This is a genomic window from Weissella diestrammenae (assembly GCF_014397255.1).
Taxonomy (GTDB): Bacteria; Bacillota; Bacilli; order Lactobacillales; family Lactobacillaceae; genus Weissella; species Weissella diestrammenae.
This window is the reverse complement of the sequence record NZ_CP060724.1, coordinates 346,029-403,699: the sequence shown is the minus strand read 5'-3', so window position 1 is coordinate 403,699 and position 57,671 is coordinate 346,029. Positions and strand designations below refer to the sequence as shown.

The following is a 57,671-nucleotide window of genomic DNA, read 5'->3' as shown; positions in this document are numbered from 1 at the left end:
GCAGCTGCGCATGCTGATGCACTAACGATGGCATTTGCTACGTTGGGATTGATTCAACTGTTCCACGCATTCAATACAAAATCAATTTATCAATCGATTTTCACAGTGGGGATTTTCAAAAATAAGATGTTTAATTGGTCAATCCTTATTGCAGGTTTGGCGTTAGCAGCAACAATTTTGATTCCAGGCTTGAATGATATGTTCCACGTTACGCACTTAGATAGTTATCAATGGTTCATTGTATTAGGTTCATCGTTTGCGATCGTACCATTGGTTGAAATCGTTAAATTGGTGCAACGGCTGGTGATGAAGCAAAAGTAATCATGTATAATAGAAAGGGTTGAAAATGTTCAGCTCTTTTTTTGTTCAATTGAGTAAAAACATGATTGGAGACATATTTGAATGCCGGTCATAATGAGTTGAAATGTAGTAAGAAAAATGGATTATAGCTAGTAATAGTTAATTGAGGAGTGATAAGAAATGGTAAAAAAGCAATTTGCAAATCCACGCGATTATGCGTTGAAGTTGTCACAAATTATTCAAACGACAGAGGATGCTGGGACAGCCGTTGCTGATTATTTTGAGAAGCTACGATCAGCAATTGATGAGGACCGTGTCAAAGCGTTACCAAAAGCTGAATTTGAAGAAATTTCAGCAGAGTTTGATGATGTTGTTGCAGTTTATAAAAATGCCGACCAAGCGTTAAACGATTTAAAGGCACCAGTTCGTTTGATTGGTGTGCATGGCTCATTGGTCAATACCTTCCATCAATATTATGAGGCTACGATTGTGATGGCGAATGCTTTGAATGTTGAGCAACAAACGGTTGATTTGCCAGTTTTTGAACAATCTGAACAAGATCAAGATCGGTTGATTGAGGACTTTATGAAACAAGTGCGACGTGCCTTTCAAATGGTGATGTAAGCATGATGGAAATTAAATTACCTGAAATTGATTTGGTGCATGATGTTGCCGAAATGCTCAATCTACCACAGACAAAAGTTGCAGCAACGACTGAATTGCTAGATGAAGGCAATACAGTGCCTTTTATTGCACGATATCGAAAAGAAGCTACTGGCAACCTAGACGAAGTTCAAATTCGTGATATCCAAACTGCAACTAAACGATTAACTGATTTGCAGGCGCGAAAAGTGACGGTTCAAAAGGCATTAATTGAACAAGGTGCGTGGCAAGCAACTATTGCTAAAAATTTAGCGCAAGCTGATAATATGCAAGCAGTGGAAGATTTGTATTTACCCTTTAAGCAAAAGCGTCGAACAAAGGCGACCGTTGCTAAAGAGGCGGGGCTTATGCCTTTTGCACAACTTGTTCAGCGTTTTCCAGCTGAAAGTCTCCGTAAAGCAGCGCAAGCTTACGTTGACGAGGCGCGTGGCTTACCAGACGTTGATGCGGTGATGGCTGGGGTTCATGAAATTTTTGCTGAAGTAATTGGCGAAAATGCGGGCTTGCGTGATTGGATACGACGGTACACGCGCGATAATGGTCGGTTAGTCACCAAGCTTAAACGCGATGGTGAGACTAAGGATGAAAAACATGTCTTTGAGTTATATTATGATTTTGATCAAAAATTTAAAAATCTAGCTAACCATCAAGTGTTGGCGATTAATCGTGGTGAAAACGAACAAGTGTTAACGGTAAGTATCGATGTTGATACTGAGGCCATTCTTCGCTATTTAAAGTTCCGGTTGATTGGCTCAAAAATTGGCGAATCAAAGGACGTCTTATTAGCAGCAGCTAGTGATGCCTATAAGCGGTTCATTGGCCCAGCCATCGCCAGAGAAATGCGGCATGAACTCACAGAAAAGGCAGCAACGGATGCGATTAAAGTTTTCGGGACCAATCTATATCATTTACTCATGGGTTCTCCATTACGTGGGCGCGTGGTACTAGGATTCGATCCAGGGATTCGAACTGGTTCAAAGTTAGCTGTTGTCGATGAAAATGGAAAATTCTTGGATAAGGTCGTCATTTATCCACATCGTGCAGCAAAATATGATCCTGCGGGCGCTCGACGAGAAATTATTCGTTTAGTCAATACGTATCATGTGAGTTTAGTTGCGATTGGAAACGGGACCGCTTCACGTGAATCTCAGGCATTCATTGCTGATATCATTAAGACTGATTTACCGCATTTACAGTATGTGGTGGTCAATGAATCTGGGGCTTCGGTTTATTCAGCATCTGATGTAGCACGAGAAGAATTTCCAGATTTGCATGTTGAGGAACGTTCAGCGATTTCAATCGCACGTCGGTTACAGGACCCAATGGCAGAGTTGATCAAAATTGATCCGCAAGCCGTGGGTGTCGGCCAATATCAACATGATTTACCAACTAAGGAGTTGACACAAGAGCTTGATACGGTATTAGAAAGTGCGGTCAATCAAGTTGGTGTTAATTTGAATACTGCTTCGCCACAATTATTGCAGCATATCGCTGGCTTAACCAAAACAACTGCTAATAACATTGTCGTTTATCGAAATGATAATGGCGCATTTACTACTCGAAATGAGTTGAAAAAAGTGCCAAAGTTAGGTCCAAAAGCCTTTGAGCAAGCTGCTGGATTTTTACGTATTCCAAATGGTAAAAATGCGCTTGATAATACGGACATTCACCCAGAATCGTACACTTTGGCTAAGGCGATTTTGAAAGAAACTGGTGCAGCGATTGGCGCAAACAGTAGTGCGCAGTTGCAACCTATGATTTCTCAAGAAATGGCTGACCATTTTAATGTTGGCTTACCAACGTTAACTGATGTGATTGATTCTTTGACCCATCCTGGTCGTGACTTACGTGATAGCACGCAAGGTGCAGTATTGCGTTCTGACGTGTTAACTTTGAAAGACTTGAAACCTGGTATGGAATTACAGGGCACGGTTAGAAATGTAGTTGACTTTGGGGCCTTTGTTGATGTCGGTGTTCATGAAGATGGCTTAGTCCACGTAAATAATATGGTTGAACATCGTCAAAGAAATCTGAAGGTTGATCCACATCAGCACGTCGCAGTTGGCGATGTTGTCACTGTTTGGGTGAAAAATGTTGATGTTGCCAGAGAACGGATTGGGTTGACGTTATTTCAAGATCAAGTAACAGAAAATCAATAACCACTGATGAAATGAACATAAAATGTTCACAAAAACGCCATTTTTTGACTTTTTTGTGAGAGTAAGATAAGTGCACTGGGATAAACAGGTGCACTTTTTTTATGTCGTTTAATGGAGGAATTGGGTTATGTCGACCGAAACAAAACAATCAGTACCGAATGCATCGGCACACGCATGGGAAGGCTTTGCCGTAGGTCTTTGGCAAGATGAAATAAACACACGTGATTTTATTCAGCGTAATTATACTGAGTATGTCGGAAATGCTGATTTTTTATCTGGTGCATCATCGGCAACGAATGAATTAATGGTGCGCCTCAATGATTTGTTTGAAGTGGAGCACGAGCATAGTGGTGTTTTGGCAATGGAAAATGATGTGCCATCAACCTTAACATCACATCAACCGGGGTACTTAATTCAATCAGCAGAAAAAATTGTTGGCTTACAAACAGACCAGCCACTTAAACAAGCATTTATGCCATTTTGTGGGATTCGAATGGCAGAAAGCGCATTGGAATCAAATGGCTATGAAACCAATCCATTGATGCATACAGTATTCAATCAGTGGCGTAAAACGCACAATCAAGGTGTTTTTGACGCCTACACGCCTGAAATGATCTTAGCTCGTAAAAATAAAATATTGACAGGATTACCTGATGCATACGGCCGTGGCCGCATTATTGGTGATTATCGGCGGGTGGCTTTGTATGGTATCGAACGCTTGATGCAGGAAAAAGCGCGTGATTGGGAAAATGTTGGTGCAGGTGCGATGACCGAATCGGTGATTCGACTTCGTGAGGAAATTAAGGAACAGCATCGGGCGCTTGAGGAATTAAAGACGATGGCAGCGAGCTATGGTTTTGACATTTCATTGCCAGCCAAAACAGCACAAGAGGCGATTCAATGGCTATACTTCGGTTATTTGGGGGCCATTAAGGCTCAAAATGGCGCGGCTATGTCGATTGGACGTATTTCAACCTTTTTAGATATTTATCTTGAACGTGATTTGAAACGTGGTTTGATTGATGAAAATGATGCACAAGAACTCATTGACCATCTTGTGATGAAGTTACGCATGGTACGTTTTGCAAGGACACCAGAGTATAACGACTTGTTTTCAGGCTTTCCGATTTGGGCAACTTTATCAGTTGGTGGTATGAGTAGTGATGGTCGTTCTTTAGTGACCAAGACGGATTTTAGATTTTTGAGTACACTATCAACCATGGGACCATCGCCTGAACCTAATATTACTGTCCTTTGGTCATCTCGAGCGCCAGAAGGATTTAAACAGTATGCGGCAAAAGTAGCGGAAGAATCACATGCCCTACAATTTGAAAATGAACAGTTACTCCGCGATTATTGGGGATTTGACGATGTCGGGATTGCATGTTGTGTCTCAGCCACGGTGATTGGGAAGAATATGCAATTCTTTGGTGCCCGTGCTAACTTAGCAAAGGCCTTGTTGTATGCCATTAACGGCGGAATTGATGAAAAAAGCGGGGTTCAAGTTGGACCTAAATTACGGCCGTTAACCGGCGAATACCTAAACTATGAAGATGTTTGGGCAGCATACAAAAGTATCTTAGATTGTTTGGCTAATTTGTATGTCAACACACTAAATGTGATTCATTATATGCACGATAAGTATGCATATGAAGCGGTTCAGTTAGCGTTGATGGATTCGCATCTTGAACGAACATTTGCCACTGGAATAGCGGGTATATCACAAGCAACAGATTCACTGATGGCAATTAAACATGGGCATGTGAAAGTTATTCGAGATGTTACGGGATTAGCCACTGATTATGTGCCCGAACATGGCTTCCCAACATATGGGAATGATAATCTTGAAGCTGACGCGATGGCAAATCAAATTATTGATTATTTTATGACCCAAATTCGACGGCAACATTTCTATCGTGAGGCAAAACCAACGACGTCATTGTTAACCATTACCTCAAATGTTGTCTATGGAAAAGCTACAGGTAATATGCCAGACGGACGACGGGCTGGGGTGCCATTATCGCCCGGTGCCAATCCTTCCTATGATGACGGGCACTTTTTAGGTGAAAAACATGGTTTATTAGCTTCATTAAATTCTGTGGCGCGTTTGAATTATGGTAATGCGCTGGACGGCATTTCAAATACCCAAATCATTAATCCCAGTGCGCTTGGTAAAAACCAGACTGAGATTGTGACTAATTTATGTCATGTGCTAGATGGTTATTTTAACCAAGGTGGCTATCATTTGAATGTCAATGTGTTTGACCAATCGTTATTAAAAGATGCGCAAGCTCATCCAGAAAAATACCCGAATTTGACGATTCGCGTGTCAGGTTATGCTGTTAAATTCCGCGACTTAACGGCAGAGCAACAAAACGATGTGATGTTGCGTACAGCACATGCACATTTGACAGTTTAATTGGATGGTATGAAAGGGTGAACATGACAGAACCAAACCTGATTGGTCGGGTCTATTCAACTGAAAATTTTGCAACCTTTGATGGTCCTGGTATTCGATTTGTTGCGTTTTTACAGGGTTGTCGCATGCGTTGCCAATTTTGTCATAATCCTGATACATGGGATTTAACGACTGATACGATGCAAGAAATGACGGCCAATGAATTACTTGATGAAGCTTGTCGCTACCGAGCGTACTGGGGTGAACGTGGGGGGTTACGATTTCAGGTGGCGAAGCATTGTTACAGATGGATTTTGTTATTGATTTATTTATTAAAGCTAAACAACGAGGGATTCACACGACGCTTGATACTTCCGGTCAACCATTCTCCAGACGGTCTGATTGGTTGGTACAATTTGAAAAGTTGTTAGCAGTGACGGATTTAATTCTACTGGATATTAAGGAAATCAATAACCAGCGTCATAAAAAAGAAACGGGTTGGCGTAATGATAACATTTTAGATTTAGCCAGATATTTGAGTGATCAGCAGCAACCAGTTTGGATTCGTCATGTTTTAGTACCGACATTATCTGATTTTGATGAGGATTTAATTGAACTAGACGCTTTCATTCAAACATTGAAAAATGTTGACCGGGTAGAGGTGTTGCCATATCATACGATGGGACAATATAAATGGGAGGCATTAAATCGTGATTATGCGTTGGCTGGTGTAGCAGAACCGAGTGCCGATCGGGTGGCAAACGCGAATCGGTTATTGCATACTGATGATTATCAAAATTACTTAACTCGCTGAAGTATTGAAATATGTGTTCAGTTTTGGTATCATTGTCTATGTTGGTTTACCACATAGACAATAAGCGGTCGTGGCGGAATTGGCAGACGCGCAGGACTAAGGATCCTGTGGTAGAAATACCGTGCGGGTTCGACCCCCGCCGACCGCATTATATATTTTTGAAGCCCTACTATATCAGCAACGATGTTGATATGGTGGGGTTTCTTTGTGTGTACCAAATGGATTCAATCGTACCGAATAGTCTCAGATACATATTAGATGTGTATTTACATGTGTATTTGAGACCGTTAATTTTAGAAGTTTATCAAGCTCGTAAATATATCTGCGGTGGTATCTTTCATCTCCTGTGTGACGGCCGTATAGATTGATAGGGTGGTTTGTACATCATCATGCCCAAGTGGATATTGTATTTGTTTAACATCATCATGCCCTGAAATAAACATAATCAATGTTACGAGATAGCTTGACAAGCATGTTAGAATTAATTTGTATTATAATTAAAATAATTTTGTAGGCACTTAACTAGGGATATTCCTAGCGGTGCCTTTTCCTTTTTTTAAATCACAATCTGTGAACTAAGCGCTTTATTTTGAGAATGGTACAATTAAATTAAGTAGATAGCAAGATGGGAGTGGGTAAAATGGCAGAAAAAAGTAAGCAACCGACAATGCAGCATGCACATGATAATGAGCCAGTAATTGATGAACAACAGATGAATATGTCGGATTCGATGATGATGTCAGCCACTGATAAGTCTGATCAGCCAATGACTATGGCGCATGATGAGCACCATGCAAATCACATGGCATCAATGACTGAGTCGCATGACGATCAGCCGATGAAGATGACAGAACCTACGATGAGTGCACATCACGACCATATGGAGATGGCAATGAACCATTCAAATATGTCGATGGGACATCACATGCATGATATGGGGGCCGGACACGACGATCAAATGATGCATGGTGGTCATATGATGCATATGGGGAATATGAAACGGAAGCTTATCGTTTCATTGATTTTGACGATTCCGATTATTTTGATGTCACCGATGATGGGCGTTCATTTACCATTTATGATTGAAGGATTGCCTTATCAATCATGGCTAGTCATGTTAATTGGGGCGATCATTTTGATTTATGGTGGGGCGCCTTTTTACCAAGGTGCAGTTGGTGAATTATCAGCCAAAAAGCCGGCAATGATGACCCTAATTAGTATGGGCATTACGGTGGCTTTTGGTTATAGCTTGTATGGTACGGTATTAAGTACCTTACACCCCCACACGATGACAATGAGTTTCATGTGGGAACTGGCTACCCTAATTGACATTATGTTGATTGGACATTTGATCGAAATGAACGCCGTGATGCGAGCTGGGTCAGCTGTCGACGCTTTAACACAACTGATACCAGACGTGGCACATATGCAAATGGCGACGATGGTGCATGATGTCCCAGTTGAGACATTGCACACAAATGACTTGGTTATCGTCAAAGAAAATGAACGGATTCCATTGGATGGTCAAGTGACGGTTGGTCAGCCAGCGATTGATGAGTCACTTCTAACTGGTGAAACAAAATTAGTCCAAAAGCAAATTGGTGATGCAGTTGTTGGTGGCGCATTGAATGGTCAGACTGCGTTTACAATGAGCGTCTCACATGCTGCAGATGAGGGCTTTGTGTCACAAGTTAAACAAATGGTGACCAAAGCACAAAATCAAAAATCCGCGGTTGAAAATAAAGCGGATCGGGTTGCTGGTTGGTTATTTTATGCGGCGTTAATTGTAGCCATGATGACCCTTATCATCTGGACAGCATTACGCGGCATTAATGTGGCATTACCAATGGTCATTACAGTTTTGATTATTGCGTGTCCACATGCTTTAGGATTGGCAGTACCATTGGTTGTTGCACGTTTAACTGGGATTGGTGCTAAAAATGGCTTACTTATTCAAAACCGAACCGCTTTAGAACAGGTTGGTAAAATTAAATATGCAATTTTAGACAAGACAGGAACCTTAACGGAGGGTGTCTTTAAAGTCCAGAAATTAATTGCCACTGCAGATAAGTCAGAACAAAAGGTCACTGCGATTATGGCTGCCTTGGAGCAGGGAAGTTCACATCCGTTGGCGTCAGGTATTTTAAAATATGCGCAACAACTTGAAGCCACTATCCCGCAGGCAACGAATATTACAGGCATTCCTGGGGCTGGTGTGAGTGGAATTATCGATGGGGTCAAGTATGCATTGTTGAGTCGAGCAGCTGTCAGCGAGTTGCAACTAGATGGTATTGTTAAAATTGATGGTTTGACAATGAGTTATTTAGTTCAAAATGATACGCAAATTATTGCTGCGGTTGCACAAGGTGACCAAATTAAAAAAGAAGCCTTGCAATTAATTGATTACTTGCATACACAGAAAATCGTAACCATTATGGCGACGGGGGATAATGATAGTGTTGCACATAGTGTTGGTCATCAATTAGGGATTGACGTGATTGCCGCTGATTTAAAACCAGCTGATAAACTACAAATGTTGCATGAATATCAAAAGCACGGTGGTGTGATGTTTGTCGGTGACGGTGTGAACGATGGCCCTTCGTTGGCAGCAGCAGATCTATCAATCGCTATTGGTTCTGGAACCGATGTCGCAGTGAGTGTCGCCGATGTCGTTTTGATGCGCTCAAATCCAATTGATGTGATTGCACTTTTGAAATTAGCTCGGCAATCAAATCGAAAAATTGTGCAGAACCTCTGGTGGGGAGCAGGTTATAATGTTATCGCGTTACCATTAGCAGCCGGAATATTGGCGCCAATTGGTATAACGCTTAGTCCCATGGTAGGGGCGGTGGTGATGTCGTTTTCAACGATTATTGTGGCGATTAACGCGATGCGCCTTCGTTTATAAACTAGCTGAAATGTATTGATAAAAGGGATAGCTGTGGCTATCCCTTTTTTTGTGGACAAGTTAGAATTTGTGATTGAAGAAGCGAGGAGATGGGGTGATGAAAAGGCAAGTGCAGCTACAGTCATCATGGTTTAGTGACTGTTTTTTCATATTTTAGACATATAAATATGATGAAATGAGAATCATGGGTGAAGCAGTCGTGAGAAGAAGAGTAAATGCAAAGTTTTTGAATCTAAAAGTGGCGGGTAAAGGGATGTATCGTAGATATTTTAAAAGACTAATTGATGTCAGTTTTTCAGCTGTAGCGATTGTTTTTATATCGCCAGTTTTTTTAATCGTTGCTGCGTTAGTTAAGTTAACAAGTCGTGGACCAATTATTTTTCAACAGGAACGCTTAGCCAAAGGCGGTGACGTTTTTAAAATGTATAAATTTCGCTCGATGTATCTTAATTCTGAAGTACAAGGGGTCTATTCCGATAATAAAGATCCAAGGTTAACGCCAATTGGCAAGTGGATTCGGTTGTTTAGCTTGGATGAATTACCACAATTTTTTAATGTGTTAAAAGGCGATATGAGTTTGATTGGGCCTCGGCCCATATTGACATACATGCCATTTCCAATTGAAGAGTATACAGAGGACCAGTTACAAGTTCTTAGCGTGCGACCCGGTATGACTGGTTGGGCGCAAGTTCACGGACGTAAAGAAGTACAATGGGCTGATCGCTTTGAATTGAATATTTGGTATGTCCATCATTTGAGTTTTTATCTTGATTTAAAGATTTTTTTCATTACGATTTATAAAGTTTTGGGGATGCATGGTAATCAAAGTGTTGGTCGTACCGATATTAAAATCAAGGCAGATAAATCGTAAATAGGAGAGTGAGTTGATAAATGACTGACAAAAACCCCTCGACTGATAAAAAAAAGCAAGCGACTAATTGGCCTAAATATTCGATTTTGATGAGTGTCTATCAAAACGATCAAGCTGAATTTCTCGATCGAGCGATTGCGAGTATGTTCGCACAGACGGTACCGTTTGATGAATTTATAATCGTTGTTGATGGACCAATTCTAGAGACTGTACAAGCTGTTTTAGATCAACATCAAGGCAGAATCAAATTGTTAAAACTTGAAAATAACGTGGGGCTAGGATCGGCGCTAAATTATGGCTTACAACATGCTACAAATGAGCTTATTGTGCGAATGGATGCCGACGATATATCGCTTCCAGAGCGCGTGGAAAAACAATTAGCTTATCTGGTCGCGTATCCGGCAACTGAGATACTATCTGCCAATATTGAAGAAATTGATTGTTTTGGTCAATCGACAGGATTGGTAAAAAAGATGCCGGTAACAAATACAGAAATTCGGCAAATGATGGTGTATCGAAATCCAATCAATCATCCAGCTGTTGTTTTCAAAAAAAGTGTGATTGAAGCAGTTGGTGGCTATCAGGATTTATATCACCATGAGGATTATTTTTTGTGGGTACGGCTCTTTGAGCAAGGACACGTATTTGGTAATGTGGACGAGGTGCTAGTCAAAATGCGAATGACTCAAGATAGTTTGCGTCGGCGACAAGGTTGGCAATTATTTCAAAGTAGTACCTATTTATCGCGATATATGTTGACACATACTTTGATGACACGTAGACAATACCGAAGAAGGCAAGGCATTTATTTGGTTAAAACAATGATGCCTGTGTGGTTATTGAAAAAAGTATATCAATTATTATTACGAACAAAATGCTAGATTTAACTATATGACGGCAGTCACTAATCACTATGGTGAATTGTTGTCGTTAATGCTAGACAGAATTAGAGAAGGTCGGGAAAAGCCATGATACCAAAAACAATTTATTATGTTTGGTTTGGACAAAGTGAAAAATCGGCGCACCTTTTGCATTATCTGGCGACTTGGAAAAAATTTGCTCCAGATTTTAACATTGTTGAAATTAATGACAGGAATTTTTTGTTTAATAAATGTCCAATTGTTAAGGCGCTGATATTAGAAGGTAAGTTTGCTTTCGCAGCTGATATTGCTAAGTTATATATGGTTTACCAGCATGGTGGTATTGGTATGGATATTGATGTTGAAATGATTAAACCACTCCCTGACCTTTTAGGTGACAGTCAGGTGCTTTTAACTTTGGAAAGTGCGGGCGTTATAAATACGCCTCAATTTTTTGCTGCAGAAAAGGAACATATTTTTATTGATGAGCTTTTGCGGTCGATGCTTAAAGAATATGATAACGGTGCAAGTTTTGTGCATTTACCAAAATTAGGGTCTAAAATGCTTTTAGCAAAAGGTATGTCTAAACGAAATGTATACCAAGTCGTTCAAGGGATTACCATTTTACCGTCGACTTATATCGTTTCAAATCGTTTTCTTGGCAGTGAGCAGGTGGTTGATAATACATTTGCTATTCATCATTTAGAAGGTTCATGGGTTAAACAATCATTGATACACCGATTAAGGAAGAATCTGTCATTGATTAAACGCACTTATTTGGAATGGTGGCGTAATAAATAGGGATATATTTGAGGGTGCCAATATGGAAAGTGAATTATCATGCGCAACAAACAAACAAACAGTTAGTGTCATCATGCCGATATATAATCAAGGTGAAAAATGTCGGATTGCATTGGAAAGCTTTGCAAGACAAACAATGCCTAATTTTGAATTACTAATTATTGATAATCACTCAACTGATGATTCAATGGTAATTGTTGATGAGTTTGCCAATTCATTTTCAAATATGCAGGTTATTACTTGTGAGGAGCAAGGGGTTAGTCATGCACGAAATAAAGGCCTAGCACATGCTTGTGGCGATTTGATTATTTTCGCTGATCCAGATGATGCAGTAGCCGATAATTTGATTGAAAAAATGTTGGCTGACATGTCTGAAAATGTGCAAATGGTGATAAGTGGGATTGTTCAGCTTGATTTTTTGAGTAATCGACTGATTGAGAAAAGTGGTTTGAAAAAATCTGGTCAGTATAGTCGAAACGATATGGTGCGTTTCATAATGAAACAACCTTTGTTATTTGGTGTAACGACTAAATGTTTTAGGCGAGACGTGATTGACGATTTTAATGTGACCTTTGACCAAGAGATGTTTTTAGGCGAAGATTTACTATTTGTGATGACCTATTTAACACATATTGAAACTGTGTATTTCGAAGCCAACTACTTAGTTGATTATTATCGACATGTGCAATCTGCAACCCATTGCCAGAAAGAGCTTCTGATCTTTGATGCTAAAAGAAGACGGCAAGGGTTCCTTTTGTGGCATCGGATGATTGACTTGTTAACACTGATGGATCCAGTGGCTTTAAGAACCGCCAAAGCGAGATTAGTGATCGAAAAAATTCAGCTCTTAAAGTATATGAAATTAACCAAACATTCAAGTTTTCAAGCCTATCGGCAGCTATATCGGCAAGAAATTATTAATGCTGTGATACCAGTGCTAATTCATCGTGATGTATCTCTGAAATACTGGTTGCGGTATCACATTGGTCTCGCAGCGTGGGTACTCATGACATACAGAACTTCAAATTCAAAAAAACCAGGAGAATAAAAATATGAAAGGGCAATTTTTTCGAAATTTCATTTACGGGACATTGCCCAATTTTATTTATGCACTTTTACAATTCGTCATTCTATTAATTATTCCGAATTTGATTTCGGTTAAAAATTATGGTTTGTATCAAATCTACATGTTTTATATGTCTTATATCACCTTAATGCAGTTTGGGTGGAGCGAAGGCATGTATGTCAATTATGGTGGGCTAACTTATCGACAGCTTGATCGGCGTAGTATTGCTAGTCAATTCAAAGTATTTAGTGGTTGGACCATTTTTGTAGCGGTTTTGATGATCCTTATCGGAGAATTATTTTTCAAATCCGATATGGCCTTTATTGTCGTTGCATTAGGCATTGCGACGTTGCTCACTAATCTACGTAACTATGCCAATAATATTTTATTGGCGACTAGTCGTATTGCTGCCTTTTCATTAATTAATGTGTTTGGTACCACCGTGAATTTAGGGTTGGTGCTGTTATTGCTAGCAGTACAACAAATCACGTATCAAACAGTAATCATTGCTAATTTGATGGCAATTTTGGTCAGCTTGATGAGCTTATTGTTTAAGACGCGCGACGTCTTATTTTCAAAGCCACAAGTAGTAGTGCCGTGGCAGACAATTAAGCATCATCTCAGGCGCGGTAGTAAAATTTTATTCGCTAGTTTATCGACAATTATCATTATAGGCATTATCCGTTTCTTCATTCAACAAGCGTGGGATACAGCAACATTTGCCCGAATATCATTACCTTTAAGCTTTTCAAATATTATGATGTTGTTCATATCGTCATTGGCGTTGCTTGTTTTCCCTAGTTTAAATCGCCAGAATCATCAAATAATACTCAATGGATTTAAGGTATTGCAATTGGGAATTAAATTAATTCTATTGAGCGGTTTGTTGGCCTTTTTTCCGTTAAGGGTTATGATTGATCATTTGATTCCAAAATATACGTCATCCATTCAGTATATGGCGATTATTTTCCCGGCCGTTTTTTTTCAGGCAAAATTTGAAATTCTGAATACAACATTTATGAAAATTCTAGGGCTGGAAATTGCACTCGTAAAAATTAATTTAGTGTCATTTGCTATCAGTTTTGGGCTGGGTGTAATTAGTGTTTATGGGTATCACAATCTCATGTTGGCGATTGCGTCAATTATTGTGGTGATGGCAACCAAAAGTATCCTTGGGGACTACTATCTGCATACGAAAATGAAGTTTTCGCTTGTTAGTCAGACATTACCAGAAATAATAGTTGTTGTTCTATTTATCATTTGCGCCTCAATGTCTAATGTCGTGATTGGATTTTTAAGTTACCTCGCAATTGTTTTGGTGTTGATTTGGCAGAAACGTCAAATCATCCGTGATATGTATGTTAATATGCGGCAATAATTTTTTCAGGTATCAACAGGAGGTTAGTAAATATTGTAAAAAATTATCGTTTTTTATATTAAAGAAGGATCCCAAATATCAGTTGTTTTTTAAATGGTATACATTGAGTAAAAATTAGTGGTTCGGATGTTTAAGAAATAAAGTGTGACCAATTGACACATATGCGGCGATTGAACCTAATGGTGTGCTACATCATTGTCAATTTATTATGATTGGGAAGGCAAAATTTTTTTTTTTGGCGAGATATTTCCTGAGGTAGTTGATAACTATTTATATGAATGACTTGCAAAAGATGGATGGACACACATATCCGGGTTATTGTAAACACCAAAGCTATGTCGATTACGTTGACATATCAGATGATATGCTAAAGCATGAGTACGATATTTTAGACGACTAATAATATGGATAGGTCAATTTTGTTGGCCTATATGACGTGTCATCTGGTGATCAGCGTATTATGTATCGAAAATTTTGCAAAAAGGGAGCAGGTTTAACGTATTTTGTGAGGGACCGCTTTGAATTTTGTTGATTGTCGAAGGAACGTGTTGACAGATGAATTAATTGCGTGTAACATTATACATGTTGTTTATAAACAATTTATTTGGAGAATTACCCAAGTCTGGCTGAAGGGAACGGTCTTGAAAACCGTCAGGTCGGGAAACCGGCGCGTGGGTTCGAATCCCACATTCTCCTTTTTATTATCGCGGGATGGAGCAGTCTGGTAGCTCGTCGGGCCCATAACCCGAAGGTCGTAGGTTCAAATCCTGCTCCCGCAATTGTTAAACCGATGTGAGCATCGGTTTTTTTGTATCGAAAGGATTGATTATGGTATCAATCGAAAATTAAGTCTGATTGATTATTTGTCCAGGCAGGCATACTGAACAGAAGCAGGCGACGTCATGGCATGAGTATCCGTTTTTTAAACAATTATCTTAGCTAAAATTGTTTAAAAATTAGTCAAAGCGAGCATTCAATTTGATGCTTTCTGATATAATTTGCCCTAAGAGAAACAAGTAAAAAAATAAAATTCAAGTTATTTGGACAGATTAGAGGAATTTTTTAAGATGAAAGTACATTATTTTCGATACGCTCTGGTGATGGCAGTGTTGTCGATATTAAGTGGTATTCTGTCAATCAATCAGGTGCAAACCCAAATATCGTCAAATCTTAGCAGATGGTTAATTTTAGGCGGGTATGGCAGTAGCGGGGCTCTCATCATCTGGTTGCTGTTACAAATGGGGCGTCAAAATTATCATCAACATCAAATTAACGGGAGCGCGCTATTTTTGCCACTGACGGTGGCCTTTGCAGTTTGGCCATTAATGACAATCTATATCGAACTAACGCGACAATCAGGGCATTTATTACTGTCATTTCCAAGTATGTTGTTGGGATTAGTAGGTATTCTGCTGATATTAGGCCTTCAACAACGACAACTGAGTGTCGTTGAAAATGATGATTGGAAGCATATTCGGACACTTAATTATTGGTTAATTCTATTAGCCATTTATGCGGCAATTTTCTTTAGTTTGACGACGAGTTTTCTGATGGGAATGGTTAGTACGCTAGTCGTATTGCTGGCAAGCGATGCGAGCGGGCCAATTCGACATGTCCAACAAAAGAGAATCGCGTTAAAGCAACAATTACAATTAGCACAGATTAAGATAATTGATTGGACTAAATTCGATCAATTGAATCAGATTAAAAATATCGTGATTGAAAAGAGTGGGATTTTAACGGAACCCACCGCGGTGATTCATTCAGTTAAAAGTGTTGATGATCGGTACAGTGACCATGATGTCACAGGAATTGTCGCTGGCTTGCTTGAAAATTTTGCAACCCCCTTATCACGAGGGTTTTTGCAGTATGCGCGACAAAATAAAGTGGTGCCCAGTACGGTTTCAGAGCCAGATAAGATGCAGTTAGTGGGTATTGCGGGCGTTATTCATCAAGAACGTTTTGCCGTTGTGTCAGCTAAAGAAGCGTTGAAAAATTATGCCGTTAGTGCGTCATATTTAGACACGTTTGAAAAAATTGGCAATTCCGTCGTTTATGTCATTGACAGCGTTCAAGTGATTGGTGTGGTGAATTATAGTTTGCCTCTGAGTTACGACATGATTGATATGGATCGTGATTTAATTCGCCGCCAAATTAAGACGCAGGTGATTTCGACGGATACTTCAGGTGCCTTACAGGCGCTAACCTCATTACTGCACTCAGCAGATTTGTTGGTGTCAGATGTCAGTCCGCAAGAAAAAATCAAACGGCAGGTTGATTTACTAAGTGACCCACAGACGATGTTATTAACGAATCAGCAGATTCCAAGCCAGATGCCAAAACGAGTTGTGGTTGAAGCCGGGGATAGTTTACCTTTTGTTACCGCTCAAATTACCGGGATTGGTGCTTTAGGCCAACTATTTGACGCAGCAGCCCAATGGCATCGCATTAATCACCGCCAATTATGGGTTGATTGTCTCATCGCAGGGCTAATACCGCTCATACTACTAATCATTATCTTTTTGGTTGGTCGTTACTTTGTTATGATGCCATTGATAATCGTTGTCATTGGGGTAATAGCGAATTTGCGTCAACGATAAAATGACATCTTTTTACGTGTCAAATGTATGCATTGAATGCGGTCGTTAAGCTGATTTATCATTGTTGAATGCGTATCGCTTTCATTGACACGCGCGGGTAAAAACGATAAAATTAAAGACGTGTTAAAAACGCAAATAAATAAGAAACAAATCAGTTGATGCATATTAGCTGATTGAACAGGAGACAGAGATGAACATCACAATGGTCATTCTTGTGTCGCTTGTTGCAATTGTAATCGGTAGTGTTGCTGGTATGGTTTTCACAAAGACGAAAATTGAGAACCAATTAAAGCAGACACGCCAAACCGCTACAGATATCACTAATCAAGCACGGACTGAAGCAGAGACGATGAAAAAGAGTGCTCTTGTTGAAGCGCGTGATGAAAGCCAACAATACCAAGCTAATGTTGAACGTGAACTTCAGGAACGACGCCGTGAAGTTAAAACGCAAGAAGAACGCTTGGTAAGTCGTGAGTCTGTTTTGGATCGAAAAGATGCTTCGTTACAAAAACGTGAAGAAAGTATCTCAGAGAAAGAAACAAAGATTGAGCAACAAAAACAAAGTGTGAAAGATAAACAAACTCGGGCAGAAACATTGATCGATGAGCGTGAAGCTAAATTGGTTGAGGTTGCAGGAATGAGTCGTGCAGATGCGCAAGACTTGATTTTGACTGAAACTAAGGAAGCACTCGTATCTGAACGGGCAATGTTAATTAAAGAAAGTGAAGAAACGGCCGCTAACGAAGCTGATAAGCGTGCAAAGAATTTAGTTGTACAAGCAATTCAGCGTTCAGCAGCAGATATGGTAGCAGAAACAACGGTTTCCGTTGTGACGTTACCTAATGATGACATGAAAGGCCGGATTATTGGACGTGAAGGTCGCAATATTCGGGCAATTGAAACGGTAACAGGGATTGATTTAATCATTGATGACACACCAGAAGCAGTTGTGTTAAGTGGGTTTGATCCTGTTCGTCGAGAGATTGCTAAACGAGCTTTGGAGTCACTAATTTCTGACGGTCGCATTCATCCTGCTCGGATTGAAGAGATGGTTGAAAAGGCACGTAAAGAAATGGATGAACATATTCGTGAAGTCGGGGAACAAACCGTCTTTGATTTGGGACTCCATAATTTACACCCTGATTTGGTTAAAACTGTTGGCCGAATGAATTATCGAACAAGTTATGGACAAAATGTTTTGGTTCACTCAATTGAAGTTGCAAAACTAACTGGCATGTTGGCTGCCGAGTTAGGTGAAGATGTTACACTTGCAAAGCGCGCAGGATTATTACACGATATAGGTAAGGCGATAGACCATGAAGTTGATGGGTCACACGTGGAATTAGGGGTTGAATTGGCTACTAAGTATCACGAACGTGCAACGGTCATTAATGCCATTGCATCACATCATGGCGATGTTGAGCCAGAATCAATTATTGCGGTGTTGGTTGCGGCTGCCGATTCGATTTCGGCAGCTCGACCAGGGGCGCGATCAGAATCACTGGAAAATTATGTTCAGCGTTTACAGCAGCTTGAAGGTATTGCTAATGGCTTTAACGGTGTCGAAAAGTCGTTTGCAATTCAAGCTGGTCGCGAAGTGCGGGTTATGGTTGAACCGGCTGCATTATCTGATGTTGAAGCAACAGTATTGGCTCGCGATATTAAAAATCAAATTGAACATGACCTTGATTATCCAGGTCATATCAAAGTGACGGTTATTCGCGAATCACGTGCAGTTGAATACGCAAAATAGTTGATAAGTATTAAATCATATGATTGATATCATAAGTATATAAAAAGGCAGGCTGAGTGGGTTCAGTTTGCCTTTTTATTTTCTATGATAATGTGGTATGTTAGAGACAAATATTTGGGGTGAAGGAGTGGCAAAATGAAGATAGTGGTGGCACCAGATTCATTTAAAGGTAGTTTAAAATCTAATGAGGCTTCCGCGGCAATAGTCCGTGGTATTCAAAAAGTCTTCCAGACAGCTGAAACTATTGAAGTACCCATGGCAGATGGGGGCGAGGGTACGGTTACCGCCATCGTGAAAGCCACTAATGGACAAATAAAACAAATGCGTGTCCAAGGACCTGATGGTGAAATGGTGTCAGCTCACTATGGTTTATTGCCCGATCAACAAACCGTCGTTATTGAGAGTGCTGAAACAAGCGGTATGCAATACGTGAACGCCAGTACATCTAACCCATTTCAATTAAATACATTCGGGTTAGGCCAAATGATTCGTGCATGCCTTGATCAAGGTTATCGTCGCATGATTATTGGATTAGGTGGTGTTGCAACCAATGATGGTGGGATTGGATTAGCAACAGCTTTAGGCGCACGTTTTTATAACGCACGGCACGAAACAATTCAGCCACTACCCCACTATATGCGAGATATTGCATACGTTGATTTGTCAGCGCTTGATCAGCGCTTAAATGAAGTGGACCTCAAAATTGCCGCCGATGTTACGAATCCATTTTTAGGTACTGAAGGAGCAACTTTTGTCTTTGGTCGACAAAAGGGGTTAATAACTGATAATCAAATGGTTCGGATGACGATTGGTTTAGAACACTATGCTGAAAAATTAACCGTTGCAACGGGGACAGATTATTCGCTTGAAGTGGGTTCAGGGGCTGCCGGTGGGCTAGGATTTGTTTTATTGAACTTATTTAATCGCCATGAATTGATTTCAGGTGGGCAATTAGTGATTGAAATGTCGCACTTTAATGAAATCGTCAGTGATGCTGATATTTTGTTTGTTGGTGAAGGCTCACTAGATAATCAAACGCAATTTGGAAAGAGTCCGGTACGGACGGCGTGTGCTGCCAAAAAGGTTAACCCGCAGATTGTAGTAATTGGTTTGGCTGGTCACATTGGAGACGTCACGGCCTTGTATACACAAGGCATTGATACTGTTTTCTCAATTACTTCGGGCGTGTTAACGCAAGAATATGCCATGCAACAAGCTGATAGGCTGTTAACGGCGACAGCTGAAAATGTGAGCCGATTGATTAATATCGTAGTTGAAAGGGATCAAAAATGACAAAGAAAATGATGTGGATAATCGGTGCTAGCGTAGCAATGGCTTTAGTGCTGATTGCTGGCGTAACGTACTATGTCACCATGCAATCTGATACAGGGAAAGCACGTCAAGTTGGACAGCAATATCTTCAAAATTTGAAAAAATTAGACTACAAGCAGATGTTTCAAGCGGTTGATAAAACCAGTTTGAAAACAACGCAGAGAAAGCACCCAGATCAACGAATGAAAACAGTCTACCAGCAACTCGGTGTGACCAAGGTGGATGTGATTAAATCATCGCTTCACAAAACGGGGCTTAATCAATATGAGATGCAATATCAAGTCACTTTAAAGACGGCGATTGGGAAATTGACGCATCAAGTCTATCGAATGAAAATTAAGATGATTAATGGTCAAGCCAAGATTCAATACGCCCCTAGCTTAATTTTGCCGGATTTGACGGCAACAAATACAGTGCATGTTGCAAAAAATGGTGGCGAGCGTGGACAAATATTAGATCGGAATGGTCAAGTGCTTGCAGGATCAGAAGAAACTAAAGTGTTACAAATTGTCCCAAAGTACTTTTTAACTGACGATGGTCAAATTGATAGTGACAAAGTGAATGAAATTGCAAAAAAATACAATGCAAGCGCTGATACGATTAATCAAGGAATTCAAGCTTACAAAGCACACTCCGATTGGGGTTATCCAGTGAAAACACTAACCGCTGATGACTACCAAAAGGATGATGATGGGGATGGTGCGTCAGTCGTTGCCAATTATAAACGGACGTATCCATTGGGAGCAGCAGCAGCCCAATTAATTGGGTATACTGGGACTGTGACGAAAGAGGATATTGATAAGAATGCACTGCTAAGTAGTCAGGATATCATTGGACGTGCTGGATTAGAATTACGCTTGGATCAGCAATTGCGAGGACAAGAATCAATTCAGTATCAGCTACTTGATAGTAAGGGGCAAGTTGAAAAAACATTATTGTCGCAAAAATTTAAAAAGGGTCAGGATATTAAGTTAACCATTGACGCCGAGGTTCAAAAAAATGCCTATGAAGGATTTAATAATGTACCAGGTGCAGCTGTGATTGAAAATCCTGGAACTGGTGAATTATTAGCGTTGGCATCATCGCCTTCTTACGACCCAAACACTTTATCTGAGAATTATGCGAGTGTGGCAAATAATGCTGATGCCCCTTTCATTGCTCGATATGCTAAGGGCTATGCGCCAGCTTCGACCTTCAAGCAAGTGACGGCTGCAATCGGATTAGATCAAGGCACGTTAGATCCAAATGAGGTTCTAACGATTGAAGGAAAGAAATGGGATGCATATAGTGTGACGCGTGTGAATTCAGATACTCAAGTTAATTTACAAACAGCGTTAAGTCATTCAGATAACATTTATTTTGCTAAGCAAGCATTAAAGATTGGCCGAGATAAATTCCAAAAAGCGTTACAAGAGAAATTTACATTTGGTACCAAGTATCAGCTGCCAATTACAATGACACCGCCAAGTTTTAGTAACGATGGACAATTAAAGACTGATAAACAATTAGCGGATACCGCTTATGGACAAGGTCAGATGTCCGTCAATCCAATTCAAATGGTCACGATGTATAATTTTATCGATAATGATGGGACGATTGTGATGCCTAAATTGTTGATGTCTGATAAAACTAAGAAAATCGAGAATGTTGTTCAAGCAGACCATGCGAAAACAATTTTAAACGATGAAATTGGTGTGGTGGCTAATGCGGATGGGTATGCACATCAATTGTATGCAGAAAATTACAAATTAGCAGCTAAAACGGGTACGGCTGAAACCGGCAATGGCAATCAAAATGCACTGGTGTCAGTCCATGACGCTCAGAATAAAAAATTTAGTGCCTTATTTATTGTTGAAAATTCAGTTCTTAATGGGCAAGAACATAATCCAACAGCAGATAAAGTAGCAAAACAGGCTATTTCTTATCTAGAAAACCATTAATAATCAAAAAGGGGGGCGGATATAGCGATGTATCCGTCCTTTTGAACGGTTTAAATCGATGCTTGAGATTTTAAATCACAAAGCTTTGTTTAAGGTACAATCGCTTAAATAGTATTTGTAACAAAATAGAAATATAATGTGGATAAAAATATAGGTGTGTCTAGGAGAAGAATATGTCAAAATTCAAAAAAAGTTTCATTGGCGTCATGGTTGCGGTTGCATTAGGCGGTAGTATGTCATTGGCGTCAGTTGCGATTCTACCAGTTAATCGAACCGTCTCTGCCGCTAGTAGCACGACGAATAAAGCTTTGTCTAAAGCGTATGTTGTATATGGGGCAGCCGCATCAAACACGAGCCAGGTTGCGACAACGTTAGGTGTAACAAATTCTTATGCTAAATTGACCACAACGGGCTCTGATGCAAGTTATATTGGCTTGAGCGGTATTTCTGATAGTGCCATGATTAGTTCGGTTGCTCTGGCACCAGCAGAGCCAGGAACAGGGACGTTAGTTAATATTAAAAAATTTAACGGACAAGATAATATTACTAAAATTACATCACAACAATACGCCATGGCCGCAACTATGGCCGGGGTACAAGATGTGATAATTACTGTTACGGCAAATCAACCAGTTTCGGGTGAGGCGGCATTAGCTGGTGTTTATAAGGCGTTAGATACAGATGGTATTCAAGTGAATTCACAAAATACTGAAGCGGCCAATTCAGTGATGTCAGCAACTTCAAGCGCGATCGATGCCAATAAAGATGACAGTAGTTACGCTGGTAAATTGACCTCGGCTGTGACGACAACTTCTGGTCAATTAGCTGAAAAAAAGCAGGCTGGTCAAAATATTACGATTAATGTGATTATTGATCAACTGACGATTAATTTACAAAAACAAGGAATTGATGATCAAACGACAAGTGCACAGACAAAAACCATTGCAACTGCTTTGCAAGCTGTCAACGAAGCGCCGATTTCAAATTCAGCAGCGTATGTTGATAATGCCAAGAAGCTTGGTAGCAAATTGAAAAATTCGGTTGGTGATATCATGGCAAAGGCAGAAAATTTTGCTAACTCAGAAGATGCTAAAAAAGCAGCTAACTGGTTCGTTGAAAACATCTGGACGCCAGTTGTTAATTGGTTTAAAGGGATTTTTAGCAATAGTGGCAATTAATGCTTGATTCAACTATAATAGTAGATACCGTATCGGGGTCGTTACGGAATCGACTGGTATTGTTCGAGCTAGTACTGCGTTTAGGGGTTGTGGCCCTATAATCCACTCAGACGAATTAACTGCAAAAAATTCAAACAATATGGCTGTCGCTGCTTAAAAACCAGCACACCTAACTAGTTGGCGTTTTAGTCACAAATGTCGATTAGTCATCATAATGTGACTTGCGTGTAACTCTTCCACCTGGAGTGGTTGCAAAGAGGATAATCAGGTTAGCAGAAATGATCGCGACGTTGATTAGCGTGCATGATGCGAAAATTAAATCAATCAACTATGAACGTAGATGTATTAGTGGCGAAATATTAGGACAGGGGTTCAACTCCCCTCGGCTCCATATTATATTTTTGAAACCCCGCCGTATCAACAATGATGTTGATACGGCGGGGTTTCTTTGTGCTTATCAATGGTATACAATCGTACTGAATCATCTGTCATGGAAATGTCTGGTGGCTTTGCCGGTGTACTTGAGTGTGTTTTTTAGCTGTTAACTTAGCTTCTTAAGATATCAATAGATGGACGTTATTTGTTATCAAAGGGACGCAATCATTCTTAATGATGGATTATTCTTAGAAAGGCTAAATATGATGACTAAAAAACCACCAAACTGATGGCCAAGGCATAGCAGTTTAGTGGTGATCTCGTATCCGTTTTAAATGGGAATTTTAATGCGTTACGACGGGGTGGTGATATCTTGAATAAGTTGATAAACTAACGTTTTAATTTCATCTCGAGTGGTACGAAAAACGTTTTGAATCTCGTCGTTTGAACCGGTGGCTTGGGCCGGGTCGGCTAAGGGCCAATGATAACGGCTAACACTTGTGGGCGTCATCGGACATTTATCCTTGGCATCACCACATAAAGTAATGACATATTGACTTGAAGCAAGAAAATGATTATCAATTAGATCGGAAGTGTTTGCAGAGATATCAATTCCAGCTTCAGCCATGACGGTAACTGCGATTGGATTTAAGCCGTGTTGTTCCACACCGGCGCTTTTAATATGCCAGTCACTTGGGGCATATTTTTTTGCAAATCCTTCGGCCATTTGACTGCGACAAGCGTTGCCGGTACACAAAAAATAAAGTTGCATATATGTTCCTCACTGATTATCTATTTATTTCATTTATTATACTTTACTGCAATCGAATTAATCACACGAATTTGTTTTTTTAAGGTAAACAAGTAGTATATTTTAATTTTGGGGCATGAAAGATAACGGTTGTTTTATCCTATCTGCATCAATGTGTTTGGATGGACATCATGCAATTTTAATGAGTAACGGTATGCCCATAAAAAATATGCTTAACGTTAAGATTAAAAATCAAGTTATGACCAATCAGTCATCAGCAAAAAATGGCAACAAAAAGGCTAATTTTGTGGCATAATGACTATATTAATAGAATTGAGGGAATTCGTATGCTTGATAAGATTGTTGCTTGGTGGTTGAAAGATAAAACGCAGTTGTATTTGACATTACTATTTTTAGTGGTGGTTGTTTATCTGATTCGTGGCTTTATGCCGATGGTCTTATTGATGATCATTTTTGCATCATTAGGAATTAATGGTGGTCGGTTTATTCAAAAATATTTACGAATACCCTATGCGTTGGCAGTTATTGTGTTTTATATCAGTGTCATCTTGGCATTGGTTGCCATTGTGTCATTTATTGCACCAATGTTTTATCAAGAAGGTGTTGCACTGGTTAAGGCCATGTTGCATGGGATTGATAAGTATCCACAAGTTGCAAGCCAAGTTGATAAATACTTAGCTAATACGCAATTGGACGATAAAATAACTAATGGGCTGACAACGGTTTTACATACCAGTTTAGTAACTTTGCAAAATGTCTGGGCAGTACTAACTGAAATCGTCATTGCATTGATTTTGAGTTTTGTGTACGCCATATCATTGAATTCAATTCAACGATTTGGTAAACAGTTCATGCATTCTGACTTCCCACGCTTCTTTAAAAATATCTATTATTTGGCCGATAAATTTATTTATATTTTGGGTCAAATCATACAAGTACAATTGGTGATTGATGTTATCAACACCGTACTTTCAATAATTGGTTTCACTTTGTTAGGCATGCCATCGCCATTAGTCCTAGGTAGTTTAGTTATTGTTTTGGGATTGATACCAGTGGCCGGGGTATTAATTTCATTAGTACCATTAGTGATTATTGCATTTTCGGCCGGAGGTATTTGGTTGGCGGTTGAATTAGTGGCCTTTATTTTGATTATCCATACTTTCGAGGCGTACTTCTTACATCCAAAATTGATGGCGTCGCGTTCAGAATTACCAATTTTTGTCACATTTGCAGCGTTAATTATCATGGAGCGGTTGTTAGGTGCATGGGGCTTGATTTTAGGGGTGCCAATTGTGTCGTTCTTGTTAGATGTCTTAAATGTACACCGTTTTTCACGTTCAGACATTGAAGTACTTTAAAAAATCGTAGCAATTTAGTAGTTTGTGCAATCAAAAAGGTGAAAAATATGCGATATAAATTTTTAGAATCATTTCAGTTACCTAATGGTGTTATCGTAAAAAATCGAATTGTTTTACCACCAATGACTTTACGATCATCATATGCGACAGGGGACGTGACAGATGCCGAAGTAGATTTTTATCGGTTACGGTCTGGTGGACCAGGAATGGTCATTGTTGAAATGGCTTATGTTTCAAAGTTAGGTAAATCATACGTTGGACAAATTGGTGCAGATTCAGATGATAAGATTGATGGGCTAAAGAAAATTGCGGATGTCATTAAAGCGCAAGGTGCACTTCCTATTTTACAATTGTCATTTGGAGGTCGTATTGCTCAGCAAGAAGCTGTTTTGGACGGTCAGCTTGTTGCGCCCAGTCAAGTGCCGGATCATCACGCCGGTATGCCTATTCCAAGAGCGCTCACTTCTGATGAAATTGCACAAGGTGTGCTTGATTTTGGTTTGGCAACGCAACGGGCAATTGCTGCTGGCTTTGCGGGGGTTGAGATTCATGGTGCTAATATGTATTTGATTCAACAGTTCTTTTCACCCCATGCCAATCAACGTCAAGATCAATGGGGTGGTTCATTGGAGCGACGAATGGCATACGGATTAGCCGTCTTAGATGAAATCATAGCCACTCGTGATCAATATGGTAGTCCATCATTTATCGTGGGCTACCGTCAGTCACCCGAAGAACCTACGACACCAGGTATTCGCTTCCCTGAGGCAGTACAAATGGCAGAAGTAATTGCCCAACGTCCGATTGATTATTTCCATTTATCATTAAAATCGGCCAGCCAGTCGCCTTTTATGGCTAAGGAAGACAAGGAACCATTATTTGAGAAGTATCTATCAGTACTTGGTGCCGTGCCATTGGTTGTTGCAGGCTTAATTCGGACACCCGCCCAAGTTGAAGCCTTGGTTCAAGCTGGCATAGCCGGTGCAGCCATTGGGCGTGAGCTCATTATTGAACCAAATTGGGTCCAAAAAGTCATGGCTGGTGACGAATTAGGCTTGCGCTATGCCTTGTCGCCATTAGATTTTGACTTGTTGAAAATTCCAAAGCCACTTCGTCAATGGTTGCTAACCCGATTTAAAAATGGCTTGGTGATGACGACTGATGCCGGCTTTGATCCACAAATGCCATGGCACTAGAACGATTGAAATGAAATAAACCCTCAAGATTGGTGCAATCAGGCGAATCTTGAGGGTTTTAAATTGCTTATGACGGCAAACTATCATTTTAAACGAGTTCATCATGAATGGATTTTTCTCGAAAGGAAAACGTGGTAAAATCAGGATATGCAAGCGCATACAAAGGAGCCAGACCATGTTAATTAAACAAGTACTGATTGAAAATCAAACACAACGGCAGGATATTCAAATCAAAGATGGTGTGATTACTGCTATTGCAGCAAAGATTGAACAAAGTTCAGATGAACAGGTGATTGATGCGAGTGGACTATTAGCAATTCCACCATTTGTTGACCCACATGTTCACTTGGATGCAACGCAAACAGCGGGACAACCAGAATGGAATGAGTCGGGAACATTATTCGATGGTATTCGAATTTGGTCTGCTCGTAAGCAGGATTTGACCTATGAAGATGTTAAGACGCGGGCATTAAAAACACTTCGCTTACAAGCCAAACATGGGTTGCAGTTTGTACGCTCACATGTTGACGTCACGGATCCTGATTTGACAGCACTCAAAGCGTTGATCGAAGTAAGAGAAATCGTTAAGCCATGGATGACACTACAATTAGTTGCTTTTCCGCAAGAAGGGATTCTATCCTTTCCCCAAGGGCGTGAATTAATGGAACAGGCAGCGCAACTAGGGGTTGATGCGTTAGGTGCGATTCTACACTTCGAATTCACCCGAGAATATGGTGTCGAATCGTTGCGCTTTGTTTTTGAGTTAGCGCAAAAATATGGCTTGTTAATCGATGCGCATACTGATGAAATTGATGATCCTGCGTCAAGAAGTCTAGAGACGATGGCGACATTGGCGTTGGAAACAGGGTTGAAGGCACGTGTTACAGCGTCACATACGACTGCGATGGGGTCGTATAATGATGCTTATATGTATAAGTTGATGCGATTATTGAAAATGGCTGACTTGAACTTTATCGCCAATCCATTGATTAATATGTATTTAGGTGGGCGCTTTGACACCTATCCTAAGCGGCGAGGGTTGACTCGGGTTAAGGAATTGACTGCTGAAGGGATTAATGTGGCCTTTGGTGAAGACGATATTAAGGATCCTTGGTACCCAATGGGAAATGGCAATATGCTGGATGTGCTGCATATGGGGCTACACGCCACTCAAATTATGGGCTACAGCGAGATTTTAAATTCGTATGAATTTGTGACAACGCACGGGGCACGTGCCCTTCAAGTGACAGATCAATATGGGATTGCAGTGGGAAAGCCAGCGTCGTTTTTGATCTTTAACGCGCCAAATTTCTATGACGTATTGAATACACGCGCTGAGTTGTTATATTCAATTCGAAATGGGCGGATCTTAGTAGAAAATACCCCCATGACAACGATTTTGAATTTTTAAATAACATTTCGAGATCATGAAGACAAGTTAAATTAATCCTTGATGGCACATCAACGTGAACGTCGAGGATTTTTTGATGCTTTCTTTGATAATTTGTGATAAACCTGTGAAAAATAATAAAAGTTGGTTGCGCGAATCAACTAACTGGAGTAAGATATGTTTTGTGGTAATGGAAACGTTTTCATTGCTGAATTGAACTCATCTTTTTGTCATATTATTATTTTGACGATAATCGTCGCATTGGGAGGAAAATGGTCATGGCTAATAAAAAGCACATGTCAACGAATTTTATTTATTTCTTCGGTGCCTTGGGTGGCTTACTATTCGGGTACGATACAGGTGTTATCTCTGGCGCAATGTTATTCATTGGAAAAGAGTTGGGAATTAAAGCGGGATCGTTTGAGGACGGTTTCATCACAGCTTCAGTTCTATTAGGTGCCATTTTAGGTGCTGCAATTATTGGACCAATGTCTGATAAGTTTGGACGTAAGAAATTATTGTTGACCGCATCAATTATTTTCTTTATTGGTGCATTAGGGTCTGGAATTGGAATCAATTATGAAGTCCTAGTGACTTCTCGTGTTCTATTAGGTGTGGCGGTTGGTGCTGCTTCAGCATTGATCCCAACCTATTTGGCTGAGCTAGCACCTGCTGAGAAACGTGGTGGTGTTGGAACGCTATTCCAGCTCATGATTATGACCGGAATTTTCTTAGCTTATGTCTCAAATGAATGGCTTTCACCACACGGATTGTTTGGTCTTGGTGAAAATGTTGGTTGGCACTGGATGCTTGGCTTGGCTGCTATTCCAGCCGCTATTTTGTTCTTTGGCGGTCTTACATTGCCCGAATCACCTCGTTTCTTGGTGAAAAAAGGTAAGATTGATGAGGCCCATCACGTCTTGACACAATTTAATTCAGACGAAAAACTTGTCGACGAGGAATTGCATGATATTAAATTGCAAGCCTCAATTCCATCAGGTGGCTTTAAAGAATTATTTGGTGTTATGGCTCGTCCAGTATTGATTATGGCTATGGGATTGGCAATTTTCCAACAAGTTATGGGATGTAATACGGTTCTGTATTATGCGCCAAAAATCTTTATTTCAGCTGGTTTTAGTGAGCACTTTGCGCTACAATCACATATTATTATTGGAATTTTTAACGTGTTAGTGACTGTTGTGGCAGTTAAAATTATGGATAAGATTGATCGTAAGAAGATGTTAACTTATGGTGCAATTGGTATGGGTGTTTCATTGTTATTGATGTCAACTGCTATGTTGGTTTTGAAAGCAGGAAATGGTAACTTAGGATCATGGGTCTGCGTGATTGCCTTAACGTTATACATCGCATTCTTCTCTGCAACTTGGGGACCAGTTATGTGGGTGATGATTGGTGAGGCTTTCCCATTGAATATCCGTGGCCTTGGAAATTCATTTGGTGCGGTTGTTAACTGGACTGCTAACTTTGCAGTATCACAATCATTCCCAATGTTGCTTGTCGCCTTTACACCACACCATGCGGTTAATGCTGAAGGTCAAGGAATTGCTAAGTTGTTCATCATTTATGGTGTTTTGTGTTTCGTTGCCATCTGGTTTATTGCTAAGTTTACGATTGAAACACGTAATCGGACGCTTGAATCGCTTGAAGCTGATTTGCGTTCTAAAGCGCACGCCAAGGGACATTCAGAAGCCGGGGAACCGGCAGTTTAATGAAAGTTAGCCCCAACTTAAATATTGACATGGAAAAGCAGGCTTTTGCCTGTTTTTTTGTTTAATTGGAAAAATATGCATTTAATGAAAATTATGCATCAAGTTAATATATCCATACATGCTAACGTAATTAGGGGATTCATAACTTTAGTCATTTTAAAATATGCGAGTAATGGTTGTTTTATGCAATTTTAGCAAAAAGTATTGCATAAATTTACATTTAAGCCTATACTCAATATCATGATTAAAAAAGGGTGAGGTATTGTGATGATTAAAAAGATTTTTTCGATCATGCTGCTTGTAGTTGTTTTGGGTAGTGCATTGGTAACAGGAATAAGCACTTTGGGTGTTGATGCGGCAACCACCGATCCAACATGGCAGAGAGTAAAACGAAGTGGTGAGTTAGTGGTTGGTACGTCTGCTGATTATGCACCATATGAATTCCACACAACTGAGCATGGTAAGGATAAAATTGTGGGTTTTGACATGTCGATGGCAAAAGAAATTGCTAAGCAACTTCATGTTAAGTTAGTCATTAAAGAAATGAGCTTCGATGCTTTGCTTGGATCGGTGATGACTGGAAAAGTTGATGTTGTCATTGCAGGTATGACCAATACACCCGAACGGGCCGCTCAAGTCGATTTTTCAGTCCCTTATTTTACAGATGATAATGTGGTCATGATTCGACAAGCCGATAAAAAGAAATTTCAAACGGTTGCTAGTTTTAAAGGACATAAATTAGCTGCACAGGTGGCTTCGACTCAATATGATGAGGCACAGAAGATTGATGATACGACCGTCACTGCGTTGAAAAAAATTCCGGATATGGCGACACAACTGACGCAAAAGAAAGTTGATGGTGTTGTTGTCGCATCCACGACGGCTGAATCATATGTGGCACAAAGTAATCAATTTGCAATTTCAGATGCAAAATTAAGTCGGGCACAAGGCTCAACGATCGTAATGCCTAAAAACTCACCTGTTTTGAAAGCTAAAATTAATCAAGTGATTAAACAACATGTGATTGGAAAGCCGTTTGAGCAGTGGAAGAAACAAGCAATTCAAATTATGAATAAGAAAGAAGGTTTCTTCCAGAAATATTGGCCATATTTTGTTCAAGGTACAGTTTATACACTGGGACTTGCAGCAGTCGGTGTCTTCTTTGGTGCAGTGTTTGGTACATTATTAGCATTGATGAAGCTATCTAGTTTTTGGTTGTTTAAAGTGATTGCAAATGTGTATATTGAGTTTGTTCGTGGGACACCATTGCTGATTCAAGTCTTTATCGTTTTCTTTGGGACGCAGGTTATTGGCCTAAATATTGCTGGATTCTTGGCAGGTGCCATCGCGATGTCAATCAATTCTGCAGCATATGTGGCTGAGATTATTCGTTCTGGTATTAATTCTGTTGCAGCTGGACAAACGGAAGCAGCACGTTCGTTAGGCCTTTCAAAGAAGCAAACCATGCGTTTCGTAATTTTGCCACAAGCAATAAAAAATATTTTACCCGCACTCGGAAACGAATTTGTGACAGTGATTAAAGAAGGATCGGTTGTCTCGGTAATTGGTGTTGGCGAATTGACATTCCAAACGTCATTGGTGCAAGGAACGTCGTTTAAGCCATTTGTGCCATTATTAATTGCTGCATTAATTTATTTTATCTTAACGTTTGGTTTGTCACGAATTCTGGGATTGTTTGAGCGACGAATGGCACAATCGGAACGTCAAGGATAGGATAAAATAGAGATTATAATCATTTTTATGAACGTTATATGAATGTTCCGTTGATAAAATGAATATTACATTAAAATAACTGTTAATTTTCCCCATAATGTTGTATATTTATGTACGAAACTAAAATAAAGATAATATTTTAATTAATGGGGCGAAAATATGAAAATATTAATGGTAGAAGATAATACGTCAGTGTCAGAAATGATGAGCATGTTTTTTAAAAAAGAAGGCTGGGATGCAGAATATTCGGCAGATGGCTTAGAGGCGGTCAAGGTATTCAATGAAGCACCACAGTCGTGGGATTTAATTATTTTGGATTTGAATTTACCAGGACTCGATGGAATGCAAGTAGCGGTTAAAATTCGAGAAACATCAGCCAATGTGCCAATTATCATGTTAACCGCACGAGATTCAGAATCAGATCAAGTGTTGGGACTAGAGATGGGGGCTGATGATTATGTTACGAAACCTTTCTCACCAATCACATTGATTGCTCGAATCAAAGCGTTGCATCGTCGATCTGAGGCAGGTAATGCTTCAACAGCTGGTGCTACAGCTGAACATGAAGAATTCGATGTCGTGACACGGACGTTTAAGTTGAATTCAAATACACGTGAAGCATATTTGAATGGTAAATTAATTCAAGATTTGACACCGAAGGAATTTGATTTGCTACGTGCATTAGCTAAAAAGCAACGGCAAGTGTTCTCACGTGAACAGTTATTGCAATTAGTTTGGGATTATGAATACTTTGGAGATGAACGCACGGTCGATGCGCATGTCAAGAAGTTGCGCCAGAAAATTGAGAAAATTGGTCCACAGGTCATTCAAACTGTCTGGGGCGTTGGCTACAAATTTGATGATTCAGGTGTTTCAATAGATAATGACGACTAATTAAAGATTAAAAGCGTTTTGAACCGAACTCTATGAATGAGCGAGGCGGAAAATGCTTTTTTTTACCTCATTTCCATCAGTTTTGACCATTTCTTGTTACAATGAGAACAAATTTTTAAACGAAGGAATTTAGCAATATGAAGATGATGTATCAGCAAATGCTGGCATTTTTTACAGTGATTATGGCAGCACTTTTGATTATTGGTGTCTTATTTACACAATTCACAACTAAGATGGTTGAGGATAACACATATCGTCAGTTAAATCGTTTTTCGGTTGCAATTGCTGAAGAGGCAATGCGATATAAGGCTGACACGGGTGACTTTGCGTATTTTGACACACGAGGATTAGACATTGATTTGTCTTTATTAGAAGAACAGAATATGTCGTTTACGGTATATGATGGGGACGAAAACGTTGTTTATCCAACTGCGACCAAAGCAGTTCATAGTAATATTACCGCCAGTCAATGGCGTAAACTTAAAAATCATAAAATTGTTCACACACGAGTTGATGCTGCAAACAAGGCAAATAAAGAAGAATCAAATACGATGGGCGTCATGAAACCTTTTTTTGATAATAAAAATCGACTCATTGCAGTGGTTGTGACCCGTGCAAATGTCTCAACGGTTGATGATAATATGGATATGTTACGGAAAAATTTAGCGATAGCATTTTTGGTTGCCGGGATAGTGGCAGTGATGTTGAGCTTTATTGTGTCACAACTGATTGTGAATCGTTTGCGATTGATTCAATTAGTGACAAGACAAGTTGCTTCTGGCGATTATCAGGCAATTGTTGATACAACAGCCAATGATGAAATTGGTGCGCTGGCTGAGGACGTTAACACAATGACGAACGCATTGAATGAACAAGAGCATGAAATTAAACGTCAAGAAGAACGACGAAAAGAATTTATGGCGAATGCGTCACATGAGATGCGAACGCCATTGACGACAATCTCGGGTATCGTTGAAGGGTTGCAATATGACGTGATTCCAGAAGACGAGAAAATGCATTCGTATGACATGATTAAAAATGAGGCTGACCGATTAACGCGACTAGTGAAAGACAATCTCGACTATGAACGATTGAGACAAAATAAAGTGGTTCTCAATAAGACAAACTTTGATCTATTGCCGATTATTAATAATTTAGTTGAACAATTGAGCGGTAAAGCTGATGTGGCTGGTGATGTGATTAAGATTGTCAATGTAAAATCAACACCAGTAATGATTTTTGCAGATCAAGATCGGTTAATTCAAATTATTTTTAATATCATTAACAATGCCATTCAATTTACTGAAAACGGCGAAATTAAAATTCGAGCATGGCGTGAAGCACACGCGGCTGTCTTTAGTGTGTCCGACTCTGGTATTGGGATGACGCCTGAACAAGTACAAAATATTTGGGAAAGGTATTATAAAGCTGATGAATCACGAACTGTGAAGGGCGAATCTGGTCTTGGTATGGCAATTATTCGTCAATTAATCGATGTTCACCAAGGGACAATTTCAGTCCAATCAGAATTTGGAAAGGGATCAACATTCACGGTTCGCATCCCTGATGAACAATAATTTTAAATTGGACTAGCCCAATTTTGTAAATTTGTTCATGAAAGCGCTTAATCATGATAAAATAAAATGGTAGGGATTAGACGCAATAAAGGATAGGTGAAATAATGACGATTCAAGTGACGGATTTTGGCCAGACACCAGATGGTCAACAAGTTAAACGTGTTGTAATCGAAAATGCCAATGGCCATCAACTGAGCTTAGTTTCTTGGGGAGCGTCATGGCAGTCATTCGTAACAGCACAGGGTGTTTCCCTTGTACTGGGTTTTGATGATTTAGATGGGTATCTTCATAATGGTTATTTCTTGGGGAATGCCGTTGGCCGTGTGGCAGGTCGGATTGATGCGGCTGAATTTGAATTAAATGGAAAACGCTATCAGTTAGACGCTAATGAAGGACAAAACAATTTACATGGTGGCGAACATAGTTTTTCACATCGAAATTGGGATATTGCTTACGTTGATGAAGCTGGCAACAGCGTTACTTTTGCAACAACAATGACCGAAGCTCAAGACAATTTTCCAGGTACTATGGGGACAACTGTCACATACACACTAACTGACGATAATGAAGTACGCTTAATATTTGGTGCAACTTCAGATCAAGACACGCTATATAATCCAACCTCGCACGTTTATTTTAATATGCAAGGTGTCGGGACTGATGCCCGTCAATTAGAATTGATGCTTCAAGCACCAAAACATTTGGCATTTAGACCTGATAAAATTCCAACCGGTGAATTATTATCAGTTGCTGAGACAGCCTTTGATTTTCAAACAGCAACTAAGATTGGTGATAATATTGATCGTTTGCCATCAGATGCTTTCGATAAAAAATTCGATGATGCCTTTGCTCTATCTTATGAACCCGGTACGCCCGCAGCGATTTTGACTGATCCACAGTCAAAACGATCAGTGGAAATGACAACAGATCGTAATGCAGTCATTTTCTTTATTACAAATCCGGCAGTAGACGATTATGAAGATCAAGCAGCGTTTCTAGCAGCACATCCATACAATGGGGTCGCATTAGAGGCTCAAACGTTATCTGATGCGATTCATCATCCATCGTTTGGTGATATTGTTTTGCCAGCTAATCAACATCAAGAGTATGTAACAACTTACGCATTTAAGAACATTTAATTTTAGGGGAAATAATCATGACAACACTTTCATTTGATACAAGTAAATTAGACACCTTTGTTGATGCAAACGAATTAACAATGTTGCAACCAATGGTGACGCTTGCTGATGACATGTTACGCACTGGAACGGGTGCCGGCGCAGCATATACTGATTGGATTAATTTGCCGACTGAATATGATCGTACTGAATTTGCACGCATCCAGTCAGCGGCCAAACAAATTCAAAGTAATTCAGAAGTTCTTGTTGTGATTGGAATCGGTGGGTCATATCTTGGCGCACGTGCAGCAATTGACTTTCTGAATGACTATTTTAGTTCAGCATATTCATCTGAACAACGAACAGCGCCACAAGTTGTCTTTGCCGGAAATAATATTTCGGGTCAATATCTTAATTCATTAATTAAATTGATTGGTGATCGCGACTTTTCGGTGAATGTTATCTCAAAGTCAGGAACAACGACTGAACCAGCTATTGCTTTCCGTGTTTTCAAGCAAATGTTAGAAACAAAGTATGGCGTGACAGGCGCTAAAGCACGCATTTATGCGACGACGGATGCCCAAAAGGGTGCATTAAAAACGTTGGCTGATGAGGAAGGTTATGAAGAATTTGTTGTGCCTGATGGTGTTGGTGGCCGTTTCTCAGTTTTGACTGCAGTTGGGTTGTTGCCAATTGCCGTTGCAGGTGGCGATATTGATCAATTAATGGCTGGTGCAGCAGCAGCACAAGTTGCTTATTCAGATTCAGACTTGCAAAATAATGCCGCTTATCAGTATGCCGCTTATCGAAATGCATTATACCGTAAGGGATACACAACCGAATTGCTGATTAACTATGAGCCAACCTTGGTCCAATTCGGTGAGTGGTGGAAGCAATTACAAGGTGAATCAGAAGGGAAAGATGGTAAGGGAATCTTCCCAGCAACAGGTAATTTTTCAACTGATTTGCACTCATTTGGACAATATATTCAAGAAGGACGTCGTAACCTCTTTGAAACTTTGGTGCGCGTAACAGAACCTGTATCAGATGTCATCATTCCAACGACTGATGCTGATGACGGTTTGGCATATCTTCAAGGAGAAAAGATGAGTTATGTCAATCGAATGGCATCAGATGGTACATTGTTAGCCCACGTTGACGGTGGTGTGCCTAATATGGTGGTTGAGATTGAGAAACAAGATGCGTTCCATCTAGGATACTTAATTTATTTCTTTGAAATTGCTGTTGGTATTTCAGGCTATTTGAATGGTGTTAATCCATTTAATCAACCGGGTGTCGAAGCGTACAAGCGAAATATGTTTGGCTTATTAGGTAAGCCAGGTTATGAAGAACTAACTGAACAATTACGTGCGCGTTTGTAAGAGATAGTAAATGACTTAATGACTATGATTGATAGCCGTTAAGTCATTTTTAAACACAGCAGGCTTTGGACCAGACTGTTTATAAAAAAGATTGGGAACAGATATGAAAAGTGAAACGATTAAAAATTGGTTTGTCCGCTTTGTTAAAGGCGTTTTCATTGCGCTTGGCTTCATTTTGCCCGGCGTCTCAGGCGGTGTTTTAGCGGCTATTCTTGGCTTATACGAACGGATGTTGAATTTTATGGCACATCTTCGTAGCCGCTTCAAAGTTGATTTTTGGTTTTTCTTACCGGTGGGTATCGGTGGGCTCGTGGGTATTATTTTGCTTAGTGCGCCATTGGAATATCTATTGTCAACATATAAAGCAATGGTGTTATGGGCATTTGCGGGTGCTATCGTTGGGACATTGCCGGCTTTAGTGCATGAAGCTGGCAAAAAAGGGCGCTCAACATCAGATTGGCTTATCTTAGCAACAACAATGGGTGTTGGTGGTTTGTTTCTATATAATTTAACAATGATTTTTGGACAATTACCACATAACTATTTTTCATGGCTACTAGCAGGCGGATTAATTGCTTTAGGCGTCATTGTACCTGGGTTAAGCCCTTCTAATCTCTTATTATATTTGGGATTGTTTGATGCCATGTTGATTGGTTTTAAAAATGCTGATTTAAACGTCTTAATTCCTGTGGCCTTCGGTGGCATATTAACGTTGCTAATTTTTTCAAAAATCATGCACTACTTGTTGCAAGTCTATTATGCTAAAATTTATCATTTTATTCTCGGCATTGTCTTGGTATCGACCATTCTGATTCTCTTGCCGCCAGTAGCTGATTATGCCGGCTTCACGTGGGTACAGGTGATTATTAGTGGCCTCCTCTTTGTTTTGGGCACACTTTTAGGGTATTGGATGAGCGGACTCGAGCAAAAATATAAGTAAATCAACAAGCAATTCTAGTCATTTAGCATTCTTTCTGGTATCATTTATAAGTATAAAAGTTAATTTTTAGGAGATTATTAATCATGGCCATCGGAATGAATGATTTAAAAACGGGTTTGACAATCGAATATTCAAACTCAATTTGGCGTGTGTTGGAATTTCAACACGTTAAGCCTGGAAAGGGTGCAGCGTTCGTACGTTCAAAGTTGAAGAACTTACGTAGCGGTGCTGTTAATGAAGTGACTTTCCGGCCTGGAGATAAATTTGAAACGGCTAACATCGAAACGTCACCAATGCAATTCTCATATTCAGATGGGGACGATCGTGTGTTTATGAATATGGAAACATATGATCAAATTGCAATTCCTGTTGATAAGATTCAAGATGAAATGAAGTTCTTGCTTGAAGGAACAGATGTTAAGGTTACTTATTATGAAAGCGAATTGCTTGGTATTGAAGTACCTAAAACTGTTGAGTTAACAGTGAGCGAAACGCAACCTGGTATTAAGGGTGCAACTGCTAATGGTGGTGGTAAGCCAGCTACAATGGAAACAGGACTAGTGATTACTGTGCCTGATTTTGTGAATGAGGGTGACAAGCTCGTTGTCAATACTGACAATGGTGGTTCATACTCTTCACGTGCGTAGTGAAATAGTTTAATTCTTGAAGCGCCTACCAAAGAGTATATGGTGGGCGTTTCGTTTTCTAGCAAGCAATCACTTGAGGAGGAAAACAAAAATGGCAACAGAAGAAACAATTTTATTAACTCAAGCTACTCAAGAGGGTGAAACACGCGTTAATATTCGTGTGATTGATTTAATTGCAGGATTAGCAACAAAAGAAGTTGAAGGTGTCGCAAAATTGCGCGGTACTTTTGGGGAACGTGCAAAAGAAGTTCTTGGGAAAAAAGTGCAACATAGTAAGGGCATTTATACAAAGCAAAATGAAACCGGTGACATTGCGATTGAAGCATATGTTGAATTAAATTATGGGGTGAGTGTGCCTAAAGTCGCCCACGCAATTCAAGAACATATTAAATCACAAATTCATGCGATGATGGATTTAGAAATTGCTTCAGTTGATGTGCATGTGACTGATATTATTTCTGAAAAAACAACGACAGAAATTGATCCAAATAACTTATTTGGAGAACAATCAGAAGAAGGGGCGACGAAGTAATGACGAAATTGACGCGGCATGCTATTCGGCAAACTGCCTTTCAGACGTTGTTTGGACTCTCTGCCAATCCTGAAGCTAACGTATCAGACGTTGTCTTACAGGTGTTAGCGGGCGATCCTGAAATTGAATGGACGGATGAGGCACCGGTTGAAGTGGTCAACCTAGTCGAAAATGTCAGAGCGCATGCTACAGAAGCGGATTTGTTAATTTCTGAACATTTGGCAGCAGGGTGGACCTTGGATCGCTTAAATCGAGTTGATCTTGAATTGATGCGCCTTGCTATCTATGAGGCAACATTTGGTGATGTGCCAACAAAAGTGGCAGTTGATGAAGCGCTAAATTTAGCACGAGATTTTACAGATGACACGTCAAGTAAATTTATCAATGGTGTCTTATCAAAAGTGTTGACTTTTTAAGGCATAACGAGTAAAGTAATATCTGTTAGAAAGCAAAGCAATGGCCACCCGCTGTTCACCTAGGAGATTTTGTCTTCAGGTCAATCGATTTCATTAATTATTGAATGAATGGTGGGTTATTGCGATGAGCAGTAATCCGCTTTTACTTTGTTTTGGAAGAAAATTAGGAGGTCAAGACCATAGCAGCTAATGTACGTCAACCACAACAGCAACAAGATTTAATCAATGATCATATCCGTGCACGGGAAGTGCGTTTAATTACTGATGACGGTGATCAAGGTATCATGTCAAAATCTGAGGCGCAAAGAATTGCTGACGATGCGGAACTAGATTTAGTTCTAGTTCAAGCGACAGCAAAGCCACCCGTTGCTAAGATTATGGATTATGGTAAATTCAAGTTTGATAGTCAAAAGAAGGTTCGTGAACAACGCAAGAACCAGAAAATTGTTACTGTTAAGGAAATTCGTCTAAGTCCTACAATTGACGCTGGCGATTTTACAACCAAAAAGAACAATGCAACAAAGTTCTTGCAAAAAGGTAATAAAGTCAAAGTATCAATTCGTTTCCGTGGCCGCGCGATTACGCACAAAGAGATTGGACGCGAAGTGATGGATCGCTTTGCTAATGAACTCGATGATATTGCAAAAATCGAAGCGCGCGCGAAGATGGAGGGACGTAGCATGTTCATGGTGCTCGCCCCTAAGGACGCCAAGTAACCTAAAATCAGTTTGGAGGAATAACTCATGCCTAAGTTTAAGACACACCGCGCTTCAGCAAAGCGTTTTAAGAAGACTGCCAATGGTGGTTTGAAGTCAGGGAATGCCTATACTTCACACCGTTTCCACGGTAAGACTAAGAAGCAACGGCGTCAATTACGTGGAACATCAATGATGAACCATACGACATTAAAGACATATAAGCACCTATTGAGCCGCGTTTAATTAATTGTTAAATAGAGGACTCTTGTTGAATTTTAAGAAAAATTGGAGGATTAACCCATGCGAGTAAAGGGTGGAACAGTTTCACGTGCACGTCGTAAGAAAATGATTAAGTTAGCCAAGGGCTACCGTGGACAACGTCATATTAATTATAAAGTTGCTAAGCAACAAGTTTGGAAGGGATGGGTTTACGCATTCCGTGATCGTAAGGCAACAAAGCGTAATTTCCGTAAGTTGTGGATTACACGTATTAATGCTGCTGCTCGGATGAATGGGTTGTCATACTCACGTTTCATGAATGGTCTTGCTTTGATGGGTTCAAAGTTGAACCGTAAGATGTTGGCAGATTTGGCAGTGACTGACGCAAAAGCATTTACTGCTTTGACTGACGCTGCTAAGAAAGCTTTGACTGATAACGGACAAGCTTTTCATGAAGTAACACCTGCAACTTTGGAAACAGAAGTAACAGTGACTGTTGCTGAACCAAAGCCAGCAAAAAAAGCTGAAGTAAGTGCTGAAAAGCCTTCAGACAAAAATACTGTTGCTGAAATTAAAGCATATTTGGATGCACAAAATGTCGAATACGCTTCTTCTGCAAAGAAGGCTGATTTGCTAGCATTAGTATAATTATTTAAAAACGAGCGGATGCTCGTTTTTTTATGGATAAAACGATAGATTCAAAATATTGGCAATGGTTAAAAATGGAACGAACGGTAACTGGATGCGCTTAGTGCTGTGGGCATAGCCATAAGCCAAAAGACTGCTTAACGTCAGCCACAATAACCATTGTTGAGGGTCATTTAAAACTAAAAAGTTGGTAAACATGATATCAATGTCACCAGAACCGATGTACTTTTCAGATAATTTGTTGACGAAAAGCGTTAATATATAGATGCCTAATACTAAAAGCATGTCCATTATCTTGAATGAAAGACTGGCTAACCATATTATTGGCATTAGTAACCAACTACTGATTTGATATGTTTGCCAGTCCTGCCAGCTTAAAAATAAGAGCACAAATGTAAACATGAATGACATGATCAATACTCCTTAATAGTTAAAAAAGAGCCAATTGTGAGCAATCTGTGACAATCATTGCACAACGCGATAATGATACGCCCGGTAATGTTTGCAAAACGAATGCCCACCTTATCCGGATTGTTTTGCAGAAAGTGGTTGCAATTTCATTTGTGGGATGGTAATATATTCTTTGTGCTTAAATCAAGTTGGTGTCCGCGTTAGTTCGCGCGACGTGCTGAACTAGCTTTGGATAGTACCAAACAGCTGCAATTTCGACGTATTTTTATACGATACGCCCGGTATTGTGGACTAAATTTTATAGAATTTTGAAAGGAGCCTCTAAGACATGCCTACAATTAATCAGTTGGTTCGTAAGCCTCGTAAGTCAAAGAGCACGAAGTCAAACTCACCTGCGTTGAACTTCGGATATAACTCACAATCAAAGAAAACGACACTTGCACCTGCGCCTCAAAAGCGTGGTGTTGCAACTCGTGTCGGAACGATGACACCAAAAAAGCCTAACTCAGCTTTGCGTAAGTACGCCCGTGTTCGTCTTTCTAACTTGATTGAAGTGACAGCATACATTCCTGGAATCGGTCACAACCTTCAAGAACACTCAGTTGTTTTGATCCGTGGTGGTCGTGTAAAGGACTTGCCTGGAGTACGTTACCACATTATCCGTGGTGCGCTTGATACTGCCGGTGTTGACGGTCGTATGCAATCACGTTCTAAGTATGGTGCAAAGCGCCCTAAGAAGAAATAATTAAGGGAGGACATTAATAATGCCACGTAAGGGTTATACTAAACAGGCTGAAGTTCTGCCTGATCCAATTTATAATTCAAAGCTTGTTTCACGTTTGATCAACCGCTTGATGCTTGATGGAAAGCGCGGAACAGCTTCAACAATTTTATATAATGCGTTTGATCGTATTAAAGAAGCTACGGGAAATGAACCACTAGCAGTCTTTGAGGAAGCCATGAACAACATCATGCCAGTTCTTGAAGTCCGCGCACGTCGTGTTGGTGGATCAAACTACCAAGTTCCAGTCGAAGTACGTCCAGAGCGTCGTGTGACGCTTGGATTACGTTGGCTTGTGTCATACTCACGTTTACGTGGAGAACACACAATGGACGAACGTTTAGCCAAGGAAATTATGGATGCTGCCAATAATTCTGGTGCATCTGTTAAGAAGCGCGAAGATACGCACAAAATGGCTGAAGCCAACCGTGCCTTTGCACACTATCGTTGGTAAGATTGAATTAGAACGCATCATTGCAAACATCAGTCGAATGATGAAGCAATGGTGTTTTTTATTTGAAAGTGACTTAATTGATAGTTGAATTCGTATGATTCAAAAATTAAGTCAGATAAATGAATCCTTCAAGCTCATTGGTGATTTGGCTACATTTATAGGTGGTCACTTTTGAGCTTTTGCGGTATAATTTAATATAAGCAGCGTAATATGCTGAATTAATTTACAGGAGAATATTTCACAATGGCTAACAAGCGTGAATACCCATTGAGCCGTACCCGTAACATCGGAATTATGGCCCACATCGACGCCGGTAAGACAACAACGACCGAGCGTATTTTGTACTATACAGGAAAGATTCATAAAATTGGTGAGACACATGATGGTGCATCACAAATGGACTTTATGGATCAAGAAAAAGAGCGTGGAATCACGATTCAATCTGCCGCAACGACAGCTGTTTGGCATGGTTTCCATGATCAATTCGAGAAGGAACCATACCGTGTTAATATCATTGACACACCAGGTCACGTGGACTTCACGATTGAAGTTGAGCGTTCTTTACGTGTGCTTGACGGTGCAGTTGCTGTCTTGGACGGTGCTGCCGGGGTTGAACCACAAACAGAAACTGTTTGGCGACAAGCTGAAACATATCAAGTACCACGTATCGTCTTTGTTAACAAGATGGATAAGATGGGTGCAGATTTCCAAATGTCTGTTGATTCAATCAAGTCTCGCTTGGGTGCTAATGCCAAGGCTATTCAATGGCCAATTGGTGCTGAAGATGACTTCGAAGCCGTTATCGATTTGATTACTAAAGAAGCACTATATCCTGTTGACGAACTTGGTGAGAAGTGGGAAAAGCGCGAAATTCCTGATGATTACAAGGATCTTGTCGAAGACAAGTACAATGAATTGGTTGAAGCCATCGCTGATGTCGATGACGATATCATGGAAAAGTACTTGGGTGGTGAAGAAATCACACAAGATGAATTGAAAGCTGGAATTCGTCGTGGCGTTTTGTCATTGCAATTCTACCCAGTTCTAGCTGGATCAGCTTATAAAGATAAGGGTGTTCAAATGATGCTTGACGCGGTGGTAGATTACTTGCCATCTCCTTTGGATGTTAAGCCATATATTGCGACTGACCCTGACACTGATGAAGAAGTTGACTTGGTTGCTAATGACGATGATCCATTTGCTGCCTTAGCCTTTAAAGTTATGACTGATCCATTCGTTGGTCGTTTGACTTTCCTTCGTGTTTATACTGGAACTTTGGAATCAGGTTCTTACGTTCAAAACACATCAAAGGGAAAGCGTGAACGTGTAGGACGTTTGCTACAAATGCACGCTACTAACCGAACTGAAATTGATGAAGTATTCTCAGGGGATATCGCAGCTGCGATTGGGTTGAAAGATACAACGACTGGTGATTCATTGACTGCTGTTGATCGGCCATTGATTCTTGAATCAATGGAGTTCCCAGAACCAGTTATCCAATTGGCTATTGAACCTAAGACAAAAGCAGACCAAGACAAAATGTCAACCGCTTTGCAGAAGTTGGCCGAAGAAGATCCATCATTCCGTGCCGAAACTAACCCTGAAACTGGGGACACTTTGATCTCTGGAATGGGTGAATTGCACTTGGACATCATCGTTGATCGTATGAAGCGTGAATTTAACGTTGAAGCAACGGTTGGTGCACCTCAAGTTGCATATCGTGAAGCCTTTACGAAAACTGTTCAAGCGCGTGGATACTTCAAGCGTCAATCAGGTGGTAAGGGACAATATGGTGACGTTTGGATCGAATTCACACCTAATGAAGAGGGTGCTGGATTTGAATTCGAGGATGCCATTGTCGGTGGTGTTGTGCCTCGTGAATACATTCCTTCTGTTGAAGCTGGATTGAAGGATTCGTTGAACAACGGGCCACTTGCTGGCTTCCCATTGGTTGACTTGAAGGCTAAGTTGTATGATGGATCATATCACGATGTCGACTCATCAGAAGCTGCCTTTAAGATTGCTGCGTCATTAGCTTTGCGCGAAGCTGCAAAGACTGCTGGTGCTGTTATCTTGGAACCAATTATGAAGGTTGACATCGTTGTGCCTGAAGACAATCTTGGTGATGTGATGGGACATATTTCAGCACGTCGTGGAATGATTGAAGGACAAGAACAACGTGGAAACTCATTGATGGTTCACGGAAAAGTACCTTTGTCAGAAATGTTTGGATATGCAACGACTTTGCGTTCATCAACGCAAGGACGTGGAACTTTCCAGATGGCATTTGACCACTATGAAGCTGTGCCAAAGAACGTTCAAGATGAGATCGTTAAAAAGTATGGTCGTGGTTCAGAAGAAGCATAAAGTATAATCATTTAAATTAACAACTTGAATAGCCGTTAATTTAATTAAACGCCCTCAAATTGATTGAGGACGTTTTTTATATGTCTGAAAGGTTATAAATTTCAACAAGCTTTGGCTGATTAAGTTTGAAGTCAATTGAATACTAGTGGTACAATTTTTGTAATACAGGAAAGGTGGCATGAGGTGTGACTCAACCAATTATTGAATTTAAAAACGTCGTGAAAGCTTACGACGAAAACGTTATTTTAAATGCCGTTGATTTAGAAATCGAAGCGGGAAAATTTTATACGTTGTTGGGGCCATCTGGTTCAGGGAAAACGACTATTTTACGTTTGATTGCTGGCTTTTTGTCTGCAACAAGTGGTGATATTTTATTTGATGGTAAGCGAATTAATGATGTGCCAGCGGAAAAGCGGGCAGTTAATACTGTATTCCAAAATTATGCGTTATTTCCAAATATGAATGTTGCTGAAAATGTGGCTTTTGGGATGACTATTAAAGGTAAACCGAAAGCTGAAATTAAGGCCAAAGTTGCCGAAATGCTTGAATTAGTAAAACTGGGTGGTTACCAGAATCGTGAGATTAGTGAATTGTCAGGTGGACAACAGCAACGAGTTGCAATTGCACGCGCTTTGGCGAATGAACCACAGGTTTTATTGCTAGATGAGCCATTATCAGCCCTAGATTACAAATTGCGAAAAGATATGCAATATGAACTGCGTGAAATTCAACAACGGCTAGGTATTACTTTTATCTTTGTGACACACGATCAAGAAGAAGCGTTGGCAATGTCTGATTGGATTTTTGTAATTAATGATGGTGATGTTGTTCAAAATGGTGATCCGATAGATATTTATGACGAACCGATTAATCATTTTGTTGCTGACTTTATTGGCGAGGCGAACATTATTCCTGGTGTGATGATTGAAGATAATTTGGTTCATTTTAATGGCCAAGATTTCGAAAATGTCGATGGTGGTATGCGTCCCAATGAACCAGTTGAAGTCGTTATCCGACCAGAAGATGTTGATATTGTGTCTGAAGCATTGGGAAAAGTGGTTGTGACAATTGATGCGACTTCTTTCCGAGGCGATTATTTTGAAATCACTGGCTATGATGATGATCTTCATGAATGGCAGATTCAATCAACAAATGGGGTCGATGTTGGAACGCGGGTGGGGTTGACGTTTGACCCTGAAGATATCCATATCATGCGCCTAAATGAAACTGAAGAAGATTTTGATACACGTTTGGAGGCGTATGAAGATGACGTCGAAGAATAAACGAACGATGGGGTACATGGTACCATATGTGTTTTGGTTGGTTTTGTTTGTCATTTTACCGTTAGTTTTAATGGTCTTTCAATCGTTTCAGAATTTATATCATCAACCAACAATGAGTAATTATGTTGATTTCTTTAAATCAGGCACATACTTACGCATGACGCTTAATTCCATCTTTTATGCCGCAATTGTCACTTTGATGACATTACTAATTAGCTACCCGATGGCTTACGTATTAAGTCGATTGAAGAACAGTCAATTTTGGCTTCTTTTAGTGATTTTACCGACCTGGGTGAATTTATTATTAAAAGCATATGCTTTCATTGGATTACTTTCAAAAGAGGGGAGTGTCAACCAGTTCCTTGGTTTTATGGGCATTGCACCGCAGCAGTTATTATTTACGGATACAAGTTTTATTTTAGTCGCAGCCTATATTGAGATTCCCTTTATGATTTTGCCCATTTATAATAGTTTGGTTGAATTAGATCCAAGTTTAACCAATGCGGCCAAAGATCTTGGGGCATCAGCTTGGCAAACTTTACGCCAGGTCATTTTTCCTTTAACAATTGGTGGGGTTAAGTCTGGCGTGCAAGCGGTCTTTATTCCAACCTTGTCACTCTTCATGATTACACGTTTAATCGGTGGAAACCGTGTGATTACACTTGGTACTGCAATTGAGGAGCATTTCATGGTGACTCAAAACTGGGGCATGGGGTCGACGATTGGTATCGTTTTGGTGGTTGCGATGGCAATCACTATGTATCTGACGCGTGACAGAAAGCAGAAAAAGAGGGGTGAATAATGAAAAAGCATTATTTGGGTACCAGTTATTTAGTGTTTGTCTTTATTTTAATGTATGCCCCAATTTTTTATATGATATTTTTCGCTTTTAATCGTGGTAACTACATGACGAGCTTTACTGGTTTTTCATTGCGCCATTTCGGGAATATGTTCTCTGATCGACGATTGATGAGCATTTTGCTTAATACATTTATTATCGCTTTTTTGTCATCATTGTTGGCGACGTTAATTGGTACATTTGGTGCATTGGGAATTTATCAAACGAAACAAAAAGGGATCAAAAATATCTTGTTATCTTTGAACAATATTTTGTTGGTCTCGCCAGATGTCATTATTGGTGCATCATTTTTGATTCTATTTACAATGTTTGGACTCACTTTAGGCTTTGGATCGGTATTGCTAGCGCACATTGCCTTTTCGATTCCAATTGTTGTTTTAATGGTACTGCCACGCTTAAATGAAATGAATTCAGCGTTGATTAGTGCTGCACAAGATTTGGGCGCAAATTGGCGACAAGTATTAAGCCGCGTCATCTTGCCTTATGCATGGCCGGGAATCCTGGCTGGATTTTTTATGGCGATTACTTATTCATTAGATGACTTTGCAGTAACCTTTTTTGTGACCGGGAATGGCTTTTCAACATTATCAGTTGAGATATATGCACGTGCACGACATGGAATTGATTTGTCAATTAACGCCTTGTCAGCGTTAATGTTTATGGTATCGCTGATTTTGGTCATGATTTATTATTACATTATGACACGTAGTAAAAAAAGTACTCAGACAAAACGAGACAAAATGATTGTGGAATCAAAGGAAATGGTGGTTAGGCGATGAAACGATTAGCATGGTTTTCAGGTATTATTCTTGCGATTGTATCAGTACTAGCAACAATTAATTTTGTTTTGACAAATCAATCGCAAAGCAAACGAGCAAAGCAAGGTCAACAAACATTGACCATTTTCAATTGGGGTGATTATATTGACCCAGAATTGATTAATAAATTCGAACGTCAAAGTGGCTACAAAGTGGATTATGAGACCTTTGATTCAAATGAAGCCATGTTTACTAAAATCAAGCAAGGTGGCACGCATTATGATCTAGCCATTCCTTCTGATTATATGATTCAAAAGATGAAAAAGGCCAAATTACTTGTGCCATTGGATCATAAGCGACTGACAGGTTTGAAATATTATGACCAGCAATTTATGGACTTAGATTTTGATCGCGATAATCGCTATTCAGTACCTTATTTTTGGGGCACGCTTGGTATTGTGTATAATGACAAGTATGTTCAACCGGATGAAATCAAGACATGGAATGATTTGTGGCAGCCTAAGTGGCGTAATTCAATTATGTTATACGACTCAGCCCGAGATGTGATGGCGGTTGGGCTGGCATCTAATAATAATAGTGTGAACACTAAAAATATGGGTGAGTTAGCAGCGGCAAAGGGGCGGTTAGACGCATTGATGCCTAATGTTAAAGCGATAGTCGGTGATGAAATTAAGATGTATATGGCACAAGATGAGGCCAAATTGGCTTTGGATTTTTCTGGTGACGCGGCACAAATGATTGCTGAGAATCCACATCTGCACTATGTAGTCCCAGCTGGAAAGGGAAATATTTGGTTTGATAATATCGTGATGCCTAAAACGGTTCAAAATAAACCAGCAGCATATGCCTTTATCAATTTCATTTCTCAGCCAAAGAATGCAGCTCAAAATGCGTTATATAATGGGTATGCCACGCCTAACTCGGCAGCCAAACGCCTATTACCGCAAAGTGTGCAACACGATTCGCAATTTTATCCAACACAACAAATCTTGGGTCAATTGCGGGTTTATCAAGATTTAGGATTATACTGGACAGAAGCATATAATGATTTATTTTTGGAATTTAAAATGTCCACTAAACGCTAGTTGAGGAGAATAATCAATGTCAAAACGTAAAAAAATAATAATGATTGAATTGATTGGTTTGGGTGTGTTTGCTTTGGCTGTTATCTTAGGATTGATTTCAGAGCTAGTCTAATTGCGTTAAGTCAGCATAGTAGAATGGGAGGCAATTCATGTTTACACAACAGCATTTTGATGTTTTTTCTGAGCCAACGTTACATGGGCGCATGACACAAATTCGATCAGTTTTAGATCCTGAGTTTGAGTTATTTGCAGAAAAGGCGCTACCATTACTCGAACAAGATGGGCAACAATGGACAGCACACGTTGCTAAACATTTGCGACGAACGGTTAACCCACCAGAAAGTACATGGATTGCATTTTCACCAAATCGGCGCGGATATAAAATGATGCCACATTTTGAGTTGACTATGTGGCAAAATCGACTCTTTATGAGTTTATCAGTGCTAGAAAATGCGAAAGAAACACCAGGAAAATGGGCACAATTATCTAAAAAAATAGAAGTAGCGCAAGACTTGATTGCGCAATTACCAGCGGATTTTGTTAGTAGCAAGGACCATATGGTAAACGAAGTAACGCCAATTGATGTAAAAAACATCGTCCAGAATTTCACGAAGAGCCGACAAAATGAATTGATTATTGGTATGTCAATTGATGCTAAATCGGATCAGATTGGGACTAATCAGACAGAGCAAACATTGTTGCATGCCATCCAAGCGTTATTACCGATATATGCGATTATACGGGATTAATTGGATATGTCAGAATGGCATGGTCAATGAAATTGTGGAAAATCAGAATATACCAGGCTTGTGAATGGAAATCTTTAGCTTCATTTAAGTTGATTATTCCATAATTGACTAGGCATGGTGCTAGATTATTCAATATTAAAATAAATGGAGATGAATATGAGTAAAGAGAATAGATTAGGGTTGATTATTGGCGGTATCTCACTGGTATTGGTTGCTATTTTAGCTGGTGTCGGTTTGATGACCAAACAAATTAGTTCAACTGATAGTCAGAGTGATTCTTCTTCATCAACTTCGACGCGAAAAACTGAAAGTAAGGCTAAATTAAATAAAGAGACATTACCTCAATTATCGACAGATGTGGCCTCAGACGAATCGGAAGTCGTTTTGAATACATCAGAGGGTGCGGTCACGATTAAATTGTTTAATAAGTATGCGCCTCTGGCAGTTCAAAACTTTATTACGCATAGTAAAGAGGGTTATTACAATAACACGACATTCCATCGTGTGATTAAAGACTTTATGATTCAAGGTGGTGATCCTAAATCTGCTGAAGATGCTAACGCGTCTGATTTAGGTGCTGGTGGTAAATCAATTTGGGCATCTGGTGAACATAAGAATAAAAAGATTGATTCGGGGAATGGTTTCAAAAATGAAATCAGTTACAATTTGTATAACATTCGTGGGGCATTGGCAATGGCTAACGCTGGCGCCGGTACAAATGGATCACAGTTCTTTATTAATCAAAATGCAACAGATGTGACAAGTAACTTGGACACCAAGACCTATCCAGATAAAATTGTTGATGCTTACAAAAATGGTGGTAATCCTAATTTGGATGGTAGCTATACAGTGTTTGGACAAGTCGTTTCCGGCATGGATGTGGTTGATAAAATTGCCAGTGCAGAAGTGACAACGAATGCATCTGGGACGGAGAACTCAAAGCCAAAGACACCGGTTAAAATCGAATCTGTCACAATTGTTAAAGAAGCAACCAAATAATTATTATTTAACGAAGTGTGCTATAAGAAATAGCACACTTTTTTATTTTAAAGAGATATAATAAATATTAGTAAAAACAGCCATTCGAATACGAATGGCTGTTTAGGTAATTATTGTTAGTTATCCGACATGTGATGTCGAGATGCCAGCATGTGATTCGGCGGTATTATGAACTAAAATCTGAAAATAGTTATCAAATCCGTGCGCATCATAACTCTTCATCAAGGCAACGATATCGGCAGGACTCCACTCATGAATAACGATGGCACCATCGTTATAGGTTAAGGCATGTGCCATTGAAGATGTATTTTCAACAAGATAAAAAGTATCGTTAGTATCAAGATACAATAATTGTAGTCGATGAATATTGTTTACGGTAGTTAAGCCTGCTAGTGAACCTAAAATAGAGTCATTAATCACGCGATCACTGACATTGTCGTGTCGAAATCTGTGAATGGTTTCAAGTTGATTCCCGATAATTTTCATAGCATAAACCTCGTGAGTGTATGTGGCTTAGTTTTGAACAATCAATACGTCTGTTTTTGAATTTTGGACGACAAACGCAGCGACCGAGCCAACAATGAGACGTTCCAAACGACTGAGACCAGACTTTCCAATGACGGTCAAGTCAATATGATGATCAGTTGGGAATTCAGACGCGATGACTTTTTTAGGTGAACCAAAGCGCATGTGTATGTCCACAGCTAGTTCTGGGTAAAGCGCTAAGACGTGTTTACGATAACCCTCTAGTTTTTCTTGCGAGTCTTGAACAAGATGATAGACGACATCACCAGTAATTGACATGCCAGCCACGCCTGAAAGGGAGTTTGTATCGATGACATATAGCAAATCCAAATGTGAATGATTACGTTCAGCAACCGCAGCCGCTTTTTCGGCTACTAGGGTAGAGATGTCAGACCCATCAATTGGGGCCAAAATATTGTTATATGTTTCCTCATTCATAATAGAACCTCTTCCAAAACTTATTTACATATTTATTATACCGCTAATTGACTATTCTTGTAAGGGGTTACAAAGATGAAAAGATGAAGGTTTCTTGAAGATGAGGAAACGAGTGAAACTGGCATAATGGCTTGCTTGAATGTATTAAATCAGTTAAAATCAGTATTTCTGGAAAGAAGGTATTAAAATGAATCAAACACAACTTTCAACACGGCGAATTTGGTTAGTCTTACTAGCCATTGGCATGTTTACATTCATGTCAACGTTAGATTCGTCGATTATTAATATTGCGTTACCTGTGATTTCAAAAGACTTAAACATCCCAATGAATCAAGCGACATGGTCAGTATCAATCTACTTGATTATGATTTCAGGATTATTGACTCTATTTGGTAATTTAGGGGACCAAATGGGAAAAATACGTATTTTCAAATGGGGAACATACGTTTTCACATTTGGTTCAATGTTAGCCGGTATAAACTTAGGTTTACCTTTTCTATTATTTGCCCGAGTGGTGCAAGCAATTGGCGCGGCAATGACAATGAGTAATTCGTTTGGCATTTCAACGACGATTGCACCGCAAAAAATGCGGGCACGTGCGATGGCAACTATTGCGATGTTTGTTTCGTTAGGGGCGATTGCAGGTCCAGCCGTTGGGGGCTTGATTTTATCAATTCTACCTTGGTCGTATATTTTTTGGATTAATGTGCCGTTGGGTATTGTGACCATTATCCTAGGTGCATTTCTATTTCCTGCTTCTGAGGGCAGTGAAGAGCCGTTATCAGTTGACTGGGTCGGTGTAGCTTTACTATTTTTCTTAATTACAACTTTCTTTGTTGGCTTAAACATTGGTCAAGAAAACGGTTTTTTCTCAATGTTACCAATTTTGAGTTATGGATTAACTTTATTATTGTTAATGGGATTTATTTATTGGGAGCAACGTGTATCGAAACCATTGCTTGACCTAAGTATTTTCAAAATCAAGCTTTTTACTTTGTCAATTCTGACTTCATTTTTAGTATTTGCCTCTGGCTTTTTCATTAACGTATTATTGCCATTTTATCTGCAAAATTTGCGAGGCGTGGCGCCCGGTGAAGCCGGATTATATATGATGGCGTATCCAGCCGCAATGTTGATAGGGGCACCAATTTCTGGTGCTGTGGCTGACAAGTTTGATCGTGAAAATGTGACTTTGTTTGCTTTGACAGGAATTACAATTGGTATGGCGGGGTGGCTTTTCATCGATGCTCATTCACCACTTTTCATGGTTGTAATTTTAGGGGCATGGACGGGGTTAGGTACAGCATTCTTCAATTCACCTAATAATGCCATCACGATGTCCAATGCACCGGCTGCACAGCTTGGGGTTGCGGGATCTTTGAATGCCTTGGCTCGAAATTTGGGGATGGTATCGGGAACAACTGCTGTTACAACGGCGTTATATTTGTCAATGTCGCAACAAATTGGACATCAGGTTGTGACGTATCCTGTTGGCAAGCCAGAAGTTTTTGTTCAGGGAATGCATTTTGCGATGGTCTTTGGCCTTTTGTTGGTCATCATCGCCTGGCTATTAACGGCATACCGCGTTGTATTACGTATGAAAAGTCAAATAATTCATCATGATTAACCATGATGAATTATTGCAAAAGATTAATGACATATCACCTTGCCGAACCGCCTTACTTAGCATGTGATATGTCGGCTGTGGCTTGTGCTTTTGATGAGTTTCACGTATAATATGACTTATGCGATGAGTCGAGAAAAATCTTTCTTAGATTTTTTATTAAACGGCCGACATAGACACCCGCATTGGTGGTCGGTGCAAGGGCTGTTGTGGAACAAAACTTGCTGCACATGACTAACTTATCAGAAATGATTTGGTGTACGTTGACTGATTAGGTAAAACTAATCACCTGAGTTAACGCAGGTCTTACGTTAACATGCCAAATATAAAACCTCGAGATATAATGTCTCGGGGTTTTTGTTTTAATTTTGGTATAATGAAAACGATAATCAAATTCAAAGAGGCAATTAGTATGACATTCAGACGTTTTTCTTTTCTGCAACGCTTAATTATTAATACAGTGATGTTTTTAGCTTTAGCTGGTTTATTTCCGCAAGGAATGTATGTCGAAAATCTTTGGACAGCTGTGTTAGCAGCCTTCGTCTTGGGTTTTCTTAACGCATTTGTGCGACCAGTTTTGCATTTTTTGAGCTTACCACTCACAATTATTTCGATGGGGTTATTTGCGTTCATTATCAATGCTTTCGTTCTTTGGCTAACAAGTTGGGTTGTTGGGACTGGTTTTCAATTTACGAGTTTTGGCTGGGCTGTTTTGATTTCAATCATCATGTCGTTGGTGAATGCAATTTTATCAAGCTACTTTAATCGGGAATAGCGGAGGCAATCATGGCAAAAAAAATTACAGTTAAAGATTTGTTAGCAAATACGCGCTTAAAAATTGTGACTGGTGAAGAATATTTAGATCGTGAAATTGTGACAGCTGATATTTCACGACCTGGGTTGGAAATGACGGGTTACTTTGATTACTATGCACCAGAACGTGTGCAATTAATGGGTATTACTGAAACATCATTTGCAAAGCGAATGAGTCGGGATGAATTGTTAATTATTGCTCGCAAAATGATGGGGTCGACAACACCCGGTTTTGTGGTTTCAACAGGAAGAGAGTTGCCACCTGAATTTATGCAAGCTGCTGCAGAGGCGAAGATTCCAGTCATGGCAACCGAACTGACTTCATCGCAAATCTTGTCTAATATGACATATTATTTATCCGGTAAACTGGCCGAGCGTCAGTCGGTACATGGGGTCTTGATTGATATCTATGGTTTGGGGATTTTGATTACTGGTGACTCTGGCGTTGGAAAATCAGAAACAGCTTTGGAACTAGTTCAACGTGGTCACCGATTAATCGCTGACGATCGTGTCGATATTTATCAACAAGATGAAGAACATTTGATTGGTGAAGCACCAGCCATTTTGAAAAATCTAATGGAGTTACGAGGTGTGGGTATCATCGACGTATTAAATCTATTTGGTGCTGGTGCGGTGCGTGAGCATGCAACAGTTGCTTTTAACTTGCATCTTGCAAAGTGGGAAAAAGATTCAGAATTTGATCGACTGGGGAATGGCGAGGACAAAATTACGATTCAAGGTGTTGATTTGCCTCGAATGGTCTTACCGGTGCAAACTGGGCGTAACCTTGCTGTTTTGATCGAAACGGCAACCAAAAATTTCCGAGCGAAACGAATGGGCTTTGATGCAACGGCAACGTTTAATCAAAATTTGAATCATTTAATTGAAGAAAATTCACATACAGATGCCTAGACGAAACATATTTTCATTGATAGAATGAAACCGCTTTAATTATTATTTTTAATCTACAGCAAAATGTGATAATCTATTATAGAAGTTGATATAGTCAACCTTATAGGAGGAGTACAGTGAGTAAAAAAACAATTGCCGTACTTGGCGCTGGTTCTTGGGGAACAGCATTAGCAAATGTTGTGGCTGAGAATGGGCATGACGTTCGCCTATGGGCACACCGCAAGGAAACAGTTGATGAAATTAATAAGCACCATATGAATAAACGTTATCTTGGTGATCGTGTGCTACAGGCTAGCATCGTTGCAACTGATGATATGCAACAAGCAATTGATGGCGCAACGATTATTTTGAGCGTTGTACCGACGAAAGCAACACGTGAAGTTGCTGGGCAATTGAATCAGGCGTTATCAGCGTTAGCACAATCAGCGATTGTGGTTACCGCGACTAAGGGCTTAGAACCTAAAACTTATCAACTGGCAACAGAAATTATTGCTGATGAGATTGATGCCAAGTGGCTCAATGGGTTAGCTGCAATCGCAGGACCTTCTCATGCTGAAGGTGTCATCAAACATGATCCAACTTTGGTTACGGTGGCCAGTCAAAACCAAAGTGCTGCGCAACAAGTGCAAGCCGCCTTTAGTAATTCATCATTTCGTGTGTACACGAATGATGATTTAGTTGGCTCAGAATTAGCTGGCGCATTAAAAAATGTGGTAGCCATTGCTGCAGGTGCTCTCCAAAGTCTTGGGTATGATGACAATGCTAAGGCAGCACTCTTTACTCGTGGTCTGGCTGAAATTGCACGCTTAGGTGCTGCATTTGGGGCCGATGAGGCAACGTTTATGGGCTTAGCTGGAGTGGGTGATTTGTTCGCTACGGCGACATCAATTCATTCACGTAACTATCGGGCTGGCTTACAATTGGGTGAAGGCAAGTCAATGGATGAAGTCATTGCCCATATGGGCATGGTGATTGAAGGTATTTCAACTACTAAGGTTGTCCATGAGCTTGCTGCAGTAAAAGGGGTTGAGATGCCGATTGCTAATGCAATTTATCAAGTTATTTATAAAGGTCAAGCACCAAAGGATGCCATTAAAGCATTAATGGATCGACCATTACATCATGAAGGGAAGTAACAACATTATGAAGCCAGTACGTAAAGCAGTCATTCCAGCAGCCGGACTAGGAACGCGTTTTCTACCAGCAACTAAGGCATTAGCCAAAGAGATGTTACCAATCGTTGATAAGCCAACAATTCAATTTATCATTGAAGAGGCTTTGGCTTCTGGTATTGAGGATATCGTCATTGTTGACGGTAAATCAAAACGTTCAATTGAAGATCATTTTGATTCAAATCCAGAGTTGGAAAACAACTTGAAGGAAAAAGGAAAGTTGGAAATGTTGAAGTTAGTCGAAGAAACGACTGACATCAATCTTTACTTTATCCGTCAATCACATCCACGTGGGCTTGGAGATGCTGTTCTAACGGCTAAGGCATTTATTGGCGATGAACCTTTTGTTGTCATGCTTGGCGATGATTTGATGACTGATGAAGTGCCGTTGACGAAACAACTCATTGAACGTTACGAGCAAACGGGTGATTCAACCCTTGCGGTGATGAAAGTGCCACATGATCAGGTGTCAGAATATGGTGTGATTGCGCCTGAATCTGAAGTAACACCAGGATTGCATAAGGTGTCAACATTCGTTGAAAAGCCTAAGCCTGAAGAAGCACCATCTGATTTAGCAATTATTGGTCGTTATCTTTTGACACCAGAAATTTTTGAAGAATTAGAAAAAACACAACCAGGTAAGGGAAATGAAATTCAACTAACTGATGCCATTGATACCTTGAATAAGCGGCAACACGTTTATGCCCATGAATTTAAGGGTAAGCGCTTTGACATTGGTTCAAAAATTGGATTTTTAACAACTAACATTGAATTTGGACTTAGTCACCCACAAACAGGTGATGCATTAAAAGCATATATTAAAGATTTGGCTAAAACGCTTGATTAAGTAGTCATCAAGAGCGGGAAACCGCTTTTTTTGTTAGTGGAAATTTTGCCTGATAGTAACCGTTAATAGCGAGCGATGACGACATATGATGAATTTGGACAACTTGTTTTATGTACAATTTAAGAGAAAATGAGTAAAATATAGCTTAAGTGATGAGATGGAATGAAGATAAGAACTAGTAGAAAGGAAGCTTAAAATGACACAACATTATGACACAATTGTGATTGGTGCAGGTCCTGGGGGGATGACGGCGGCGATTTATACGGCGCGGGCCAATATGAAGACCTTGATGATTGATCGCGGTATTTACGGTGGTCAAATGAACAATACCGCTGAAATTGAGAATTACCCAGGATACGTTTCAATTCAGGGACCAGAATTGGCTGAAAAAATGTACGCTTCAACGACAGCGCTGGGGGTTGAGTATGCTTTTGGTAATGTCGAACATGTTATGGCCCAAGATGCTTTGACGTGGCGTGTGATAACTGATATGGATGAATACACAGCTGACTCAGTCATCCTCGCAACGGGTTCACAATATAAAAAACTTGGTGTTCCTGGGGAAGAGCAGTATGCAGGCCGTGGTGTGTCATATTGTGCCGTCTGTGATGGTGCGTTCTTCAAAGGGGAACACGTCGTTGTAGTTGGTGGTGGTGATTCAGCGATTGAAGAAGCAAGTTATTTAGCTGGAATTGCCGATCGTGTGACGGTCATTCATCGACGTGATACGTTACGCGCACAAAAAATTCTGCAGGATCGTGCCTTTGCCAATGATAAAATTAACTTTATTTGGGACTCTGAGGTGCAAAGTATCATCGGTGACGATACTAAAACGACAGCAGTTCAAATCAAAAATCGGAAAACCGGTGAAGTCAGTGAGTTAGCAACATCAGGTGTCTTCATTTATGTTGGGTTATTACCAGTTT

Annotated in this window: 51 protein-coding genes, 3 tRNA genes, 1 other RNA gene and 2 pseudogenes (2 of these 57 cut by a window edge); 53 read left to right on the top strand and 4 right to left on the bottom strand. The window is 39.9% G+C overall.

What is annotated here, in order from left to right; all coding sequences use genetic code 11:
* The 20 genes and pseudogenes from H9L19_RS02085 to ssrA all read left to right on the top strand — a co-directional run.
* On the top strand, positions 1-321 hold the end of the coding sequence (locus H9L19_RS02085; RefSeq protein WP_187529515.1) for a calcium-translocating P-type ATPase, PMCA-type. It extends 2,361 nt beyond the left edge of the window; the window shows 321 of its 2,682 coding nt (coding positions 2,362-2,682); its start codon lies off the left edge, out of view; its stop codon occupies positions 319-321.
* Between the two features lie 159 nt (positions 322-480).
* Positions 481-924: a hypothetical protein gene (locus H9L19_RS02080; protein ID WP_187529514.1), complete on the top strand. Its 444-nt coding sequence runs from the start codon at positions 481-483 to the stop codon at positions 922-924.
* Between the two features lie 2 nt (positions 925-926).
* Positions 927-3,122: a Tex family protein gene (locus H9L19_RS02075; protein WP_187529513.1), complete on the top strand. Its 2,196-nt coding sequence runs from the start codon at positions 927-929 to the stop codon at positions 3,120-3,122.
* A gap of 127 nt (positions 3,123-3,249) precedes the next feature.
* Positions 3,250-5,541, top strand: coding sequence for a formate C-acetyltransferase (gene pflB, locus H9L19_RS02070; RefSeq protein WP_187529512.1), 2,292 nt, complete (start codon positions 3,250-3,252; stop codon positions 5,539-5,541).
* Positions 5,542-5,564: 23 nt separating this feature from the next.
* Positions 5,565-6,334: pseudogene (gene pflA, locus H9L19_RS02065) on the top strand (pyruvate formate-lyase-activating protein).
* A gap of 64 nt (positions 6,335-6,398) precedes the next feature.
* Positions 6,399-6,482 (top strand) — tRNA-Leu (locus H9L19_RS02060).
* Positions 6,483-6,974: 492 nt separating this feature from the next.
* Entirely contained in the window at positions 6,975-9,242 is a 2,268-nt protein-coding gene (locus H9L19_RS02055) for a copper-translocating P-type ATPase (RefSeq protein WP_243198201.1), read from the top strand.
* A gap of 184 nt (positions 9,243-9,426) precedes the next feature.
* On the top strand, positions 9,427-10,113 hold the full coding sequence (locus H9L19_RS02050; protein ID WP_243198200.1) for a sugar transferase: 687 nt from the start codon (positions 9,427-9,429) through the stop codon (positions 10,111-10,113).
* Between the two features lie 20 nt (positions 10,114-10,133).
* Entirely contained in the window at positions 10,134-10,994 is an 861-nt protein-coding gene (locus tag H9L19_RS02045) for a glycosyltransferase (protein WP_187529511.1), read from the top strand.
* A gap of 87 nt (positions 10,995-11,081) precedes the next feature.
* Positions 11,082-11,774, top strand: coding sequence for a glycosyltransferase (locus H9L19_RS02040; RefSeq protein ID WP_187529510.1), 693 nt, complete (start codon positions 11,082-11,084; stop codon positions 11,772-11,774).
* Positions 11,775-11,796: 22 nt separating this feature from the next.
* Positions 11,797-12,822 carry a glycosyltransferase family 2 protein gene (locus tag H9L19_RS02035; protein WP_187529509.1) on the top strand — a complete coding sequence of 342 codons (1,026 nt, stop codon included), beginning with the start codon at positions 11,797-11,799 and terminating at the stop codon, positions 12,820-12,822.
* Between the two features lie 4 nt (positions 12,823-12,826).
* Positions 12,827-14,218, top strand: coding sequence for a lipopolysaccharide biosynthesis protein (locus H9L19_RS02030; protein WP_187529508.1), 1,392 nt, complete (start codon positions 12,827-12,829; stop codon positions 14,216-14,218).
* A 606-nt stretch (positions 14,219-14,824) separates the two neighbouring features.
* A tRNA-Ser gene (locus tag H9L19_RS02025) sits at positions 14,825-14,914 on the top strand.
* Between the two features lie 9 nt (positions 14,915-14,923).
* Positions 14,924-14,997: transfer RNA gene (locus H9L19_RS02020), tRNA-Met, on the top strand.
* A gap of 288 nt (positions 14,998-15,285) precedes the next feature.
* Positions 15,286-16,818, top strand: coding sequence for an HAD family hydrolase (locus H9L19_RS02015; protein ID WP_187529507.1), 1,533 nt, complete (start codon positions 15,286-15,288; stop codon positions 16,816-16,818).
* 190 nt (positions 16,819-17,008) lie between these two features.
* The gene (gene rny / locus H9L19_RS02010; protein WP_187529506.1) at positions 17,009-18,571 is read left to right on the top strand and encodes a ribonuclease Y; all 1,563 of its coding nucleotides are present in this window, start codon (positions 17,009-17,011) and stop codon (positions 18,569-18,571) included.
* Between the two features lie 135 nt (positions 18,572-18,706).
* A complete protein-coding gene (locus H9L19_RS02005) occupies positions 18,707-19,864 on the top strand; it encodes a glycerate kinase (RefSeq protein WP_187529505.1) in 1,158 nt (385 codons plus the stop codon).
* Positions 19,861-21,843 (top strand): penicillin-binding transpeptidase domain-containing protein, encoded by a 1,983-nt coding sequence (locus tag H9L19_RS02000; protein WP_187529504.1) that lies wholly within the window; start codon positions 19,861-19,863, stop codon positions 21,841-21,843. The genes H9L19_RS02005 and H9L19_RS02000 overlap by 4 nt, the downstream gene beginning before the upstream one ends.
* A gap of 173 nt (positions 21,844-22,016) precedes the next feature.
* Positions 22,017-23,021, top strand: a complete 1,005-nt coding sequence (locus H9L19_RS01995; protein WP_187529503.1) for a DUF1002 domain-containing protein — start codon at positions 22,017-22,019, stop codon at positions 23,019-23,021.
* A 34-nt stretch (positions 23,022-23,055) separates the two neighbouring features.
* Positions 23,056-23,415, top strand: a transfer-messenger RNA (tmRNA) gene (gene ssrA, locus H9L19_RS01990).
* 333 nt (positions 23,416-23,748) lie between these two features.
* On the opposite strand, the gene arsC is transcribed toward ssrA, so the two are convergent.
* On the bottom strand, positions 23,749-24,168 hold the full coding sequence (arsC, locus tag H9L19_RS01985) for an arsenate reductase (thioredoxin) (protein WP_187529502.1): 420 nt from the start codon (positions 24,166-24,168) through the stop codon (positions 23,749-23,751).
* A 115-nt stretch (positions 24,169-24,283) separates the two neighbouring features.
* Here arsC and H9L19_RS01980 point away from each other — a divergent pair, with 115 nt between their 5' ends.
* The 18 genes and pseudogenes from H9L19_RS01980 (at position 24,284) to H9L19_RS08485 (ending at position 40,647) form a co-directional block, all read left to right on the top strand.
* Positions 24,284-24,463 (top strand): hypothetical protein, encoded by a 180-nt coding sequence (locus tag H9L19_RS01980; RefSeq protein ID WP_187529501.1) that lies wholly within the window; start codon positions 24,284-24,286, stop codon positions 24,461-24,463.
* A gap of 31 nt (positions 24,464-24,494) precedes the next feature.
* Positions 24,495-25,526, top strand: coding sequence for an AI-2E family transporter (locus H9L19_RS01975; protein ID WP_187529500.1), 1,032 nt, complete (start codon positions 24,495-24,497; stop codon positions 25,524-25,526).
* A 47-nt stretch (positions 25,527-25,573) separates the two neighbouring features.
* The gene (locus H9L19_RS01970; RefSeq protein ID WP_187529499.1) at positions 25,574-26,722 is read left to right on the top strand and encodes an oxidoreductase; all 1,149 of its coding nucleotides are present in this window, start codon (positions 25,574-25,576) and stop codon (positions 26,720-26,722) included.
* Between the two features lie 175 nt (positions 26,723-26,897).
* The gene (gene codA / locus H9L19_RS01965) at positions 26,898-28,133 is read left to right on the top strand and encodes a cytosine deaminase (protein WP_187529498.1); all 1,236 of its coding nucleotides are present in this window, start codon (positions 26,898-26,900) and stop codon (positions 28,131-28,133) included.
* 257 nt (positions 28,134-28,390) lie between these two features.
* The gene (locus tag H9L19_RS01960; RefSeq protein WP_187529497.1) at positions 28,391-29,842 is read left to right on the top strand and encodes a sugar porter family MFS transporter; all 1,452 of its coding nucleotides are present in this window, start codon (positions 28,391-28,393) and stop codon (positions 29,840-29,842) included.
* Positions 29,843-30,109: 267 nt separating this feature from the next.
* The gene (locus H9L19_RS01955; protein WP_187529496.1) at positions 30,110-31,576 is read left to right on the top strand and encodes an ABC transporter substrate-binding protein/permease; all 1,467 of its coding nucleotides are present in this window, start codon (positions 30,110-30,112) and stop codon (positions 31,574-31,576) included.
* Between the two features lie 159 nt (positions 31,577-31,735).
* Complete coding sequence (locus H9L19_RS01950; RefSeq protein ID WP_187529495.1) at positions 31,736-32,470, top strand: response regulator transcription factor; 735 nt, start codon at positions 31,736-31,738, stop codon at positions 32,468-32,470.
* 137 nt (positions 32,471-32,607) lie between these two features.
* Positions 32,608-34,047 (top strand): sensor histidine kinase, encoded by a 1,440-nt coding sequence (locus H9L19_RS01945; protein ID WP_187529494.1) that lies wholly within the window; start codon positions 32,608-32,610, stop codon positions 34,045-34,047.
* Between the two features lie 104 nt (positions 34,048-34,151).
* The gene (locus H9L19_RS01940; protein WP_187529493.1) at positions 34,152-35,186 is read left to right on the top strand and encodes an aldose epimerase family protein; all 1,035 of its coding nucleotides are present in this window, start codon (positions 34,152-34,154) and stop codon (positions 35,184-35,186) included.
* A gap of 17 nt (positions 35,187-35,203) precedes the next feature.
* On the top strand, positions 35,204-36,547 hold the full coding sequence (locus H9L19_RS01935; RefSeq protein ID WP_187529492.1) for a glucose-6-phosphate isomerase: 1,344 nt from the start codon (positions 35,204-35,206) through the stop codon (positions 36,545-36,547).
* A 103-nt stretch (positions 36,548-36,650) separates the two neighbouring features.
* Positions 36,651-37,487 carry a DUF368 domain-containing protein gene (locus tag H9L19_RS01930; RefSeq protein ID WP_187529491.1) on the top strand — a complete coding sequence of 279 codons (837 nt, stop codon included), beginning with the start codon at positions 36,651-36,653 and terminating at the stop codon, positions 37,485-37,487.
* Between the two features lie 83 nt (positions 37,488-37,570).
* On the top strand, positions 37,571-38,134 hold the full coding sequence (efp, locus tag H9L19_RS01925; protein ID WP_187529490.1) for an elongation factor P: 564 nt from the start codon (positions 37,571-37,573) through the stop codon (positions 38,132-38,134).
* Between the two features lie 91 nt (positions 38,135-38,225).
* Entirely contained in the window at positions 38,226-38,666 is a 441-nt protein-coding gene (locus tag H9L19_RS01920) for an Asp23/Gls24 family envelope stress response protein (RefSeq protein ID WP_187529489.1), read from the top strand.
* Complete coding sequence (gene nusB / locus H9L19_RS01915) at positions 38,666-39,082, top strand: transcription antitermination factor NusB (RefSeq protein ID WP_187529488.1); 417 nt, start codon at positions 38,666-38,668, stop codon at positions 39,080-39,082. The genes H9L19_RS01920 and nusB overlap by 1 nt, the downstream gene beginning before the upstream one ends.
* 179 nt (positions 39,083-39,261) lie before the next feature.
* Complete coding sequence (infC, locus tag H9L19_RS01910) at positions 39,262-39,798, top strand: translation initiation factor IF-3 (RefSeq protein ID WP_187529881.1); 537 nt, start codon at positions 39,262-39,264, stop codon at positions 39,796-39,798.
* Between the two features lie 27 nt (positions 39,799-39,825).
* Positions 39,826-40,023 (top strand): 50S ribosomal protein L35, encoded by a 198-nt coding sequence (gene rpmI, locus H9L19_RS01905; protein WP_187529487.1) that lies wholly within the window; start codon positions 39,826-39,828, stop codon positions 40,021-40,023.
* Between the two features lie 57 nt (positions 40,024-40,080).
* Positions 40,081-40,491, top strand: a pseudogene (gene rplT / locus H9L19_RS08260) (50S ribosomal protein L20); the annotation flags it as partial.
* Complete coding sequence (locus H9L19_RS08485) at positions 40,489-40,647, top strand: HeH/LEM domain-containing protein (RefSeq protein ID WP_338117726.1); 159 nt, start codon at positions 40,489-40,491, stop codon at positions 40,645-40,647. The pseudogene rplT and the gene H9L19_RS08485, both read left to right, overlap by 3 nt.
* Positions 40,648-40,677: 30 nt before the next feature.
* On the opposite strand, the gene H9L19_RS01895 is transcribed toward H9L19_RS08485, so the two are convergent.
* Positions 40,678-41,058 carry a prepilin peptidase gene (locus tag H9L19_RS01895; RefSeq protein ID WP_187529485.1) on the bottom strand — a complete coding sequence of 127 codons (381 nt, stop codon included), beginning with the start codon at positions 41,056-41,058 and terminating at the stop codon, positions 40,678-40,680.
* Between the two features lie 328 nt (positions 41,059-41,386).
* Between H9L19_RS01895 and rpsL the strand changes: the two genes are divergently transcribed.
* The 9 genes from rpsL (at position 41,387) to H9L19_RS01850 (ending at position 50,414) form a co-directional block, all read left to right on the top strand.
* Entirely contained in the window at positions 41,387-41,803 is a 417-nt protein-coding gene (rpsL, locus tag H9L19_RS01890; protein WP_187529484.1) for a 30S ribosomal protein S12, read from the top strand.
* 19 nt (positions 41,804-41,822) lie between these two features.
* Positions 41,823-42,293, top strand: coding sequence for a 30S ribosomal protein S7 (gene rpsG, locus H9L19_RS01885; protein WP_187529483.1), 471 nt, complete (start codon positions 41,823-41,825; stop codon positions 42,291-42,293).
* A 243-nt stretch (positions 42,294-42,536) separates the two neighbouring features.
* Positions 42,537-44,660 (top strand): elongation factor G, encoded by a 2,124-nt coding sequence (fusA, locus tag H9L19_RS01880; RefSeq protein WP_187529482.1) that lies wholly within the window; start codon positions 42,537-42,539, stop codon positions 44,658-44,660.
* Positions 44,661-44,845: 185 nt separating this feature from the next.
* Positions 44,846-45,943, top strand: a complete 1,098-nt coding sequence (locus tag H9L19_RS01875) for an ABC transporter ATP-binding protein (RefSeq protein WP_187529481.1) — start codon at positions 44,846-44,848, stop codon at positions 45,941-45,943.
* Positions 45,927-46,745 carry an ABC transporter permease gene (locus H9L19_RS01870; RefSeq protein WP_187529480.1) on the top strand — a complete coding sequence of 273 codons (819 nt, stop codon included), beginning with the start codon at positions 45,927-45,929 and terminating at the stop codon, positions 46,743-46,745. Before H9L19_RS01875 ends, H9L19_RS01870 begins: the two co-directional genes overlap by 17 nt.
* Positions 46,745-47,581, top strand: a complete 837-nt coding sequence (locus tag H9L19_RS01865; RefSeq protein ID WP_187529479.1) for an ABC transporter permease — start codon at positions 46,745-46,747, stop codon at positions 47,579-47,581. Before H9L19_RS01870 ends, H9L19_RS01865 begins: the two co-directional genes overlap by 1 nt.
* A complete protein-coding gene (locus tag H9L19_RS01860; protein WP_187529478.1) occupies positions 47,578-48,666 on the top strand; it encodes an ABC transporter substrate-binding protein in 1,089 nt (362 codons plus the stop codon). Before H9L19_RS01865 ends, H9L19_RS01860 begins: the two co-directional genes overlap by 4 nt.
* Before the next feature lie 149 nt (positions 48,667-48,815).
* Positions 48,816-49,415: a DUF1054 family protein gene (locus H9L19_RS01855; RefSeq protein ID WP_187529477.1), complete on the top strand. Its 600-nt coding sequence runs from the start codon at positions 48,816-48,818 to the stop codon at positions 49,413-49,415.
* Between the two features lie 156 nt (positions 49,416-49,571).
* Positions 49,572-50,414 (top strand): peptidylprolyl isomerase, encoded by an 843-nt coding sequence (locus H9L19_RS01850; RefSeq protein ID WP_187529476.1) that lies wholly within the window; start codon positions 49,572-49,574, stop codon positions 50,412-50,414.
* 120 nt (positions 50,415-50,534) lie between these two features.
* Here H9L19_RS01850 and H9L19_RS01845 read toward each other — a convergent pair whose 3' ends face one another.
* Together H9L19_RS01845 and H9L19_RS01840 are read right to left on the bottom strand one after the other, a co-directional pair.
* Positions 50,535-50,900, bottom strand: coding sequence for a hypothetical protein (locus tag H9L19_RS01845; protein WP_187529475.1), 366 nt, complete (start codon positions 50,898-50,900; stop codon positions 50,535-50,537).
* Positions 50,901-50,927: 27 nt separating this feature from the next.
* Positions 50,928-51,377, bottom strand: coding sequence for a universal stress protein (locus tag H9L19_RS01840; protein ID WP_187529474.1), 450 nt, complete (start codon positions 51,375-51,377; stop codon positions 50,928-50,930).
* Positions 51,378-51,564: 187 nt separating this feature from the next.
* On the opposite strand from H9L19_RS01840, the gene H9L19_RS01835 reads away from it, so the two are divergent.
* The 6 genes from H9L19_RS01835 to trxB all read left to right on the top strand — a co-directional run.
* Positions 51,565-53,004 carry an MFS transporter gene (locus H9L19_RS01835; protein ID WP_187529473.1) on the top strand — a complete coding sequence of 480 codons (1,440 nt, stop codon included), beginning with the start codon at positions 51,565-51,567 and terminating at the stop codon, positions 53,002-53,004.
* A 409-nt stretch (positions 53,005-53,413) separates the two neighbouring features.
* Entirely contained in the window at positions 53,414-53,776 is a 363-nt protein-coding gene (locus tag H9L19_RS01830; RefSeq protein WP_187529472.1) for a phage holin family protein, read from the top strand.
* 11 nt (positions 53,777-53,787) lie between these two features.
* Positions 53,788-54,726, top strand: a complete 939-nt coding sequence (gene hprK, locus H9L19_RS01825) for an HPr(Ser) kinase/phosphatase (protein WP_187529471.1) — start codon at positions 53,788-53,790, stop codon at positions 54,724-54,726.
* 116 nt (positions 54,727-54,842) lie between these two features.
* A complete protein-coding gene (locus H9L19_RS01820; protein WP_187529470.1) occupies positions 54,843-55,862 on the top strand; it encodes an NAD(P)H-dependent glycerol-3-phosphate dehydrogenase in 1,020 nt (339 codons plus the stop codon).
* A 7-nt stretch (positions 55,863-55,869) separates the two neighbouring features.
* Complete coding sequence (galU, locus tag H9L19_RS01815) at positions 55,870-56,745, top strand: UTP--glucose-1-phosphate uridylyltransferase GalU (RefSeq protein ID WP_187529469.1); 876 nt, start codon at positions 55,870-55,872, stop codon at positions 56,743-56,745.
* Between the two features lie 196 nt (positions 56,746-56,941).
* A protein-coding gene (trxB, locus tag H9L19_RS01810; RefSeq protein WP_187529468.1) for a thioredoxin-disulfide reductase crosses the window boundary here: on the top strand, positions 56,942-57,671 show its 5' portion. The gene runs 218 nt beyond the window's last position; the window shows 730 of its 948 coding nt (coding positions 1-730); its start codon is at positions 56,942-56,944; its stop codon lies off the right edge, out of view.

Bases quoted from the DNA above. Each gene is read 5' to 3' on its own strand.
- H9L19_RS02080 (WP_187529514.1), top strand. From the start codon at position 481: ATGGTAAAAAAGCAATTTGCAAATCCACGCGATTATGCGTTGAAGTTG.
- H9L19_RS02075 (WP_187529513.1), top strand. From the start codon at position 927: ATGATGGAAATTAAATTACCTGAAATTGATTTGGTGCATGATGTTGCC.
- pflB (WP_187529512.1), top strand. From the start codon at position 3,250: ATGTCGACCGAAACAAAACAATCAGTACCGAATGCATCGGCACACGCA.
- H9L19_RS02055 (WP_243198201.1), top strand. From the start codon at position 6,975: ATGGCAGAAAAAAGTAAGCAACCGACAATGCAGCATGCACATGATAAT.
- H9L19_RS02050 (WP_243198200.1), top strand. From the start codon at position 9,427: ATGGGTGAAGCAGTCGTGAGAAGAAGAGTAAATGCAAAGTTTTTGAAT.
- H9L19_RS02045 (WP_187529511.1), top strand. From the start codon at position 10,134: ATGACTGACAAAAACCCCTCGACTGATAAAAAAAAGCAAGCGACTAAT.
- H9L19_RS02040 (WP_187529510.1), top strand. From the start codon at position 11,082: ATGATACCAAAAACAATTTATTATGTTTGGTTTGGACAAAGTGAAAAA.
- H9L19_RS02035 (WP_187529509.1), top strand. From the start codon at position 11,797: ATGGAAAGTGAATTATCATGCGCAACAAACAAACAAACAGTTAGTGTC.
- H9L19_RS02030 (WP_187529508.1), top strand. From the start codon at position 12,827: ATGAAAGGGCAATTTTTTCGAAATTTCATTTACGGGACATTGCCCAAT.
- H9L19_RS02015 (WP_187529507.1), top strand. From the start codon at position 15,286: ATGAAAGTACATTATTTTCGATACGCTCTGGTGATGGCAGTGTTGTCG.
- rny (WP_187529506.1), top strand. From the start codon at position 17,009: ATGAACATCACAATGGTCATTCTTGTGTCGCTTGTTGCAATTGTAATC.
- H9L19_RS02005 (WP_187529505.1), top strand. From the start codon at position 18,707: ATGAAGATAGTGGTGGCACCAGATTCATTTAAAGGTAGTTTAAAATCT.
- H9L19_RS02000 (WP_187529504.1), top strand. From the start codon at position 19,861: ATGACAAAGAAAATGATGTGGATAATCGGTGCTAGCGTAGCAATGGCT.
- H9L19_RS01995 (WP_187529503.1), top strand. From the start codon at position 22,017: ATGTCAAAATTCAAAAAAAGTTTCATTGGCGTCATGGTTGCGGTTGCA.
- arsC (WP_187529502.1), bottom strand. From the start codon at position 24,168: ATGCAACTTTATTTTTTGTGTACCGGCAACGCTTGTCGCAGTCAAATG.
- H9L19_RS01980 (WP_187529501.1), top strand. From the start codon at position 24,284: ATGAAAGATAACGGTTGTTTTATCCTATCTGCATCAATGTGTTTGGAT.
- H9L19_RS01975 (WP_187529500.1), top strand. From the start codon at position 24,495: ATGCTTGATAAGATTGTTGCTTGGTGGTTGAAAGATAAAACGCAGTTG.
- H9L19_RS01970 (WP_187529499.1), top strand. From the start codon at position 25,574: ATGCGATATAAATTTTTAGAATCATTTCAGTTACCTAATGGTGTTATC.
- codA (WP_187529498.1), top strand. From the start codon at position 26,898: ATGTTAATTAAACAAGTACTGATTGAAAATCAAACACAACGGCAGGAT.
- H9L19_RS01960 (WP_187529497.1), top strand. From the start codon at position 28,391: ATGGCTAATAAAAAGCACATGTCAACGAATTTTATTTATTTCTTCGGT.
- H9L19_RS01955 (WP_187529496.1), top strand. From the start codon at position 30,110: ATGATTAAAAAGATTTTTTCGATCATGCTGCTTGTAGTTGTTTTGGGT.
- H9L19_RS01950 (WP_187529495.1), top strand. From the start codon at position 31,736: ATGAAAATATTAATGGTAGAAGATAATACGTCAGTGTCAGAAATGATG.
- H9L19_RS01945 (WP_187529494.1), top strand. From the start codon at position 32,608: ATGAAGATGATGTATCAGCAAATGCTGGCATTTTTTACAGTGATTATG.
- H9L19_RS01940 (WP_187529493.1), top strand. From the start codon at position 34,152: ATGACGATTCAAGTGACGGATTTTGGCCAGACACCAGATGGTCAACAA.
- H9L19_RS01935 (WP_187529492.1), top strand. From the start codon at position 35,204: ATGACAACACTTTCATTTGATACAAGTAAATTAGACACCTTTGTTGAT.
- H9L19_RS01930 (WP_187529491.1), top strand. From the start codon at position 36,651: ATGAAAAGTGAAACGATTAAAAATTGGTTTGTCCGCTTTGTTAAAGGC.
- efp (WP_187529490.1), top strand. From the start codon at position 37,571: ATGGCCATCGGAATGAATGATTTAAAAACGGGTTTGACAATCGAATAT.
- H9L19_RS01920 (WP_187529489.1), top strand. From the start codon at position 38,226: ATGGCAACAGAAGAAACAATTTTATTAACTCAAGCTACTCAAGAGGGT.
- nusB (WP_187529488.1), top strand. From the start codon at position 38,666: ATGACGAAATTGACGCGGCATGCTATTCGGCAAACTGCCTTTCAGACG.
- rpmI (WP_187529487.1), top strand. From the start codon at position 39,826: ATGCCTAAGTTTAAGACACACCGCGCTTCAGCAAAGCGTTTTAAGAAG.
- H9L19_RS01895 (WP_187529485.1), bottom strand. From the start codon at position 41,058: ATGTCATTCATGTTTACATTTGTGCTCTTATTTTTAAGCTGGCAGGAC.
- rpsL (WP_187529484.1), top strand. From the start codon at position 41,387: ATGCCTACAATTAATCAGTTGGTTCGTAAGCCTCGTAAGTCAAAGAGC.
- rpsG (WP_187529483.1), top strand. From the start codon at position 41,823: ATGCCACGTAAGGGTTATACTAAACAGGCTGAAGTTCTGCCTGATCCA.
- fusA (WP_187529482.1), top strand. From the start codon at position 42,537: ATGGCTAACAAGCGTGAATACCCATTGAGCCGTACCCGTAACATCGGA.
- H9L19_RS01870 (WP_187529480.1), top strand. From the start codon at position 45,927: ATGACGTCGAAGAATAAACGAACGATGGGGTACATGGTACCATATGTG.
- H9L19_RS01865 (WP_187529479.1), top strand. From the start codon at position 46,745: ATGAAAAAGCATTATTTGGGTACCAGTTATTTAGTGTTTGTCTTTATT.
- H9L19_RS01860 (WP_187529478.1), top strand. From the start codon at position 47,578: ATGAAACGATTAGCATGGTTTTCAGGTATTATTCTTGCGATTGTATCA.
- H9L19_RS01855 (WP_187529477.1), top strand. From the start codon at position 48,816: ATGTTTACACAACAGCATTTTGATGTTTTTTCTGAGCCAACGTTACAT.
- H9L19_RS01850 (WP_187529476.1), top strand. From the start codon at position 49,572: ATGAGTAAAGAGAATAGATTAGGGTTGATTATTGGCGGTATCTCACTG.
- H9L19_RS01845 (WP_187529475.1), bottom strand. From the start codon at position 50,900: ATGAAAATTATCGGGAATCAACTTGAAACCATTCACAGATTTCGACAC.
- H9L19_RS01840 (WP_187529474.1), bottom strand. From the start codon at position 51,377: ATGAATGAGGAAACATATAACAATATTTTGGCCCCAATTGATGGGTCT.
- H9L19_RS01835 (WP_187529473.1), top strand. From the start codon at position 51,565: ATGAATCAAACACAACTTTCAACACGGCGAATTTGGTTAGTCTTACTA.
- H9L19_RS01830 (WP_187529472.1), top strand. From the start codon at position 53,414: ATGACATTCAGACGTTTTTCTTTTCTGCAACGCTTAATTATTAATACA.
- hprK (WP_187529471.1), top strand. From the start codon at position 53,788: ATGGCAAAAAAAATTACAGTTAAAGATTTGTTAGCAAATACGCGCTTA.
- galU (WP_187529469.1), top strand. From the start codon at position 55,870: ATGAAGCCAGTACGTAAAGCAGTCATTCCAGCAGCCGGACTAGGAACG.